Below are 56,334 nucleotides of genomic sequence, written 5' to 3'. Positions count from 1 at the left end.
CAGCGCCACCAAGGAAAAGGTCAAAGTCATCGTGGTTACCGATGGCGAGCGCATTCTGGGGTTGGGCGACCAGGGCATTGGCGGCATGGGCATTCCTATCGGAAAATTGTCGCTGTACACCGCCTGCGGGGGTGTCAGCCCGGCCAATACTTTGCCCATAATGCTCGATGTCGGCACCAACAATCAGGCCCTGCTTGATGACCCCATGTATATGGGATGGCGCCACAAGCGCATTGGCCAGGAAGAGTACGATGCTTTTGTGGCCGAATTCCTGGCAGCGGTAAAGCGCCGCTGGCCCGATGTACTGGTGCAGTTCGAGGATTTCGCGCAGAACAACGCCATGCGCCTTCTCAACCAGTATCGCGACCAGGCCTGCTGCTTCAACGACGACATCCAGGGCACCGCCGCGGTTTGTCTCGCCACTTTGCTGGCCGCGTGTAAAACCAAGAACGAGAAAGTCAGTGACCAGACGGTCGCGTTTCTGGGTGCCGGCTCCGCCGGCTGTGGCATCGCCGAACAGGTGATTGTCGCGATGACAGAGGAGGGATTGTCTGAACCGGAAGCGCGCCAACAGATCTACATGGTCGACCGTGCCGGGCTGCTGACCACCGACGTCGCCGGCCTGCAGGATTTCCAGTCAGCGCTTGCCCAGGACCCGGCCCGGATCAGGGACTGGCCGGGCCGGGAACTGATCAACGTGGTGAAACAGGTAAAGCCGACAGTGCTGATTGGCGTCTCCGGCCAACGGGGTCTGTTTACGGAGGAAGTCATCAAGGCAATGCACGCGGGCTGTGCTCAACCGCTGGTGATGCCGCTGTCGAATCCCACGTCGCGGGTCGAGGCGACGCCCGCCGACATATTGAGCTGGACGAGTGGTGAAGCTCTGGTAGCCGCGGGGAGCCCATTCAAACCGGTGGAACTCGATGGCAAGACCTACCCCATCGCCCAATGTAACAACGCCTATATTTTTCCGGGTATTGGTCTTGGGGTGATCGCCGCAGGTGCCTCCCGGGTGACCGACACCATGCTGATGGCCGCAGCCAACGCCCTGGCGAACCAGGCCCCCATTGTCCGGCAAACCGGTGAGCGTCTGTTGCCAGACATGGCCGGAATTCAGGAAATCAGCCGCTACATTGCCTTTGATGTTGCCAGACAGGCACAGGAAGACGGAGTCGCGCTGCGCTCCGATGAGGACACCATCCGCGATACCATCGAACGCAATTTCTGGCGCCCGCGTTACCGGCGTTACCTGCGGCGCGCGATTTAAAGGGGGAGCCAGGAAAGCAACCTCCTTCCCTGGCTATCGCACCTGTTATAGCCAGGTCAGGCCAGCGCTGATGACGACACCGCTGATGATCAGCACCATCAGACAGTAGCCCATGATGTCCTTGGCTTTGAGGCCGGCAATGGCCAGAACGGGCAGCGCCCAGAACGGTTGCAGCAGGTTGGTCCAGGCATCACCCCAGGCTACCGCCATCGCTACCCTCGGAATGTCTGCGCCCAGTTCCTGTGCCGCGGGCAGCATAACTGAGGCCTGTACCGCCCATTGGCCACCGCCGGAGGGCACGAAGATATTCACCAGTCCCGCGCTCAGAAAGCTCCAGAAAGGCAGGCTTTCAGCGCTCGCGATGGATACGAAGCCGGAGGAGATGCTGGCGGCCAGGCCAGACGCCGTCATGACGCCCATGATGCCGGCGTAGAAGGGAAACTGGATAACAATGCCTGCGCCGCCCTTTACCGCTTCGTTCAGGCTGGCCAGCAGCCGCTTGGGCGTCTGGTGCAGGATGATCGCAATGAACAGGAACATGAAGTTCACGATGTTCAGGTTCAGGCCGCCGCCATCCATGAAGTACTGGAAGATGAACGCGATACCGCTGAAGCCGATCAGCCAGGCCAGTGTTCTGCTGTTTTCGAGGTGGTCTGCCGGGCGGTTGATGACAACAGCCGTGTCGGGCTCGTCGTCCAGGACATTCGGGTCCGCATACACACTGTCTTTTTCCGCGGGCAGCATAAGGCGGTTGACCAGCGGTACGATGATGAACAGGGCGACCACGATGGCCAGGTTGAAGAACGCGAAAATGGTGTCACCGGTGCCAATGACGCCGATGACGTCTTCCGTGAAGTGGCCTTCGGTGGCGATGACCAGGGGAATGGACCCTGCCAGCCCGCCGTGCCACACAATAAACCCTGAGTAGGCACTGGCAATCAGCAGCGGATAATGAACCCGGATCTGGCGAGCGAGGGCTTTGGCAAACAGCGCACCGACCACGAGCCCAAAGCCCCAGTTTATCCAGCTGGCAATCAGGGCCACAAAGGTGACCAGGATGATTGCTTGCCCCGGTGTTTTGGCGAGGCCGGCAATCCGGTTAAGAATCCCGCGGACCAGAGGTGTGCTCGCCATCATGAAGCCGGTGACCAGTACCAGCAGCATCTGCATGGAGAAGGTCAACAGGTTCCAGAAACCATCGCCCCACATTTCGATAACAGCCATTGGGCCATGGCCTTCGAAAACCATGGCAGCGATGAACGCGACCAGGGTAAGAATGATCACGAACAGATAGGGGTCAGGCAGGTATTTGTCCACCATGCTGACCAGGGGTCTGGATGCCTTGTCTAACATTTTGTTCTCCTTTGTTATTTTCGATTCCCAACTAGCTTAGCAACCAACGCGGAAAACGCATGGTTGATATACCGTTGTTTTGCAGTTTTTTGTGGTTGAGCCGACGAATCGACCTTTTTCCTACGCCAGTCGTAGTCTGCTCAGGGCTAGTGAGCAGTCGCCCGGGAGAACACGTTGATCACCACCACGCCGGAGATTATCAACGCCATGCCAATCACGCTGGCAGTATCCAGTGTCTGCCCGTAGACCAGCCAACCGATAAACGCCACCAGCACGATCCCCAGACCCGCCCAGATGGCATAGGCCAGACCGACGGGGATCTCCTTCAGGGTCATCGACAGAAAGTAGAATGCAATGGCATAGCCAGCTATGACCAGCAGGCTGGGCCAGAGCCGGGTAAACCCTTCACTGGCCTTGAGACCGGAGGTTGCGACCACTTCAGCGACAATGGCGATGCCAAGAAAAATCCAGCTTTTCATAACGGGTCAGTTCTGCATGCGGATGTCATCTTTCCAGCGGAATCCGACGCCGCCGGCTTGCCAGACGCCATCTTTGTTGAATGGATGCGGGCCGTTGATATTGATGTACTGTGGCAAGCCAAAGTGGGGCGCCAGGTCCTGTTTTGACTTGATTGTGACACGGTCCATGATCCTCAAGCCCTGCTGCTCGGCTGGCATGTGAGCCTCGGGCGCTGCTCTGTGGGCTAGTGCCCAGTTATCGATGTAGAGTAAATCGCCAGTGTCGTAGTGATAACGTATCCCGTATCCCTTGTCGAAGGAGGCATTCATGAGGTCGTTGTAGTCGTTGAAAAGCTGCTTCATTTCATCGGCTGTCAGCAAACGGAACTTATCGGCGGTTGCTGGTGCTTTCTTCAGCTCATCGACAGTCAAACCTTCTTCCGGCAGCCTCTCGATGACGGCACCGGTCATTCCCAAATGAAGCCATACGCTTTTTCGTCCCGAAATGGGATGGGTATGGACGACAGGATGGGTCACGCTGGAAGCGGAGTTGACCGAGACCAGGCGTTCCCAGAATTCCTGCTTTGCCTCCGGAAGCACGTCAAACGCTGCCCCCTGATGGGCAAAGTGGGTGCCGCCCCCTTGTTCGGGTGCCCGCGCCATGTAGTAGGCCGAATGGGAAAACGTAGCTGCTTCAAAACTGCCATCGTTATGCCACTGCGGGCCAACACCAAGGATTCCATGGCGGTTGTCATTGGAACAACGAAAGATGTGCCGGTTTCTTCCAGGCGTTGCAGGGTGGACACCATGGGTAGAATGGATCTGGTGAGCGCCCCACCATTTGCTTGCCTCAACCAGTTCATCAGCCGAGAGACCGGCCTGATGTTTAAAGACGATGAACCCCCTATTCGCCATCTCCACTTCCAGAGCCTCAATGACAGGCTCGGGAAGCCTGGAGCGAACATCAGCACCGTATATCTCCACCCCAAGGGGTTCCAGTTGTTTAACCGTCAACCCCTCCTTCTCGATCAGCGAGACCCGGGCAGGGTCCAAGGCAGGAATTGTCGGCAGGTTGCTGCTGAATTTTTCAGATGCTTGTCCCATGGTCTCGGTTACCTCACTGGTTTTGTTCCTGCTCCGCCCCTCGTTTATTGTCTCTGGCGGTTAACCCCCAGCCGACGGCGGTCAGAAGGATCAGTCCGGTAATGATCGGTGACGCCTCTCCAAAGGTGACCACGGCGCCTATGACCGAGGCCACTGCCGCGACAGCGGACAGCTTCCAGGAGTAGCCACTGGTTCCGGACTGTTTTTGGGGTATTTCTGTCATAAGAGAATCCTCGTGAGCCTGCACTCACATTAGCAGCAATCGTTGCATTTTCCTGGCTTCGAAGCGAGTTGTGTTACAACATGCCGGTCTTGGTTTCGTAACAAATGCTATTTAATCCCGGAGGATCCTGTCCGTGAAATTGAAAAGTGCACTACTTGTTCTGGCTGCGACGGCACTGGCCGGCTGCCAGACCTCGTCCCACGTTTCGTCAGCGGCTGCTGATGGCGATGGCATTACCTGTAGCAAAATCAATCAGGCTTTTACAGCCTATCAACAGGACCGGCAATCTGCGGAGGCCTGGACCCAGCTGGCCCAACTGATCAGCCCTACCGCTGGCAACTACGCTGACATGGGTGTAAACACGGCCTCCAGGTACTACGATCAGATCAAAGCGACCACCGATCTTGCACTCGCGGTCCGCGGGTGCCAGCCAGTGCAGTGAAACCACCGGGTTGAACATCGTCCCGATCCCAGAAGTGGAGCCTTATCATGCAGCCAAAAGACATCGTGGCGCAGTACATCGCTGACATCCATGCCCAGCGCTTTGATGAGGCAAAGGCCTTGCTGGCTGACGAGGGATTTGAGTATGTGGGGCCGAACATGCGCTTCCTTCGCCCGGATGACATGCTGTCCTACCAGTTCGGTATGGCGGCCATCCAGAAAGACCTGATCGTCCGTCAGCTCAGTGCTGACGGGGAGCACGTGTTCGCGATCCTCGACTACCGCACCAACTTTGAGATGATCGGGGATGTCCGGCTTGCCGTCTGGTTTCGTGTCCGGAACGGCAAAATCCAGACGGTTGAAGCCTTCTACAATGCGGCAGTGGTGGAAAACATGCTGGGAGGCAATCTGCCTTCCACACCCTGACACAATCGGTGGTTACCCAGCCGCCTGGCGGAAATGCCGGTAACTGATGCTCAATCCGTATGCAGTTCCCGAACTGCCTGTGCAAACAGCCCCGCAACTGGAAGGGTGGTGACCTGGCCCTGTTCCTGCGGTTGTTGCTGTGGTGTCACGCTGTCTGTAATGAAAAGCTGATCCATAGCCCCCGCGCGGTACAGCTGCTCCGAGCCCGGCCCGAACAGGGCATGGGTAATCACCCCGAATACCCGGGTGGCGCCCTTGTTCTTGCAGGCCTCGGCAGCGCGTAGCAGAGTGGTGCCGCTTGCCACCATGTCGTCGACGATGATGGCGACCCTGCCTGTCATATCCCCAACCACGGCATCGCCGGTTATGCCACTCTCCCTTCGCCGTTTTTCCAGGAAGGCAGTGGGTGGCTGTTCGCCTGCGATATCGGCCCAGGCGTCGCGGAACCGGTCCACGCGTTTGGTGCCACCGGCGTCGGGTGAAACAATAACGACCGGCTCACTCCCAACGCGGTCTAAAAGGGCGTTGACGAACAGGCTATGGGATTCCAGGTGCACCGTCCGGCAACGGAAGGCGTTATCGAACGCGCCCTGATTGTGAACTTCCAGGCCCACCACGCAGTCCACGCCCATGGCTTCAAACAGTTGCGCCACGTAGCGCGTGGTCACAGGGTCCTGACTCTTGGATCGACGATCCTTACGGGCGTAGGCCAGATATGGCACCAGTGCGGTGACGCGTTTAGCACCGGCATCTTTGACGGTGCCGATAAAAAACAGCAGCCGCAGCAGTTTGTCGTTCACGCTGGCGGTTTCCTCGCCAAACAGGGTGTGGCAAACGTAAACATCCCGGCCCCTCATACTCTGCAGTGGCCGGGACTTGTGCTCGCCATCTTCAAAGTTGCGGTCCTCCTGGGTGGCCAGGCTGACGCCGAGCTGTGTGGCAACGGCATGACCAAACGCCTGGCTGCCTTCCAGGGCAAACAGAACCGGCTCACTGTGCATATTATTTCCTTGATGGTATTGGGGCTTTACCCGCCTTCGCGGAAACGGCGGATAAAGGCTTCAGACTCTGCCACCGACTGTTCCATGTTGCGAATCAGTTCATCCACGTCCTGGCGGATATTCACCAGCTCGTTTTCCAGGGAGCCTATCGCCTGGGCGTTCAGGTTATGCTTGAGAAACAGCACCTGATCCTGAAATGCCTGCAGGACAGGATCCATGCGGTCCTCCGCTTCGTGCATGCGGCTGATCAGCTGGCTGTACTGGGCGCGGGTTTCCTCGAGCTGCTGTTCGCTGTTACGGCGCAGGGAATCACTTTCGTACTGATCAAGCTCATCCTCCCATTCATCGAAAAGAGCCTCTGCAACGTCTTCCACCTCGTCGATACGGTCGCGGACTTTTTCTGCGCTGGACTTGCTGTCTTCATACGCATCGCTGATCTCGGCGTACTGGTCCTTGAGCTCGGTGTCCGGTGTATCCACCACGCTCTGGAAGCGCTCCAGCGACGAACGGAAGGTTTCCTGAACATCATTCTGGCTGTCCCTCGCGTCTTCCACCCGGTCTACCAGTATGTCGCGTTTTTCATACCCGAATTTTTCCATGGTGTCGTAGTACAGTGAGGAACACCCGCCGAGAAGCGCAACACTCAGCAGCAAAGGCCACAGCCGCCGGGTACCGGTTGGCGTTATTGAACTGGCAGTGACAGGGCTCGACATAAAACAGTCTCCATATGGGACCCGGGCTCGGGTCCGGGAAGTGAACCATGGCGACGGGTTACTGACAAGCGCTGATTCAGGCGCTGGCCTCCCGATAGGACACCATCCGCTGCTTGTCCTCATCCCAGAGTGCATACCGGAAACAGTCAGCAATGTCGCCGGGCGCCAGGGTTGTTACCAGCGGTGACTGCAGTTCGGGAATATCCGCCATCGCCTCGGGAAGGCGGTAGAAAGGAATTCGCACGTTGAGATGGTGAATATGGTGGTAGCCAATATTACCGGTAAACCACTGCATCATCTTGTTCATCCGCATGTAACTGGAAGATTCCATGGCGCCCCGGTAATAGCTCCAGGCCTCGGGAGAGGCAATCTGCATGCGCCGGAAGCTGTGCTGGGCAAAAAACAGATAACTCCCCATCGCGGAGGCCAGAGTCATCGGCAGCAGGACGACAAAAAACACCGTGCTGAACCCACCCAGCACCCACACCACCGCGATCAACGCGAAGTGACTGACCAATGCGGTCAGGGAGTCGAGGTGTTTACGGGGCTTCTTCAGCAGGGGCAGGAGCGTAATATTGATACCGAACACAACCGGGTAGCTTAAAAGCACCACCAGCGGGTTGCGCTGGGCGCGATAGGTAAAGCGCTGCCACGGCGTTGCCTCCCGCCACATGCGGGCGGTTATCAGCGGAAAAGCGCCCACACTGGCCTCCGAAATCTGCCCCACATGACCGTGGTGGTAATTGTGACTGGCAAGCCAGGAGCGCGTTGGTGTCAGCATCAGGGCGCCAAAAGCGTGGAAAAGCCAGTAGGCGACTCGGGAGTTGGTGAGAATTGCGCGGTGCAGGTAATCGTGGAAGGTAATGAAGGCGCGCACCATCAGCAGGGCGCCCAGTACTGAAAACACCAGCCTGAGCGGCCACCACTGGATCAGCCCGGCGGCGGTCAGCGCTAAAATCATCAACGCAAAGGTAGAGCCGACGAGCCACCAGCTTCTGGCAGTGGACTCTTCAACATAAGGTTTGGTGGCCGCGAGCAATTCCCGGCCTACCCGGATGCCTTCGCTGTGTTCCGGTAAGCTGTCGTCCGATTCCTGGACATGTTCCTGACGCATGGCACGTCACCTCCCTGCCTATAAATTAGATCTTTTGGGAGGTAATTTCCAACGTAAGGGAAGCCCCTGAGGGAAAATTGGTGCGGTTTTAACGTGGCCCGGCGAGGGCCTGTAAGCGGGGCCCGTAAGAAAGGGGGCGTTGGCTCCCTTCCTTACAGGAGAGCACGGCTCCGGTTTCCGGGCAGCGGTTCAGCCGCTGACCTGATGCCGTATGTGGTCAATGACCACGCCGTGCTCGTGTTGCGGGCTGAACATCACGATATCGGTGTCTTTTTCTGCCCTTACACTGTGGCCGGGAGGCCAGTAGAACAGGTCACCGCTGCGCGATGTTTCTTCACTGCCGTTCGAATACAGGGCAGTGATTTCTCCGTCGACAACGTACCCCCAGTGGGGGCTTTGACAACTGTCACCCTCAAGCCCGTGCAAAAGCTCGGTGATATCGGTGCCGGCACCGAAGGAGAAGTACTCGGCGCCCATCTTTCCGTAACCCGTCACATCACCAAACTCGGTTTGCTGTCTTGCTTTTGCGCCGGGTACATCAATCCGAACGGGTATATCTTCCTTTGCGATACGCATAGAGACTCCCTCCGTGTTGTTGCATTGCCGGCTGTCCTACCGCTTACGTACTCCCGGGCAGCCTCAACCAGCAAGATAGCACAGGTAAATGGCTGGCGCTGTTGCTAAGTCGTTGCTTCAGAGCGAGTGTGCATTGACGCGTTTGCTGGCGGCAAACACGCTCCGCCCTAGCCACTGCCAAAGGTCCCGGGAATCCTGTGGGCTGCCACGGACAAGCAGTCGGCGCGCCTGTTGCTCGGCCTCCGGGTCACTGTCGCCGGTCCAGATTTCGGTCAGGCTGGCAACGCTGGCCTCAACCACCAGGGTCAGCTCGTGGCCCGGGTCTTCACGGCACAGGTCGATCTCTCCGTTGGCAACCACCAGCCACCAATGCCGCTCCCGGTGCCGGGCATCATTCAGGAAAAAGTGGATGACCACGCGGCGGTCAGAAGGGAATTCGTCAATCCTCGCAAAACGGCGGATATCCCACATCAGGAAGCCGGCATCGAGCTGGTTTGCCAGCAATCGGCTGCCAATCCATCTCGCTCCCCAATGACCTATGGCCAGGATGATCGGGCGCAACTCCTCACCCGCCGGTGTAAGCACATACTCCTGGTGGCTGCCCTCTTGCACGCGGCTAAGTACGCCCACTTCCTCAAGCTTTTTCAGGCGCTGGGCTAGAAGCGTGGCCGACATTCGCGGCAATCCCCGCCGGATCTCGTTGAAGTGGGTGCTGCCACACAGTAGCTCCCGTACCACCAGCGGTGTCCATCGCTCCCCGAGTATCTCCGAACCCCGGGCGACGGTGCAGAATTGTCCATAGTTGGTCATGAGCCTTGGCTCCATGGGGGGGCGTTGGTGCCCCGTTCTTTCATCCTAGTCCTTTTCAGTGCGGCTGGCGCTCCATTTTCTGGACTATCGCCGGTACCCGGTTGGGGGGATAGTGATTCTGGAGACCACTGATAAGGGGAACAACATGATCAAGCTCGCTATCGTTCAGGAACCTCCGGTCTTTCTGGACCGGGAAAAGACCATCGCAAGGGCGGTACAACTGGTTCAGGATGCCGCCAGTCAGGGAGCCCGGCTAATCGTTTTCTCGGAAGCCTTCATTCCCGGCTATCCCGCCTGGATATGGCGGCTGAAGCCGGGGGGCGACTGGGGATTGTCGGAACAGTTGCATGGACGCCTGCTCAGCAATGCTGTCCAGCTTTCATCCGACCAGTTGCGACCGCTACTGGAGGTTGCCAGAGAAATGCAGGTGACCATTGTGTGCGGCATCGATGAGCGCGACGAGGACACCAGCCGGGCCACCCTCTATAACTCGGTAATCACCATCAGCTCCGAGGGCGAAGTTCAGAACTGCCACCGCAAGCTCATGCCCACCAACCCGGAACGCATGGTGTGGGGGTTCGGCGATGCCAGCGGGATGAAAGTGGTCGACACCCCCGTTGGCAGGGTGGGGTCACTGGTGTGCTGGGAGAACTACATGCCGCTGGCGCGCTACGCGATGTTCGCCCAGGGCATTGATATCTACATCGCCCCCACCTACGACAGCGGTGATCGCTGGATACGCACACTCCAGCACATTGCCAGGGAAGGGGGATGCTGGGTGCTCGGCGCGGGCAATGTGCTGCGTGTGAGCGATCTGCCCAATGACTTTCCGGAGGTCGACCGCCTGTATCCGGACAAGGAAGAATGGATCAACTCCGGCGATTCGATCGTCATTTCACCCGCCGGCGAAATCGTAGCCGGCCCCCTGCGAAAGGAAACCGGCTTGCTGTTTGCGGACATTGATGTCAGCGAAGTGAACGCGGCAAGACGCAGCCTGGATATCGTCGGCCACTATGCCCGGCCAGACATATTTTCACTGCAGGTGAACATCCGGCAGCAAAGGCCAGTGAGTTTCAATGGGTAGAGTGGGGGGGGGTCGAGTAGAGGGACAATCGGGATGGAAAACACATGGTTAAAATAAACCTGTCCCGGTTCCCCGGAAAATCGGTCGTTGTGCAGCCGATTGTTAAATATCTAACTGTACGGTATTCTGCACACGGACAACATCCTGTACAGGAGGAGCCTTATGGATGCCATTAGCTACACAGCCGCCAGAACCAATCTGGCAAAAACCATGGAGCAGGTCTGTGAAGACCATTCTCCTGTGATTATCACCCGGAACAAGGCGCAGTCGGTGGTCATGATCTCCCTTGAGGACTACGAAGCGCTGCAAGAAACTGCATACCTTCTGCGCGCACCAAAAAACGCCCGGCGTTTGCTGGAATCCGTTGCCGAGCTGGAGCAGGGCGGAGGTCAGGAAAAGGACCTTCTTGAATGAAACTCATCTTCTCCGAGAACGCCTGGGAAGACTATCTGTACTGGCAGAAAACTGACAAAAAGATCCTTAACCGAATCAATAAGCTGATCAAAGAGACCACGCGAGAACCGTTTGAAGGTGTCGGTAAACCGGAGCCCCTCAAACACAGCCTGGCCAGTTACTGGTCTCGGCGAATCAATGAAGAACACCGCATGGTTTACAAGGTCACTGATGACACTTTGCTTATCGCCCAGCTTCGGTACCACTACTGAAACAGGCACTGTGGCNGGCCCCCCCCCCCCCCCCCCCCGACCGGCGGTTCCACCGATGCAACCGGTTGTTATGCGCCAGCCATCACGGTCGGGCGGCATTGAACCCCTCATGAAACACCACCCTTCCTTGCGGCACTGAATCGCCGAACGGCAGAACAAAGAAATACTCTGCTGGAACACCCTCGTAGGACAGGGCGTCCGTATTCACAAACCCGAATTGGCGGTAATACTCGGGATGCCCCACCAGGCAGCAGCCTTTCGCGTTCATCCTCTTTAACCGTTCCAGGCCCTCGTTGATCAGAGCCTTGCCAATGCCCTGGCGCTGAAAGTCCGGAAGCACCGACACCGGCCCCAGGTCATACCAGCCTTCAGAGCCATCCGACATGGTGACCGGCGAAAACGCAATATGCCCTACAATACGCCCGTCCACCTCAGCCACCAGTGACACCGATAGCGCGCCGGCGGCTCTCAGGGCGTCAATGATGAAGTGTTCCGTGTGGTTGCTGATTTCCAGCGGCTGGAACGCGGCGAGGGTAATGGCCGAGATAGCCGGGATGTCTGTCTCGCTCTCATCCCTGATCATGATTTTCTGTGAGGTCATGGCCGTTCCCTCGGCGATACAAATCTTCTCCGATAATTATGGCACCGCCACCTCGTACGTGCATGAGTTTGCTATAGTGTATTTTTCCCGCTTCAAGGAAGAATGACCGGTGAAAACAGCAAGACCGCAAGATCAACGTTTTTCACGTAAGTCCTCCCGCCTACCTGAGCCCAAAGAGCCCGAAGAGGTTGTTGTGTATCTTTGGGGGCGCATCTTTGCTGCTCTTTTCGTATTAATTCTGGTGGTGGGGGGCATAATCTGGGGCGCTTTAGAGATCTTTGGCACCGGCGAGCAAAAGGAAGCGCTGGCAGAGAATCAGGAAGTGGAGGCGCCTTCTCTCCCGTCGGTATATGTCGACCAGCCCGCGTCCGGCGATCCTGCATCTATCCAGTTACCGAAGACCGCATCTCGAGAAACATCGGACTCTGGCGCAAACGCTGGCATGCCGGACGAGACAAGTTCAGTTCAAACTGAAGTGGCCGAGACGCCTGCCGCCGTGTCCGAAACTGCATCGGAAGCAGCATCAAGTGATTCCACTGCAGAACCCGACTCCCCTCAGTCGGCCAGTCAGGTGAGCGAACCGGTGCCATCGGTAGAGCCCGACTCCCTTCCGGCGCCGGCTGCAGGAGAATCCGAACCGTCCCGGGAAGATGCCGCCTCCATCCAGCTACTTTCTGATCACATGATCCGGGCGCAGCTGAGTACCGGCCTGGAGGAAAAAGAGCCAATTGACGAAATCCCGAACGTTTTGACGATGGACAGTGACGGACTGATTCGAATTTACCTGTTTACCGAAATCCAGGGCATGGAAGGTCAGTTGCACTTCCATGACTGGTACCTGGAGGATGAACGGGTTGCGCGGGTGGAAATCAGGCCATCGGTTGACCCCATGCGCGCATCCTCAGCCAAGTATATCGACCGACACATGGTGGGAGACTGGCGAGTAGAGGTGGTCACAGAGGAAGGCGAGCTTTTGGCCAAAGGGGAGTTTTCGGTTCTGCCTCTCTAACCGAAGTTGGAAGCAGAATGGACTTGAATGAATGGTTAGGCATAGATTACTCAGGCGACTCCGAGTCTCGGACCGATACCTCGTTAATTCCAGTAAAAACGCTCAGAATGCCGGCACCAATAATGAAGCCCAATGCCAAACTCAAGGATAGGCTAAACAGGAATAGAATGAGCGTGACCATCCCCAGACCTATACCTCCCATCGCTGCGATCGCCATTGCTTCCGGTGAGTGCGAAATGAGATGAAAACCAAATATCTTTCGCGGCTCTATCCGAAACTCCGAAAGCCATGCTCCTCCAATACATAATGGCATGCTGAGCCCCAGCATGAGCGCGATACCAGAGTGCTCATCCCACCACTCCGGTGTTGTTGCCATGGCAATAGTTACTGCAAAGCAGGCACCGGCCACTGCATACGATATTTGTGCAACTCGCTTCATCCTGATGCGCCATTTCCGAATTCAATTTGTGCCTAACAGCGTATTACCCGAACACGTTCGTATATCACCCATTCGTATATTCCAATTGCAATCGCTCAGGCGACCTCAAAATCTTTTTAAAACAACAGCTAAACAAGATCCGCCATGGCTACCGCTGGAGTTATATGCCCTGGTTAGGCTACTCTTCTCACCCTAGGAAGGGCGTATAATTCCAAATTGTTAAAATACAGCTTTAACAGTATCAGATGCTTATAGAGGTTTCCCGCTCCTTCTCTGGAGTTTTGCGAACCGGTTCGTATAACTCCAGGCCGCAGCAGCCCTTGCATGGTCCCAGCTTCTCTGAGGTCATACACAAAGCGCAAACCCCAGCACATAGCTGGGGTCTGAGGTCGAAACGGAATAGAGGAGGGGCTTTACTTCTTCAACCCCATCTCCTCAATCGACATCTCCCGCATCTTGAACTTCTGGATCTTCCCGGTGACGGTCATCGGGAATTCGTCCACGAACTTGTAGTTCTTCGGAATCTTGAAGTGGGCGATTTTGCCCTTACAGAATTCCCGCAGGTCGTCGCCGGTGACCGGCTCGGCATCCGGGTTCAGTTTTACCCAGGCGATGAGTTCTTCGCCGTACTTGTCGTCGGGGATGCCGGTTACCTGCACTTCCTCAATGGCGGGGTGGGTGTAGAGGAATTCCTCGATTTCTTTCGGGTAGATGTTCTCACCGCCGCGGATGACCATGTCCTTGATGCGGCCGACGATCTGGATGTAGCCGTCTTCGTCCATGGTGGCCAGGTCGCCGGTGTGCATCCAGCCGGCTTCGTCGATGGCCTCACTGGTTTTTTCTTCGTTGTTCCAGTATCTCAGCATCACGCTGTAGCCGCGTGTGCAGAGCTCGCCGGTTTCGCCCCGGGGCAGGATGTTGCCGTTGGCGGGGTCAACGATTTTCGTTTCCAGGTGCGGCTGGGTGCGGCCCACGGTGGTTACCTGCTTCTCGAACGGGTCGAGGGAGCTGGTCTGGGTGGAGACCGGGCTGGTCTCGGTCATGCCGTAGGCGATCTGGACTTCCTTCATGTTCATCTTGCCGTTGACCTTCTTCATCACTTCCGCCGGGCAGATGGAGCCGGCCATGATGCCGGTGCGCAGGCTGGAGAGGTCGTAGCTTTCAAACTCCGGCTCGGCCAGTTCGGCGATGAACATGGTGGGCACGCCGTAGAGGGCAGTGGCCTTTTCCTGGTGCACCGCCTGCAGCACGGACTTGGGCTCGAAGCCTTCGCCCGGGTAGATCATGGTGGAGCCGTGGGTGATACAGCCCAGGTTACCCATCACCATGCCGAAGCAGTGGTACAGGGGCACGGGGATGACCAGGCGATCCTTCTCGGTCAGGCGCTGGCTTTCGCCCACAAAGTAGCCGTTGTTGAGGATGTTGTGGTGGGTAAGGGTAGCGCCTTTGGGGTTGCCGGTGGTGCCGGAAGTGAACTGGATGTTGATGGGGTCATCAAACTGCAGCACGCTCTGGCGTTCGTCCAGTTGTTGCTGGGTGACTTCGCTGGACAGCTTGACGAAATCATTCCAGGCCCACATGCCCTCGTGGCTGCGCTGGTCGAGATTGATCACGCCTTCGAGCTTTTCCAGGCGCCGGGACTTGAGCTTGCCGGGCTGGCTGGCATGCAGTTCCGGGGCCAGCTCGTAGATCATCTTGCGGTAGTCGGAGGTCTTGAAGCTGTCTGCGGTGACCAGGAAACGCATGCCGGCCAGGTTGAGGGCGTACTCAAGTTCGTGGACGCCATAGGCCGGGTTGATGTTCACCAGGATGGCGCCTACTTTCGCGGTGGCGAACTGGGTGACCGTCCACTCGTAGCGGTTGGGGGACCAGATGCCCACCCGGTCGCCACGTTCAACGCCGATGGCCATAAACGCACGGGCGGCTTCGTTGACTTTCTGCTGGAATTCTTTGTAGGTCCAGCGGATATTCTGGTGCAGGGCAACCAGGGCTTCGGTATCCGGGTATTTTTCAGCGGTACGGTCGAGCATTTCGCCGATGGTCATGCCCAGCAGCGGGGTTTCAGAGGTTCCGCTTGTATAACTTGGATAGGAGCTAGGTAGAGTCTGGTTCATTTGTCTGCCTCCATTGTTTTTGTAGTCGAGTGCGAACAGACGTCAGAGGTCTGCTAGCGACTCTGGCTGTGATATTCAGGGTTTGGTTGCATGTCGCTGGCGATGGCCACGCGATTGGACATATTGTAGAAACCGATCAGGTTGCTCAGGTCCCAGATGCCGCTGTCGCTCAGGCCGGCGTCCCGCAGGGCATCGATGTGTTCTTCAGTGACCGTGGCCGGTGAGCGGGTAAGATGCGATGCGAAGTCCAGCATCGCTCGCTGGCGCCTGTCGAGTCTGGCGCTGCGGTAGTTCATCACCATGTGCTCGCCCAGTTGGGGGTCGCCACTCAGGACTCGTACGGCGGCGCCGTGGGCGACCAGGCAGTAGAAGCACTTGTTTTCGGAAGACACTACGACGGCGACCATTTCCCGCTCGAGTTTGCTTAGTTCGCTTTCGCCCATCATCAGTTCGTTATACAGGCGGGTAAAGCCTTCGAGCTGTTTGAGGTTCTGGCTGTAGGCGGTGAGAACATTGGGGATCATGCCGAGTTTTTCCTGGCAGATCTGGAAGTACTTCTGGGTGTCTTCTGGCATGTCGCTGATCTCCGGGATGGGGAGATCCAAAGCTACTACGTTTTTGTTGCTCATTAGTGCACCTAGCTTTCTGAGTTGAGTGCTATGGGGATCGAGCGAGGCCTTCCGGGACACGCCGTTAATACGTCCATGTAGGCTCGTAAAAAACATCCTTGTTTTTTACGGTCCCGGAAGGCCTCGCTCGATTCCCATTTGTTCATTTGCAGTTGCCGCCTAAGGCTTGTCCTACTTTGGAGCCGTTGTGGCGGTTTAGCTGTTGGCTGATCCATTCGCCGGTTGCTACCAGTTTGTCGAGATCGACACCCGTTTTTATACCTAATCCGTTCAGAAGGTATAGCACGTCTTCTGTGGCCACGTTGCCGGAGGCGCCCTTCGCATAGGGACAGCCGCCGAGGCCGGCGACCGACGCATCAATAACGGCAATGCCTTCTTCCACGACGGCGTACAGGTTTGCCAGGGCCTGGCCGTAGGTATCGTGGAAGTGGGCGGCCAGTTTTTCCATGGGCACTTCGGCGGCGACGGCTTCGAGCATGCGTTTGGCTTTCAATGGGGTGCCTACGCCGATGGTGTCGCCAAGAGAGATTTCGTAGCAGCCCATTTCGGCCAGGGCTTTGGCGACTCTGGCGACCTGTTCGGGGGCGATGTCGCCTTCGTAGGGGCAGCCGAGAACGGTGGAGACGTAGCCGCGGACCGGAATATGGTGCTGTTTGGCCGCTTCCATCACCGGCAGGAAGCGTTCGAGGCTTTCGGCGATGGAGCAGTTAATGTTTTTCTGGCTGAAGGATTCGGACGCAGCGCCAAAGACGGCGACTTCGTCTGCCCCGGCTGCCAGGGCGTTTTCGAAGCCCTTCAGGTTGGGGGTGAGTACGGAGTAGCGAACACCGGGTTTGCGTTTGATGCCGGCCATGACGTCGGCGGCGTCACCCATTTGTGGCACCCATTTCGGGGACACAAAGCTGGCGGATTCGATGTGGTTGAGGCCACAGTCAGCCAGGCGTTCGATCAGGCCGGTTTTGATACGGGTTTCGATGACCTCGCCGGGTTCGTTTTGAAGACCGTCCCGGGGGCTCATTTCAACCAGTCTTACTCGGTCGGGAAAGGCCATCAACCTGCCTCCTCTTCCGCGTCTGCAGTAACTTCAATGGCGATCAGCTCGGCACCTTCGGAGACCTGGTCGCCTTCCACGAAGAAAATCTCGGTCACTATGCCATCCGCCGGGGCCTTGATGGCGTGTTCCATCTTCATGGCCTCCATGATTACCAGGCTCTGGCCGGCGGTGACCTTGTCGCCCACCTTCGCCTGGACTGCCACGATGGCGCCGTTCATGGGAGCGGCGAGGCTGCCTTCGCCGGCCATTTCCTCAAAACCGTAGGTTTCCCGGTAAACGGTGCACTGGAAGGTATCGCCTTCATAGAACAACACCAGCTGATCGTTGTGCAGGTTGCCGTGGATGCTGATGCGATGGCCGTTTATCACCGCCTGCAGGAAGTCGTCGTCCAGGCGGGCGGTGAGGTTGTACACGCTGTCCCCAACGAACACCTGGTAGCGGTCGTCCCGCTCCAGCACTTTGAGTTCGTGGATCTCGTCACCCACCTGCAACTGCAGTGGTTGGGCGTATTCGGAGTTCATGCGCCAGCTGTTCTGGCGGCCGAACGGCGACCAGGGGTCGGTGCTGATCACTTCCCGGGACTTGCGCTGTTCCAGCACGAAGCCGGCGGCCAGTACCAGGGCCTTGTGGGTATCGAGCTTGGATTTCGGGAACAGCAGCTCCCGGTGATCCTCGATAAACCCGGTGGTCAGCTCCGCTTCCCGGAATGGCTGGGCATCGGCCAGGGCGTGGAGGAAGCGGATGTTGGTCTTCACCCCGGCGATGCGGTAGTGCTCCAGGGCCTGGACCATGCGGTTGATGGCCTGGTCCCGGGTTTCGTCCCACACGATGAGCTTTGCGATCATCGGGTCGTAGTGGATGCTGATGTCGTCGCCCTCGGTGACGCCGGTATCCACCCGTACATGGGCGCTTTCATCGGGGGTGCTCAGGTAGCGCAGGTTGCCGGTGGCGGGCAGGAAGTCCTGGTCCGGGTCCTCGGCATAAATACGAGCTTCCAGGGCGTGGCCGCGGGTTTTTACCTGGGACTGTTCCAGCGGCAACGGGTCACCCCAGGCCACTTTCAGTTGCCATTCCACCAGGTCCTGGCCGGTGACCATTTCAGTCACCGGGTGCTCGACCTGCAGGCGGGTGTTCATCTCCATGAAGAAGAAGGAGCCGTCCACGTCGTAGAGGAATTCCACGGTGCCGGCGCCCACGTAGTTGATGGCCTGGGCGGCCTTTACCGCCGCTTCGCCCATGGCTTTGCGGGTTTCGTCACTCAGGCCGGGAGCCGGAGCCTCTTCCAGCACTTTCTGGTGGCGGCGCTGAACGGAGCAGTCGCGCTCCGCCAGGTAGACGCCTTTGCCGCTCTTGTCGCAGAACACCTGGATTTCCACGTGGCGCGGCTGGGTCAGGTAACGCTCGATGAGCATGTCCGGGTTTCCGAAGGCGTTCTTGGATTCCCGTTTGGCGGCAGCCAGAGCATCGTCAAACTCTTCCATGCGCTCAACGACGCGCATACCCTTGCCACCACCGCCGGCGACGGCTTTCAGCAGTAGCGGGAAGCCGCATTTTGCGGCCTCTTTGCGCAGGGTGTCCGGGGACTGGTCGTCACCATGGTAACCGGGCACCAGGGGCACGCCAGCCTTTTCCATGATGGCCTTGGCGGCGGATTTGGAGCCCATGGCCGCGATGGCCGAAGAAGGCGGGCCGATGAACACCAGGTTGTTGGCTTCACAGGCTTCGGCAAACTGGGTGTTCTCGGAGAGAAAACCGTAGCCGGGATGGATGGCCTGAGCGCCGCTTTGCTTGGCGATTTCGATGATCTTGTCGGCTTTCAGGTAGCTCTCGGAGCTGGGCGCCGGGCCAATGTTGAAGGCCTCGTCTGCCATGGCCACGTGCCGGGCATCGGCATCGGCATCGGAATAGACGGCGACGCAGCGGATGCCCATGCGATGGGCGGTCTGGATGATCCGGCAGGCGATTTCACCGCGATTGGCGATTAAAATTTTACTGAACATTATTCTTCCTCCGGAACCCAGTTGGCTTTGCGCTTGTTCAGGAAGGCGCTGAGCCCTTCCTGGCCTTCGGCACCCACCCGGATGTCCGCGATGCGTTGTGCAGTGTCGTCGATGACGTCTTTGGCAATGACCTTGTGGCTGACGGCGAACACCAGGTCCTTGGCGGCTTGCATGGCCTCGGGGCCGTTAAGAGCAAGCTGCAGAAGAAGCTCGTCGCAGCGGCGTTCCATGGCGGCTACGTCGTCACACACTTCGTGCACCAGGCCGAACTGTTCGGCCTGGTGGGCGGTGAATACTTCGGCGGTGATGAAGTAGCGCCGGGCCTGGCGTTCGCCGATGGCACGCACCACGTAGGGGCTGATCACGGCGGGAATCAGGCCCAGCTTCACTTCGCTCAGGCAGAAGCTGGCTTTCTCGGTCGCCAGCACGATGTCGCAGCAGGCGGCCAGGCCGACGGCTCCCCCGAAGGCGGCCCCCTGTACCAGGCCGATCACCGGTTTGCCGAGGTGGTTGAGGGTGTTCATCAGCCGCGCCAGCTCCTGCGAGTCGTCCAGGTTCTCCTGGCGGCTGTTGTCAGCCATGCGGCGCATCCAGCCCAGGTCTGCCCCGGCAGAGAAGTGTTTGCCCTCGGAGCGCAGGATCACGATGTTGGTGTTGTCGTCGGCGTTCACTTTTTCCAGCGCGTTGATCAGTTGCTGGATGATAACGTCGTCGAAGGCGTTGCGTTTGTCCGGGCGGTTCAGCACCACTTCGGTAACGCCGTCGGCGCGGCGATTGAGCAGAACTGCTGTTTCCTGATCGGTCATGGCGTTCTCCTCCGTCACATGCGGAACACGCCGAAGCGTGTTGGCTTGGCCGGGCGATTGAGGGTGGCGGACAGGCTCAGGGCGACCACTTCGCGGGTCTGCGCCGGGTCGATCACGCCGTCATCCCACAGGCGGGCGCTGGCGTAGTAGGGGTGACCCTGGTGTTCGTAGGAGTCGACGATGGGCTTCTTGAACTGTGCCTCTTCGTCCGTGCTCCATTGCTGGCTCTTGCGCTCCATGCCTTCGCGCTTGACGGTTGCCAGCACGCCGGCGGCCTGTTCGCCGCCCATCACCGAGATGCGGGCATTTGGCCACATCCACAGAAAGTCCGGGCTGTAGGCGCGGCCGCACATGCCGTAGTTGCCCGCGCCAAAGGAGCCACCGATCAGTACGGTGATCTTGGGCACTTCGGCACAGGCCACGGCCATGACCATCTTGGCGCCGTGCTTGGCGATGCCTTCGGCTTCGTGTTTCTGGCCCACCATGAAGCCGGTGATGTTCTGCAGGAACAGCAGTGGGATGTTGCGCTGGCAGCACAGCTCAATAAAGTGCGCGCCTTTCTGTGCGGACTCGCTGAACAGGATGCCGTTGTTGGCGATGATGCCTACCGGGTAGCCGTGAATATGGGCGAAGCCGGTGACCAGGGTCTGGCCGTAGTAGCGTTTGAATTCGTCGAATTCGGAACCGTCGACAATGCGGGCGATGACGTCCCGCACGTCGAACTGTTTGCGCAGATCGGTGCCCACGATGCCGTAGATTTCTTCGGCATTGAACAGCGGCGCCCTGGGCTTGCGGATCTCCACGTCCGCCGGTTTGCGGCGGTTGAGGTTAGAGATGCAGCGGCGGGCGATTTCCAGGGCGTGGGCGTCGTTTTCGGCGTAGTGGTCGGCCACGCCGGAGACTTTGCAGTGTACGTCGGCACCGCCCAGGTCTTCGGCGCTGACCACTTCACCGGTGGCGGCTTTGACCAGTGGCGGGCCGGCCAGGAAGATGGTGCCCTGATTGCGCACGATGATGGATTCGTCGGCCATGGCCGGTACGTAGGCACCGCCGGCGGTGCACAGGCCCATGACCACGGCGATCTGGGGAATGTCGTCGGCAGACATACGGGCCTGGTTGAAGAAAATGCGGCCGAAGTGGTCGCGGTCCGGGAAGACTTCGTCCTGCCGTGGCAGGTTGGCGCCGCCGGAATCGACCAGATAGATGCAGGGCAGGCGGTTCTGCAGGGCGATTTCCTGGGCCCGCAGGTGTTTTTTTACCGTCAGCGGGTAGTAGCTGCCGCCTTTGACCGTGGCGTCATTGGCGATAATCATGCATTCGGTGCCGGAGACGCGACCCACGCCGGCAATCACGCCGGCGGCGGGGACTTCTTCGTCGTAAACGTTGTAGGCGGCGAACTGGCCCACCTCAAGGAAGGGAGAGCCGTCGTCCAGGAGGCGGTTGATGCGCTCCCTCGGGAGCAGTTTGCCGCGGGCAATGTGGCGCTCCTGGTAGGAGGGGCCTCCGCCCTGCTGGATTGTGGCGACTTTGTCCCGCAGGTCTGCCACGGCTTTTGCCATGGATTCCTGGTTGGCCTGGAATTCTTCGGACCTTGGGTTGATCTTGCTTTGGAGTGTTGTCATAGATTTCTAGTCCGTGCGTCTTAGTCCGTGCCTCGGCACTGGTGGATGGGGCTTCCGGAACACGCCGTTAATACGCCCATGTAGGCTCGTAAAAAACATCCCTGTTTTTTACGGTTCCGGAAGCCCCGCCCACCAGCGCCTTGATATGCATGGGTGCTGGCTGCCGGCATTCCTGCAGCTATTGCCCTCAGTTGTTCAGGTACAGCTCGCGGCCGATCAGCATCCGGCGGATTTCGGACGTGCCGGCGCCGATTTCGTAGAGCTTGGCATCCCGCAGCAGGCGGCCCGTCGGATATTCGTTGATGTAGCCATTGCCGCCCAGCAGCTGGATCGCATCCAGGGCCAGTTTGGTGGCCATTTCCGCGGAATACAGAATCGCACCGGCGGCGTCTTTTCTGGTGGTGTTGCCGCGGTCGGCGGACATGGCGACCATGTAGACGTAGGATTTGGCGGTGTTCATCCAGGTGTACATGTCGGCGACTTTGCCCTGGACCAGTTCGAATTCGCCGATGGCCTGGCCGAACTGTTTGCGTTCGCGGATGTAGGGAACCACTACATCCATGGCGGCCTGCATGATGCCCAGCGGGCCGCCGGCGAGGACCAGGCGTTCATAGTCCAGGCCGCTCATGAGTACCTTGGCGCCGTTGCCGAGGCCACCCATCACGTTTTCCTTGGGGACTTTTGCGTCTTCGAACACCAGCTCGCAGGTGTTGGAGCCGCGCATGCCCAGTTTGTCCAGTTTCTGGGCCTGGCTGAATCCCGGGGTGTCGCGTTCGACGATGAAGGCGGTGATGCCACGTGGGCCTGCAGCCGGGTCGGTTTTGGCGTAGATCACGTAGACGTGGGCGTCGGGGCCGTTGGTGATCCACATCTTGCTGCCATTGAGCACGTAGTGGTCGCCGGCGTCTTTGGCGCTGAGTTTCATGGAGATCACGTCGGAGCCGGCGTTGGGTTCGGACATGGCAAGGGCGCCGATATGTTCGCCGCTTATAAGCTTGGGCAGGTATTTTTCTTTCTGCTCGTCGGAGCCGTTGCGGTTGATCTGGTTGACACACAGGTTGGAGTGGGCGCCGTAAGACAGGCCCACGGAGGCAGACGCGCGGCTGATTTCTTCCATGGCGACCACGTGTGCCAGGTAGCCCATGCCAGAGCCGCCGTAGGCCTCGTCGGCGGTAATGCCCAGCAGGCCCATGTCACCGAACTTTTTCCACAGGTCGTTGGGGAACAGGTTTTCCCGGTCAATATCTTCGGCACGGGGAGCTATGTCTTTCGCGGCAAACCCGTTGATCTGCTCGCGCAGCATATCTACCGTCTCGCCGAGGCCGAAATTGAACTCTGAGTATTGTGCTTTCATTGTTGGCTACCTTTTGATCTTCGCAGAGAGTTGGCTGACAAGGTGAGTGGGCAGGACTTGTCATTCCCGTTACTTCTGTTCGACTGGTTGTGGTTCTTCTTTTATTTGTGCTTTTTGTATTTTTGTCTGTTCACGCTTTTTCTTCTGCAGATCGGCAAGCGCTTCGCGGCATCTTGCCTCTGCCGTATCCATTTCCATTTCCGCCTGGGCAATGTCGTTTTTCTGCTGTTCCAGTTGTGCCCGCTTGTTGGCCAGGGTGTTCAGCATCAGCAGGAGCTGCTTTTCGTTACCGCTGAGGGTTTCGTCCCACAGGTCGAACAGCTCCTTGGTTTCCGACAGGGAAAAGCCCATGCGTTTGCCCCGCAGGATCAGCTTCAGGCGTACCCGGTCTTTCGAGCTGAAGATGCGGGTCTGTCCGCGCCGGGTGGGGTGGAGCAGGCCCTGGTCTTCGTAAAAACGTACGCTTCGGGTAGTGACGTCGAACTCCTTGGCGAGCTCGCTGATGCTGTAAGTTTTCTTGATGTCCATGGCGGTTTCCTTTTTAAGACTTAGGTTAGATAAAGTTTACGTAAACGTAAAGTATTTTCAGGATCGAATTCGAATGGTGGGCAGAAAAAATTTTCGGCGTATGGTGGAAGTGTCAAAACCGGTCCGTTGCCCTATAGTCATGGGGACAGGATAACAATCCAGAACAACAACATCAGGAGACCTGTATGGCTTCGATCTTTGATCAGGGCCTTGCGCCCACCGATGCAAACCACGCGCCCCTGACACCGCTGGATTTCCTGGTGCGTACCGCCAGCGTGTATCCGGAATATCCGGCCGTGATTCATGGCAAAACCCGCCGCAACTGGCAGCAAACCTACGAACGCTGCCGGCGTCTTTCATCCGCCCTGTCTGTGAAGGGGGTGGGCAAGGGGGATACGGTGGCGGCGATGCTGCCCAATATTCCCGAGATGTTGGAGTGCCATTTCGGTGTTCCCATGCTGGGTGCGGTACTGAATGCCCTTAATACGCGTCTGGACGCGAAGACCATTGCCTTCATGCTTGAGCATGGCGAGTCCAAGGTGCTGATTGCAGACCGGGAATTTGGCGACGTTATCAATGAAGCTGTGGCGCTGCTGGATAACCCGCCGCTGGTAATTGACGTCAACGATGCAGAATTTGGCGGCGCTGGTACCCGGGTGAGTGACCTGGATTACGAGGACTTCCTGGCCAGTGGTGATCCCGAATTCGAATGGCAGATGCCTGGGGATGAGTGGGATGCGATTTCGCTGTGCTATACCTCCGGCACTACCGGCAACCCCAAGGGCGTTGTCTACCACCATCGCGGAGCCTACGAAAATGCCATGGGCAACCAGGCGGTATGGTCCATGGGCATGCACCCGGTCTATCTGTGGACGCTGCCGATGTTCCACTGCAACGGCTGGTGCTTTCCCTGGACCATCACCGCCTTCGCCGGCACCCATGTATGCCTGCGCAAGGTGGACCCGGAGAAGATTCTGCAGCTGATCAGTGAGCACAAGGTCAGCCATATGTGCGGCGCGCCCATTGTCCTGAACACCCTGCTGGGCGCGTCGGCGGCGTTGAAATCCAGCTTCAGCCACACCGTGCAGGCAATGACAGCCGGCGCCGCGCCTCCGGCCAAGGTGATTGAAGCGATCGAGGAAATGGGCATCCAGGTGACCCACGTTTACGGCCTCACGGAAGTGTATGGCCCGGTCACCGTGTGCGCCTGGAAATCCGAATGGGACGACCTGCCGGTGGAAGACCGGGCCCGCATCAAGGCGCGCCAAGGGGTCCGTTACCACACCCTGGCTGGCATGATGGTGGGGGATCCGGACGGCATGGAAGCGGTGCCGAAAGACGGCAAGACCATTGGCGAGATTTTCCTGCGCGGCAACACGGTGATGAAAGGCTACCTGAAGAACCCTGATGCCACCGCTGAAGCCCTGCGGGGCGGCTGGTTCCATACCGGAGACCTGGCAGTCTGGCATGCCGACGGCTATGCCGAGATCAAGGACCGTCTGAAGGACATCATCATCTCCGGTGGCGAGAATATTTCCACCATCGAAGTGGAGGACGTGCTGTACCGCCATCCGGATATTCTGGAAGCCGCCGTGGTGGCCAGGCCCGATGAGAAATGGGGCGAGACGCCCTGCGCCTTCGTGACCCTGAAGCCGGAAGCCGGGGATGTCAGTGAAGATGACATCATCGCTTTCTGCCGGGAGCGGATGGCCAAGTTCAAGGTGCCCAAGACCATTGTGTTCAGCGAACTGCCGAAAACATCCACCGGCAAGATCCAGAAGTTTGTGCTGCGGGACGACGCCAAAAAGCTCTGACCGCTTGCTGTGAGCGCCGGGGCCGACAGGTGTGTTGGCCCCGGCGTGTCAATTTTTATCAAATTTCCTGCCCGGTTATGTCATGGCGCCCAGGAGGTGACTAAGACAGACTGACTGCCTATCCAAATTCGAACTGTTCGCCAGCTGGCCCCGGGGCTGAGCTGGCGGTGCTGATATCAGGAGACAATCATGGAATTTCAAGGTGTACCAGCCATCGTAACCGGTGGTGCTTCAGGCCTTGGCGAGGGCGCAGCCCGCGCGCTGGCAGCTGCCGGCTGCAAAGTGGCCATTTTTGACCTGCAGAAAGAGCAGGGCGAAGCGGTCGCAAAGGATATCGGGGGTGTGTTCATTGAGTGCGACGTGTCCTCCGCTGAAAGCGCCGAAGCCGCGGTAAAAGCCGCCCGCGACGCCCACGGCCTGTGTGGCATTGCCGTCAACTGTGCCGGTATTGCGCCCGCCGCCAAGATCCTGGGCAAGGAAGGGCCCATGCCCCTCGAGAACTTCAACAAGGTTATCCAGGTCAACCTGATCGGCACCTTCAACATCATGCGCCTGGCTGCCGCCGACATGGCCCAACGCGAGCCCAACGCCGATGGCGAGCGGGGCGTGGTGATCTCCACCGCTTCCGTGGCCGCCTTCGAAGGCCAGATCGGCCAGGCCGCCTACAGCGCCTCCAAGGGCGGCGTTGTTGCCATGACCCTGCAGTCCGCACGGGAGCTGGCGCGGGAAGGCATCCGCGTGAACACCATCGCACCGGGCATCTTCATGACCCCGATGATGGCGGGCATGCCCCAGGAAGTGCAGGACAGCCTGGCCGCCACACTGCCGTTCCCCAAGCGCCTGGGCAAGGCCGAGGAATTCGGCATGCTGGTAGACCAGATGGTGCGCAATCCGATCCTTAACGGCGAAGTCATCCGCCTCGACAACGCCCTGCGAATGGCGCCCCGCTAATAATGGTGCCCCAGCAATTGAAGGAGACAACCATGACCAGCGTTGTTGATAAAGAAGAGCTCGAAATGTTCCGGGAGTCCGTCATCAAGGCCCTGGAAACCGAGGTGATTCCCCATTACGAAGCCTGGGAACACTCCGGTATCGTACCCCGGGAACTCTGGAACACCCTGGGCAACGCCGGCATGCTGTGCGTCGACGTACACGAAGACTGGGGCGGCTGCGGCGCGCCCTTCCTGTACTCCGTTATAGTGGGCGAAGAAATGGCCCGCATGGGCTTTGGCGCCCTGTCCACCAACGTCATGGTGCACTCCGACATCGTCGCCCCCTACCTCAGCCACATCGGCAACGAAGAACAGCGCCAGTACTGGCTGCCGAAAATGGTCTCCGGTGAAGCCGTGGGCGCCATCGCCATGACCGAACCGGGCGCCGGCAGCGACCTGCAGGCCATGCGCACCAGTGCGGTGAAAGACGGGGATGACTACATCCTCAACGGCTCCAAAACCTTCATCACCAACGGCCAGCACGCCGACATGGTCATCGTTGCCGCCAAAACCGACCCCAAAGCCGGCGCCCGGGGCATCAGCCTTTTCCTGGTAGACACCTCCCTGCCGGGTTACAGCAAAGGCCGCAACCTCGACAAAATCGGCCAGCATTCGGGTGACACCTCGGAGCTGTTCTTCTCCGACATGCGCATTCCCGCCTCGGCATTACTGGGTGAAGAAGGCCAGGGCTTCATGTACCTGATGCGCGAACTCCCCCGCGAACGCCTGGTCATCGGTGCCCTGGGTGTAGCCGCAGCCCGCGGCGCCCTGGACCTGACTATCACCTACGCCCAGGAGCGGGAACTGTTCGGCCAGAAACTGGCCCAACTGCAGAACACCCGCTTCGAAATCGCCCGCATGGAAACCGACTGCCGCGTCAACCGCGCCTTCGTCGACGAATGCATCGCCCTGTACGAAAAAGGCGAACTCGACGCCGCCACGGCTTCCATGGCCAAGTACAGCGCCACGGAGATGCAGTGCCGGGTGGCAGACGGCTGCCTGCAGTTGTTCGGCGGTTACGGTTACACCAGCGAGTACCCGATTTCGAGAGCGTTTATCGATGCGAGGGTACAAAGAATCTACGGCGGTACATCCGAGGTGATGAAAGAAATCATCGCGAGATCTGTTTTAGGAAAAGCGTAAACACAAGCTTTAATTAGGCCAGAAGATAACTCATAAGTTGGAGGCCAAGTAGCGAACCCCGGGACGGGACCGAAAAAACACGGATGTTTTTTACGAGCCTACAGGGATGTATTCACGGCGTGTCCCGGCCCGGGGTTCGCTACTTGGCCCGCCCCCGAATCAAGAGGACTAAAACCATGAGCAACACAGAAGTAGTCATAGCAGGCTCCGCCAGAACCCCAATGGGCGGAATGATGGGCGACCTGAGCTCCGTGCGTTCCCCGGACCTGGGCGCCACCTCCATCAAGGCGGCTATCGAAAGAAGTGGCCTGCAGCCCGCCGACATCCAGGAAGTCATCATGGGCTGCGTACTGCCCGGTGGCCTTGGCCAGGCGCCGGCACGCCAGGCCTCCCGCGCCTCCGGCATTCCTGATTCCAGCGGCTGCACCACCATCAACAAAATGTGCGGCTCCGGCATGCAGGCCGTGATCATGGCCCATGACCAGATCAAAGCCGGTACCAACAGCATCATGATTGCCGGCGGCATGGAAAACATGAGCCAGGCGCCTTACATGCTGCCCAAGGCCCGCGCCGGCTATCGCATGGGCCACGGTCAGATCATGGACTCCATGTTCCTCGACGGCCTTGAAGACGCCTACGAAGGCGGCCTCATGGGCGTATTCGCCCAGCGCACCGCGGACAAGTACGATATCAGCCGCGAAGCCATGGACAATTTCGCCATTGCCTCCCTTGAGCGCTCGCTGGCGGCCATCAAGAACGGCGGCTTCGCCGACGAAATCACTGCCGTGACCGTCTCCGGCCGTGGTGGTGACACCGTGGTTGATACCGACGAACAGCCCGGCAAAGCCAGGCCTGAAAAGATCCCCCAGCTCAAACCGGCTTTCGCCAAAGACGGCACCGTGACCGCCGCCAACTCCAGCTCCATCAGCGATGGCGCCTCCGCCATGGTGCTGGCCAGCCGTGAAGAAGCCGAGAAGCGCGGCCTCACACCCCAGGCCCGCATTGTCGCCCACGCTACCCACGCCCGCCTGCCGGCCGAGTTCACCCTCGCGCCCATCGGTGCCATCGAAAAGGTACTGAAAAAGGCCGGCTGGAGCCGCGACGACGTGGACCTGTTCGAGATCAACGAAGCCTTTGCCGTGGTCACCCTGGCGGCCATCAACGAGCTTGGCCTGGACGCCGACAAGGTCAACGTCCATGGCGGCGCCTGTGCCCTGGGTCACCCCATCGGTTCTTCCGGCTCGCGGATCATGGTTACCCTGATCAACGCCCTGAAACAGCGTGGCCTCAAGCGCGGCGTGGCGTCCCTGTGCATCGGTGGTGGTGAAGGAACAGCGGTAGCCATCGAACTGCTGTAAACAGCGAGAAAACTACTGGTCCTGCTTGCGGTAGGCCAGTGGGCTGAGCCCGGTCCAGTGCTTGAAGGCACGGGAAAAGGCGCCGGGCTCGGCAAACCCCAACTGTAACGAAATCTCGGATACCGTCAGGTTCTGGCGCGTGAGCATGATCACCGCCTGGTCCCGCCGCAGGTTGTCCTTGATCTTCTGGTAGGAGCTGCCTTCTGCCTTCAGTTTCCGCGACAGGGTATGAGCCGTCATGTGCAGGTGTCCGGCCATCTGCTCCTGAGTGGGTAATCGCTCCTCTTCGAGATTTTCCAGGCTCTGGCGTACCCGGGTGGTAACACTGTCATCCTCGTCTGTCCAGATCAGCAGATTGCGGGGAGACTGCGCGATGAACTCGTCGAGCTCGGCGGGCGTTCGTGTTACCGGCATGTCCAGGTAGTTGCGGCTGAAAAACAGGCTGTTACGGTCGCGATTGAAGGTGCACTGGCAGGGGAACACAAAACGGTACTCGTCGAAGTGGCCGGGAAGCCCGTGCTGAAAAGTGGCATGGCTGAGCACGATCTTGCGGCCAATCAGCCAGCCAATCAACCGGTGCCATACCAGCAACAGCCACTCCACCAGGAAATTGTCCGGGTCCAGCTCCGGGCGACGATGGGTGATGCTCAGCTCTACCTCCTCGCCGCCGGTGTCCAGTTCGATCACGATGTCGTCGGAGAACAGCCGGTAACAGCGAATGCTCTGGCGGATGACCTCCTCCAGGTTATCGCTGTGCACAGCCAGTGATCCCATCAGATGAAAGTGCCCCACGCGGCAGGGTTGTGCGGTGCGGCCCATGAATTCGTCATCCAGCTTGCCCCACACCAGGCGGAACAGACGTATGAACTGCTCGGTGGGCACACGCGCCCGCGGCGAGTGCACAAAGTCCGGGTCAATGCCGTTTTTGCGCAGCAGTTCATCGGAATAACCTCCCGCCTTCTCCAGGCCGAACAGGACGGACCTGGCGTAGTGGGAAGAGAAGGTCAGGTTCTTCATCGGGCGTTCATCTCGGGTAGGCGGCCGGCTGCAAAATCTTACAATTTGAGGCGGGCCGGCGTGTTATTGTCGGCCTGATACATTTTTCGCAAAGTTCCAGACAGGTTACAAGGTTATGGCCGAGGGCACCAAGCACCCCCAGAAACTGTTGCTGTTCTATCTGACAAGTCACAGGCCTTTCGGCCTTGGCACCCTGAAAATCCGCGAAATCATGCCGTTTGTTCCGCTGACCAGGCTGCCCCACAGCCATTCGGCGGTGGTCGGTACCATGAGCTTCCGGGGCTCGGCGGTGCCGGTCATTGACATGGCCGCAGCCGTTGGTTATCCGCCACTGACGGCGGAAGAGCGCAAGACCGCGTCGATTATCGTGACCGACATTCAGCGCAGGGAAATCGGCTTTCTGGTTCGCAGCGTGCGGAAAATTGTCGAGACTGAATGGAAAGATGTCATGCCTCCGCCGAAAAGCCTCGGCGACCGGGCTTTCATTACCGGACTGGTGACCATTGAGGACCAGATCGTTCAGTTGCTGGATGTGGAGCTGCTGCTGGCGCGGGTGTATCCGGAGTCCGTTGATCCTGGCGAGGTGGTGCTGACGGACGTACAGCGTGAGACCCTGAAAGGCCTGAATATTCTCCTGGTCGACGACTCCCAGGTGGCGCGGAAGCAGTTGTCCGATGCCCTGGACAGCAAGGACGTCACCTATTTTGTCACCACCAACGGCCAGGATGCGCTGGATCTGATGATAAATGCCAATAGCGACGGCCGGCCCATCGATATCCTGGTGAGCGACATCGAAATGCCCGGTCTGGACGGCTACGAGCTGACCTTCAACGTGCGTGACAGCAGTTCCCTCAACCAGCCTTATATTATTCTTCACACCTCGCTGAACAGCGAAATGAGCGTAAGCTACGCCAAACAGGTGGGGGCTGACGAGGCGCTGACCAAGTTTGATGCAGAAGAGTTGCTGCACGCCATTCTCAGGGGCGCAGAGCGCGACTGAGCTTTATTGTTGTCAGGCGGGTTTGCCGGCTTCGGCTTCGGCTGCCGCGCCCGGGCTGCTCCGGCGCAGGGACGTTTCCATCCTTCGGTCATTTTCGTGCTTTTCGGACAACACGTGCTGGGCGTACTGAATGTGTTGCCCGGCGAAAAACCGCGCGTCATCGGCGCGCCCCTCGATAATGGCCTCGAACAGCAGGCGATGCTGTTCCGTGAGCTCGCTTCGAGTTCGCTTTTCCCTGGCGTACATGCCGCCAATGTTGGTGACCACGTTGGTTTTCAGCAGGCTGAACAATCCCCGGATGGTGTGCAGCAAAATGATATTGTGGCTGGCTTCGGCGATGGCCAGGTGGAATCGCGCGTCGGCTGACCCTTCCTCGCTCAGGTCACTGCTGGCCTCTGAGGCGTAGCAGGCCTGCAGGGTTTCGTAGGCGGTTTTCAGGTGGGCCTTGTCTAGCGCCGTCGCCCGGAGTGCGGCGTAGTAGGCGCAGTCGGCTTCCAGGGTGCGGCGGTATTCCAGCAGGTCTTTCTGGGCGTCCGGTCGATTTTCCAGCAGTGTGATCAACGGGTCGGTAAAGCTCGACCCCAGCGATTCCGACACATAATGCCCGCCGCCCTGGCGGCTGACCAGCAGCCCCTTGGTCGCCAGCCTCTGTACCGCTTCGCGCAATGACGGGCGAGATACCCCGAACCGTCCGGCCAGGGTGCGCTCAGCCGGAAGCCGCTCCCCGGGCTGCAGGGTGCCTTCCAGAATCATCTTCTCCAGTTCCTCGACGATGCTGTCTGCGAGGCGCCTTGGTGCAATCCGTCCTATGCTCATTATTGTCCTGATGTGGTCTTACCAATTGTTAATTATGAAGGGCAAAGGGGCAAAAGATAACCCGCAACCCCATCAACGCGACTAATGTCTAAGAATTTTGTTTTGAAGTCCCCGCAAAGATCCCTTATCTTGTTTTCCCGTCATTGTAAATTGGTATTACCAATTACCCAAATTGCCCAACAAAAAAATCCAGGAGCCTCCGATGTCGCCCGGTCTTCTCGCGTTACTGGCCTTCACCCCCATTCTGCTGGCGGGTATTTTGCTGATCGGGCTGCGTTGGCCCGCCCGGCGCTCCATGCCCATCGTGTTCATTGTCACCGCGCTTATCGGCCTGACGGCCTGGGACATGTCCTTCAACCGTATTGTGGCTTCAACCCTGCAGGGGCTGGGTATCACTATCGGCTTGCTGTGGATTATTTTCGGTGCAATCCTGCTGTTGAACACGCTGAAGCATTCCGGTGGCATTACCGCGATAAGGGCGGGGTTTGCCAATATCAGCCCGGACCGCCGTATTCAGGCGATTATCATCACCTGGCTGTTCGGCTGTTTCATCGAGGGCGCCTCTGGTTTTGGTACCCCCGCCGCCATCGCCGCGCCGTTGCTGGTCGCCATCGGTTTCCCGGCCATGGCCGCGGTCATGCTGGGCATGATGGTTCAGAGCACACCGGTTTCCTTCGGCGCCGTGGGTACCCCGATCATCGTGGGCGTGACCACCGGCCTGGATAAGGCCACCATCTCCGAAAGGCTGGAAGCGGTTGGTGCCAACTGGGATGCCTATCTGCAGCTCATTACTTCCGATGTTGCCATTATTCACGCCATCGTTGGCGTGTTCATGCCCCTGTTCATGGTGATGATGATGACCCGTTTCTTCGGCAAAAACCGGAGCTGGCGCGAGGGCCTTGAGGTTCTGCCATTTGCCCTGTTTGCGGGTCTTGCGTTCGTGGTTCCCTATGCCATTACCGGGGTCGTTCTGGGCCCCGAGTTCCCGTCCCTGCTGGGTGGCCTGATCGGCCTTGCCATTGTGACCACCGCCGCCCGCAAAGGCTTCCTGTTGCCCAAGACCAACTGGGATTTTGCCCCCAGCAAAGAGTGGCCCTCGGAGTGGCTGGGCACCATTGAAATGAAACTGGATGAGCTGACCAAGAAGCCCATGAGTTCGTTCCGCGCCTGGTTGCCCTATGTGCTGGTGGGCGTGGTGCTGGTGATCAGCCGCACCGTTGCCCCGGTCAAGGACGCTTTCACTTCGGTCTCGGTGGGCGTCACCAATATCCTCGGTGAAGCCGGCATCAGTGCGAGCTTCCAGCCTCTGTATCTGCCGGGTGGCATTCTGGTGATGGTAGTGATTGCCACCTTCTTTATTCACCGCATGCAGGTGAAAGAGCTGACTGCGGCCGTTCGCGAGTCCAGTGGCGTACTTCTCAGCGCCAGTTTCGTGTTGCTGTTTACCGTGCCGATGGTTCGTATCCTGATCAATTCGGGCGTCAATATGTCGGATCTGCCCAGTATGCCGATTGCCATGGCGGCCTGGGTGGCAGATACCGTCGGCGGCATCTATCCGTTGCTTGCGCCAGCGGTAGGTGCCATGGGGGCCTTCCTTGCCGGCTCCAACACCGTATCCAATATGATGTTCAGCCAGTTCCAGTTCGGCGTGGCCGAGGGCCTGGGGCTATCGACGGCGCTGATTGTGGCGGCACAGGCTATTGGTGCTGCGGCCGGCAACATGGTCGCCATTCATAACGTGGTGGCTGCGTCGGCGACTGTGGGGCTGCTGGGCAAGGAGGGGCAGACCCTGCGCAAAACCATATGGCCCGCCCTATACTATATTCTGTTTACCGGGTTGATTGCGCTGGCAGCGTCCTATCTGCTCGGCGTGACTGATCCACTGATGGGAGCCTCATGAGTCTTTCCCCTGAAGCCCTGGCGGCAATAAAAGAGCTGATTCCGCATCAACGGGTGTTTAACGACCCGCTGTCGACCCTGGCCTATGGCACCGACGCCAGCTTTTACCGGCTGATTCCGGGTGCCGTGGTCAAGGTGGAGAGCGAGGAGGAAGTGGTCGGGGTGCTGAAGATCGCCCGGCGCTTCGCGGCACCGGTTACCTTCCGGGCGGCTGGCACCAGCCTGTCCGGCCAGGCCATCAGCGACTCCATCCTGCTGGTGCTGGGTGATCAGTGGCGGGATCACGAGATTCGCAACGGCGGCCGTCAGATCCGGCTGCAGCCCGGGATTATTGGCGCCCAGGCCAACGCCTGGCTGGCGCCCTACGGTTACAAGATCGGGCCTGACCCTGCGTCCATCAATGCCTGCAAGATTGGTGGTATTGTTGCCAACAACGCCAGTGGCATGTGCTGCGGCACCGCCCAGAATACCTATCATACCCTTGCCAGCATGCGGCTTGTGCTGGCGGACGGGGCTGTGGTGGACACCGAGGACTTCGCCAGCGTGAAGGTCTTCCGGGCCAGCCATGGAGCATTGCTTTCGGAACTGGAGCAGCTGGCGGCCCAGACCCGGGCCAACACCGAGCTTGCGGATCGCATCCGCCACAAGTATCGGCTGAAAAACACCACCGGTCTCTCGCTCAACGCCCTGGTGGACTACAGCGACCCCCTGGATATCCTCACCCACCTGATGGTGGGCTCTGAGGGCACCCTGGGTTTTGTCAGCTCGGTCACCTACAACACCGTGCCGGATTACCCCAACAAGGCCACGGCTCTGCTGGTGTTTACCAATGCCGACAGCTGTTGTCGGGCGGCTGCGATGCTGCGCTCCCAGCCGGTTGACGCCGTCGAGCTGCTGGACCGGCGAAGTCTGCGCTCGGTTGAGGACAAACCCGGCCTTCCGGAGTGGATCCACGGGTTGTCGGACGATGCCTGCGCGTTGTTGATTGAAACACGGGCGCCTGACCAGGCGTTGTTGCAGGAGCAACTGGTTCGGATCAAGGCCGCTTTGGCTGAGTTCAGGGTGGAAGAAAAAGTGGACTTCACCACCGATCCGCAAGTGTCTGACCTGCTGTGGGCCATCCGCAAGGGGACTTTCCCCGCCGTGGGTGCGGTACGGCCGATCGGCACCACGGTGATTATCGAAGATGTGACCTTCCCCCTCGACCAGCTGGCCGAGGGCGTGAAGCGACTTCAGGCGCTGTTCGTAAAACACGGCTACGACAACGCCATCATCTTCGGCCATGCCCTGGAAGGGAATCTTCACTTCGTATTTCCCCAGGGGTTTGATGATCCCGATGAAGTGGCCCGCTACGACGCCTTCATGAAAGACGTCTCGCAACTGGTGGCGGTTGAATTCGGTGGCTCCCTCAAGGCGGAGCACGGTACCGGCCGCAACATGGCACCCTTTGTGGAGCTGGAGTGGGGGCACGATGCCTGGCAGTTGATGTGGGAGATCAAGGGCCTGCTGGACCCGGAAAACCTGCTCAATCCGGATGTGGTTCTTTCCCGCGATCCGGACATCCACCTGAAAAACCTGAAGCCGTTGCCCGCCGCCGATCCGCTGATTGATAAGTGTATCGAGTGCGGTTTCTGCGAGCCGGTGTGCCCTTCAGAGGGGCTGACACTGTCGCCACGCCAGCGCATTGTGATCTGGCGTGATATCCAGGCTAAAAAACGGGCCGGAGAGGACACTTCCGAGCTGGAAGCCGCCTACCAGTATCAGGGTATTGATACCTGCGCCGCCACGGGCTTGTGCGCCCAGCGCTGCCCGGTGGATATCAATACCGGCGACCTGGTGCGCAAGTTGCGGGCCCGGAAAACCGGTCACACCGGCACAGCCAGCTGGATGGCGAATCATTTTCAGACTGTGCTGAGTGGCACACGCTTCGTGCTTGCCATGGCATCCGGCGCGGAAAGACTTCTCGGCGCCCCGAGGCTGGCAAAACTGAGCGCAGGGATGAGTAAAGTCTCGGGGCAGCGGCTGCCGCAATGGGACCCGTCCATGCCCCAGCCCATCCGCTTTGTGCCGCCAGTACCGGTAGCGGACAGTGACGCGCCACGGGTGGTTTATCTCCCGGCCTGCGTCTCCCGGGTCATGGGTCCGGCCAGTGGCGACCCAGAACAGACGACACTGCAGGATAAAACCCGCCAGTTGCTGGAGAAGGCCGGTTACCAGGTGATTCATCCCCAGGGGCTGGATGCTCTTTGCTGCGGCCAGCCTTTTGCCTCCAAGGGTTATCCGCAACAGGCGGACCGCAAGCGAACGGAACTGCTGGATGCACTGCTGGCGGCCAGCCGTAACGGCCAGGACCCGGTGTACTGCGACACCAGCCCCTGCACCCTGCAGATTCAGGAGGCAGCCCGTGAGCTGGGCCTGGACCTGTATGACCCGGTGAAGTTCATCCGTGAAAAGCTGGTGGATCGCCTGGTGTTCAGGCCTGAAGAGACGGCAATCGCAGTCCATGTGACCTGCAGCACCCAGCATCTGGGTGAGTCACAGGGTCTGATCGACATCGCAAGGCGCTGCAGCACCAATGTGGTGATCCCGGAAGATATTCACTGCTGCGCCTTTGCCGGTGACAAGGGGTTCAACGTGCCGGAACTGAACAGTCACGCCCTGCGAACGCTGCCCCGTCAGATAGACGGCTGCGAAGAAGGAATCTCCACCAGTCGCACCTGTGAGATTGGCCTGAGCCGCCACGGCGGAATTGATTATCACGGGCTGGTCTATCTGGTGGACCGGGTAACCGAAGCTGCACCTCACTGATCGGGCTGATCAACAAGCCTTGCACGGACGCGGGGCAGCTGGTCAGGGAACTGCTCCTGGATAAAGGTGATCATGCCTTCACGAATGGCGCAACGGAGATCCCACAGCCCCGAGGAGTCCTTGGCGCTCATCAACAGGCGAACCTCCATATTGGTGTCGCCGGCATCGGTTACCTGAACCGTTGCGGTGTTTCCGTTCCACTGCGGTGACTGTCGCAGCAAGCGGTCGTATTCAGTCCGCAGGGGTTCAATGGGCATGGAATAGTCCACGTGCAGGAACACCGGCCCCGTCAGTTCCGTGTCGTTTCGCGACCAGTTCTGGAACGGGTTCTCGATAAACCACTGCAGGGGCACCACCAGCCGCCTCAGGTCCCAGACCCTCAGCACCACGTAGGTTGCCGTTACCTCCTCCACCCAGCACCACTCGCCCTGTACGTGCAGTACGTCGTCTATGCGGAAAGGCTGGGTCAGGGCGATCTGCATGCCGGCCAGCAGGTTGCTGAGCACCGGTTTGGCGGCGAACCCCAATATGATGCCGCCAACACCTGCGGAGGCCAGCAGGCTGCCACCAAGGTGTTGAACCGGCTCGAAGGTCATCAGGGCGGCTCCCAGCCCGAGGATGATGACAAGGATGTTCAGAATTCTGACCAGAAACCGTGTCTGCGTTTCCACCTTGCGGGCCCGTTTCCACTGGCCCTCCAGAACCGGGTTCATGGCAACAATGACATTACCGATAGCGGAGGTGCATCGGACCAGCGCCCAGGTAACCGCAATAATCAAAAACAGGGTTGCTGCATGCTGGATATGGTTTAACCACAGCAAGTCCGGGGAGAAGGTCTCCAGGACGCCGTTGAGAACCAGCAGCGAAATGACAATGCCCAGCGCCGTCTCGGAAGCATCAAGAAACAATCGCGGAACGGTCTTGCTGCGGGTGAGCCGCTTGATGATCGCCAGCACACCTTCGTAAATCAGGAAGGTAAAAACAAGGGAAAGCAGGGCCGTTATGCCGGGCCGCAGCCAGTCTTCAAGGCCAGCCTTCAACATGTTCAGGGTTTCAAAATCAGTCATGGGCAAAGGGCGTTGAGTCAGCTTTAGAGTGCAGTCAGTTTAAACTGCTTTTTCGCATCGTGATATGGTTGCCATCTGTCTTCCGGCACTAGACTGTAGTCATGAAAAGCCGCGGCTGAGGATTATGTTATGAAAGTGATGCTATTGGGGGCGACCGGCCTTACGGGCGGCAAGGTGCTGGAAGGGCTTCTTGCGAAAGAGGAGGTTTCAGCCGTGGTTGCCCCGGTGCGACGGCCGATTTCGCTGAGCCATGAGAAACTGGAACAGCACGAGATGGATTTTGACCGCCTGGATGAACACGGCGACCTGTTCGCGGTGGATGCCATCATCTGCTGTCTGGGCACCACCATCAAGAAGGCCGGCTCCCGGGAGCAGTTCCGCAAGGTGGATTACAGCTATCCACTGAAGGCCGCGGAGCTGGGCCGCGCCAGGGGCGCAAAGGCGTTTGTATTGATGTCTGCCATTGCCGCCTCGTCGTCTTCCACGGTTTTCTATAACCGCGTGAAAGGGGAACTGGAAGATGATGTAAAGGCGCTGGGCTATCCTGAACTTGTTATTTACCAACCCAGTCTGCTGCTGGGTAACCGACAGGAACAGCGCACCGCAGAAGCCCTGGGAATGAAGGCCATGCCATGGGTTAACCGGGTACTGATCGGCCCGCTGGAAAGGTTCCGCGGTATCAAGGCGGATACCGTAGCCAGGGCGATGGTCAACGAGGTGTGTGGGCTCGCCGGGGAAAGCCCGGCGGAGCCGGTGGTCCGGGTACATGAGTATCCGGACATTGTGGCGCTGGCGACGACTTGATCAGGAGGTCGGATGGATTACATCGCACCTGTAAGCAGCGCGGTCATGGCCGTGGTCTGGATCATCTATTTCCAGTTGTTCTTTCTCCAGTACAGGCGCAATAACCGCCCCTATCTGGTGATTCACCACGCCCAGAACGAGAATCCCGATGCCTTGTGCCTGCTGGTGAACATGGGCAAGGAAACCGTGCATGTGCAGTGTGTGCAGGTGGTTCTGCACACACGGGCGGGTGAAGAGAAAACGCTGACGGTCACCGAGTATCGCCGGGTCGGGGCGGACGACAGCAACGTACACCAGGTGTTGCGGCAGGGACCTTTGCAGGCCGGTGGCTACCTGGTGCTGGGGTCGTTTCGTAATATTATTCTGGGCCGGCGAAGTGAGGACAGTGACACTGATAGTGATTACCTGTTTGAAGACATTGTCGCTGTCGAGATACGCGCTGCGGTGGTTCATGGTCCCAGCCGGTACCCCGTTGGTGTTCGTCGGAGCTTCCGGCTAGAGCACGAGGGGGGACCGCAGATATTCCCCCACAACATTCACAGCGAACAGCTTACCCGCCGCCGCGACCGGCACGAAGTGCGCCGCTGGATCGAGTCAGAGCTCAGTCCTGAGCGCAAAGGACAGGAAGAGTCTGATAGCTCGGATCAGTCGCGTTGATACTGACGCAGGAGTTGAATCTCTTGGGTGGCGTCGAGCAAGGCACTTGTTTATCAGCAGGCCTCAGCTCTGGTCAATACTGAATTGACTGTCTCCAGAGTCCAGGTTGCCATGCTCAAGCCGTATTTTCACTTCCAGGTTGTGGCGGGAATCTGCATTGGCCAGCGCTTCTTCCTGAGTGATTTTGCCCTGGTGGTAAAGTTCGAGAATGGCGTGATCGAAGGTTTTCATCCCCTGTTCCGGACTCTTCTCCATGATCTCTCCAATGCCATCAATCTCACCCTTGTTGATCAGATCCTTGATATAGGGGCTGGCAAGCATGACCTCAACGGCTGCCGACCGCTTTCCGTCTGTACCCTTGAGCAGGCGCTGAGACACCACTGCTTTCAGGTGCATGCTCAGATCCATGAATAGCTCCCGGTGGGTATTTTCGGGGAAGAAATTAACAATTCTCCGCATGGTCTGATCCACATTGCTAGCATGCAGTGTGGCAATGCAGAGGTGGCCGGTTTCGGCGTAGGTGAGGGCGTGTTTCATGGTTTCCCGGTCGCGGATTTCGCCGATCATGATAACGTCTGGCGCCTCTCGCATTGCCCGGCGCAGGGCTTCGCTGTAGGAGTGGGTGTCTACACCCACTTCCCGCTGGTTGACCACGCTGTGCTTGTGATTGTGGATATACTCAATGGGGTCTTCAATGGTGAGTATATGCCCGGTTTTGTGGCTGTTGCGATGGTCAATCATAGCAGCCAGGGTTGTCGATTTTCCGGAACCGGTTGCTCCAACCACCAGGACCAGCCCCCGGGGTTCCATGATCAGTTGTTCCAGTACGTTTGGCAGACCGAGCGCCTCAATGGTGGGTATTTCGGTCTTGAGATGGCGAATGACCATGGCCACCTCCCCCCGCTGCCAGAAAACGTTGACCCGGAATCGCCCAATGTGGCTGAGCCCAACGGCCATATCCAGCTCCAGGTTTTTCTCGAACTCGCCGCGCTGCTTGTCGCTCATCACTGAGTACGCCAGCTCTTTCACGGCACCCGCCGGTAAAGGTTTCTGGGTGATTGGACCGGTTTTGCCCTCGATCTTGAGCATCACCGGCGCGCCGGTAGAGAGGTAGAGGTCAGAGGCTCCTTTATCGGCCATGACTTTGAGATAGGCGGGCAGTTCCATGAAACCTCCTTGGGTCGTCCAGATCAGGAAAGGCGGATACGGTAAACTTCGGCGACAGAAATGCTGCCATCCCGGGCTTTGCTCAGTGCGTGACTTGTGAGTGCTGTCATCCCGGATGCAAGCGCCTGTTTCTCCAGTTCATCCACTGAGGTTCCTGAAACAATCATGTTTCGTAATTCCGGGGTAAGAACCATCAGTTCGTAAACTGCCAGCCTGCCGGAAAACCCGGTTTCATGGCAGCTGTGGCAACCTTTCCCCTTGTAGAACACTTCGTTGTTGCCGATGCCGAGGGTTTCGCGAACCCATGGATCCACAGCTTCCTCTTCGGTGCAGTGGGGGCATGTGCGTCTCACCAGCCGCTGGGCCAGAACACCGTTGAGTGTCCCGCTTATGAGGTAGTCCTCGATGCCCATATCGATCAGTCGCATCACGGTGCTGGCTGCGCTGTTGGTGTGCAGCGTGCTTAACACAAGGTGGCCGGTGAGTGCGCTCTGCACGGCAATCTGTCCGGTTTCCCGGTCTCGTATTTCACCCACCATAATGATATCGGGATCGTGGCGGAGCATGTTCCGCAGAGCGCTGGCAAAGGTGAAGCCCGCCGGTTCATTAACCTGCATCTGTTCGATGCCATCCATATGATACTCGACGGGGTTTTCCACCGTCAGGATGTTTACGCTCTTGGAGCGCAATTGGTGCAGGGCCGCGTACAGCGTAGTGCTCTTTCCCGAACCGGTTGGCCCGGTAATGAGCAACATGCCCTGGTTGCGATGGATCAGGTCAACAAATTTCTTCCGATCCATCTCTGAGAAGCCCAGATCATCCACCGACTTGAGTCCCTGTTGGGTATTCAGGATCCGGATGACAACGCTCTCGCCCTGGATGGTGGGCATCACCGAGATTCGCAGATCTACGTCGTGTTTTTCCCATCGCACCGAGGCACGCCCGTCCTGGGGTGTCCGGCGCTCAGTAATGTCCATACCACCAATAATCTTGATCCGGCTGACCGCGGCTGGCAGCATCCCTTTGTTGAAGCGTTTGATGGGAATCATGTCGCCATTGAGGCGGTATAATAGCTGGACATAATCCTCTCGCGGACTCAGGTGGATATCGGAAGCGTTCTGGCGGATGGCGTCACGGATGACTGAATTCACAAACCGTATTACAGGCTTTTCCTGGCCGAGTTTCTCGATAGCCTGCCGGTTGGGCTGATCGGATGGCGTTTCGACCAGTTCCATTTCCAGCTCCTCAGCAGCCTCCTGGCTTTCCGCCGCGCCGTAATAACGATCGATTTCACGGCCCAGCTCGGTTTTCGGTGCCAGGGCGTACTTGACGGGATAGCCTGCGAGGAAGTTCAGGATGTTCAGCGCCTCGGCATCCGAGGGGTTGCTCAAGGCAACAACAAGATGGCGCTCCTGAAACATAAGCGGCAGAATGCCCAGTCTCGCAGCGGTGGTGGCAGGGATGAACTTAATAGCCTTGGGATCGATATCGAACTCGTCCAGGCACACGAAAGGAACACCGAGCTTGTAGGCCAGCGCGCGCTGGACGGTTTCTTCCGAGACCAGTCCCATGTCGATCAGGACCTGACCTATCGGGCGCGTAGGATCCGAACGCTTGCGGTGCAGCGCAATATTCAGCTGCTCGCTGTCAAGAATTCCGCACTGGACAAGGATATCACCGATGGTTTTTCTGAGGGTTCGGTCGTAGCCGGTCCGGTCAATGGTTTTTCCTCGCTCCAGCGCATCCGACAGCTGCCGTGAGTTAACCACTTCCAGAAGACCCAGGGAGAGAGGGGCGTTGTCTTTTTCTGCCGGGCCGGCCAGGTCATCATCACCTGGAATTCCGAGTGGCTTGTCTTCTGACTCTGGCCCGGCTTGAACCGGAACATGACCGAGCCTATAGGTCTTGATGGCCTGCCACGGGATAAATCGTTCGACCAGATTAACCGTGTCAGAAGCATGCCATACTTCGACGCCGTTAGGGGTAACGACCGCTGACATCATGGTGCCGCTGAGGGTCTGACCATTGACAAGGTTGACCACGTAGTTCTGGAACTCTTGACGCTTGCCCAGCTGGCTGGCGTGCAGGGGCCGGTCTATGTGCGCAATCAGTGGCCATTGGATGGCTATAGGACTATTGTCTTTGGCTGTCAGATCAATTCGCCCGGAATTGGGCTTCCAGGCAGAGACGGTGCCAACGCGCTGATGACCGTCGAGATAGTAAATCGTTGCCCGGACCACGGGAACTCCCATTAGCAGATTGATAGCTTTGCTACAGTGTAGTGGTGACAGAGTTGATGTGTCGCCAAATGACTAAATTTACCGTTTGTGAGCCGCCTGAATGACAGAGCAGGAAGACAGGAGCAGATCGAGTGTGAATACAGCCTACCGTCTTCCGCTTTTATTGTACGTTTTTGCGTTGCTCGCCCTCGTTTCCTCAGCGAGCTACGTTGCATTGACAAACTATGCCCAGGCGACAAAAACGGCAAGCAGCCGGTCTGCGGCCCGTGCCGATCTGGCGGCCGAGCTCGTGGCCAATAAGCTTTTGTCCACACAGTACGGTTTGCGGACGCTTGCAGGATTTCTTGAGCCCTTGATTTACCAGGCCGACATTCTTCCGGGCACCGGGCTTGAAAGCCTCGAGCAGCTGCTGAACGAGGAACTCTCCCGCCAGGAGTTTGTTGACGAACTGTTTGTGACGGATCTGGGGGGTAATGTAATCCACGCCTCGTCAGTCAGTGATGCGGGAAGGATTCCCGGCTGGTCGTTTCTCAAGAGGCGGGTTGAGGAGAGCCCGGAGGACGATCTGATCACGCCACTGTATACCGATCCTGAAAGTGGAGAAACCTGGATCTGGGGGATGAGGAAGTTGCGATCGGGGACCGGCGATTTCGTTGCCGTTATTGCCGCACCCCAATCTCCGGCGGTGATCGCGGACGCCCTCGCAGGGCTCTCTCTGTCGGAGGGTCAGAGCATCGCCATTATCGATGAGTCCTTGAGGCTGGTTGCACGTCTGCCAGACGGTACAAAGGCTGCGGAGCTTCAGGGAAGCCCCGTCGATGAACTGTATACCCGTCGATTTGCCGAAAGCGGCTCGAGCAGCGAGCAGGCTGTGTTTGAGTCTCCTATTGACGGTGAGAGGCGGTTTTATGCCTTTCAACGGGTCCAGAATGCTCCCTATATTGTGGTCGTCGGGGAGAGGACATCAGTAGCTTTGCAGGGGTGGCGCCACAGCCTTGTGGCTTCAGCCGTAGGGATTCTGCTGGTTGCCATCATTGGCCTGTTTTTCCTGAAGCAGTTTTACAGAAGGGTATCGGTGGAAAAGGAGCTGATCCTGGAAAACCAGGAACGGAAAAGCCTGCAGTACGCGGCCCAGGCTAACGAGGCTGAGCTGCGGATTGCTTCCACGGCCTTCGACACGCACCTCGGTATCATGATCACCGACGACAATGGGCTGATACTCCGCGCTAACAGGGCGTTTTCGCGCATTACCGGGTATGACGAACAGGAAGTTGTGGGTATGAGCCCACGTATTCTCCAGTCGGGTCTGCAGGATGCTGAATTCTACAGCCACCTCTGGGCCCGGGTCGGTGAGACGGGGACATGGGAGGGAGAAATCTGGAATCGCCGGAAAAACGGCGACGTGTTTGCAGAGTGGCTGACGATTACCGCTATCTACGGAGCCTCTGGTGCTGTCCAGAACTACGTCGGTACGTTTCACGACATCACCAAAAGGAAGGAAGCCGAGCGGGAGGCCCATCGGCTGGCTTTCTACGATTCGCTTACCGGGCTTGCAAATCGGGCGTTGCTTGAGGAGCGGATTTCCGACGTATGCAAACTCAACACCCGACAGGGTACTCATGCCGCGCTTCTGTACCTCGATATAGAACAGTTCCGGGCGGTGAATGATGCCAGGGGTTACGGAACGGGTGACCTGGTTTTGAAGTCCCTCGCCGCGCAGCTTGGCCCCATTGTGCGTGAGAGTGACACCCTGGCGCGGATCGGTGGAGACGAATTCGCCGTCCTGCTGGCAAACCTGCATTCTTCCCAGGAGATAGCGGCCCGGTCGGCCGAGACGGTTGCCGACAAGATCCTTCAGGCGTTCTCCCGTCCGATTGCCGTTCTGGGCTACAGGATACAGGTGGGCGTCAGCATTGGTATTACCCTCATCGATGGGCGGGATACACCTTGCGACCAGCAGGTCCAGAGAGCTGAGCAGGCAACCCAGCAGGCAAAAGAGCGGGCCAGACTGCGGGGTGAGAAACGCATCGCTTTTTTCAATCCTGACATTCAGGAAAAGATTGTCCAGCATGTGCTGCTGGAGGAAGAATTGCGCAATGCCCTGGCCAGGGAGCAGCTGGCGGTGTTTTTCCAGCCCCAGATACGGGATCCCGACCATTTGCTCGGCTACGAAGTGCTGTTGCGCTGGCGCCACCCGGAACGGGGAATGGTGTCACCCGCTGTCTTTATCCCGATTGCCGAACAAAGCAGACTTATCCTGCCGATTGGTCGCTGGGTTTTGGAGCAGGCCTGTAAAAGGCTGGCGGCCTGGCAGAAAGACGCTGCAAGATCCGGGCTCAGCCTTGCGGTGAATGTGAGTGTTGTTCAGTTCCAGAGTGATGATTTCATCGCGCAACTGGAACAGATTCTTGAACAAACCGGTGCCCCGCCGCACCTGCTGAAGCTGGAGGTCACGGAAAGCCTGTTGCTGGAGGATCCGGAGCGTATCACCGAGATAATGAGGCACCTGCGTGCACTGGGCATCCGTTTTTCCCTGGACGATTTTGGTACCGGTTACTCATCCATGAGTTACCTCAAGGGGTTGCCCCTTGACCAGATCAAGATCGACCAGTCCTTTGTAAACGATGTAACCACCAACCTTGCAAGCTCGGCAATCGTGGAATCCATCATCGGATTGGCCAGAGGCCTGGGGCTGGAGGTCATCGCCGAGGGCGTCGAGACGGAAGAACAGCGGAAATGGCTGGTTAAGCATGGCTGCATCCACTTCCAGGGCTACCTGTTTGGCCGCCCTGGTGAAGAAGTCTGAATATGAGCGGTTAGTGAATCGCGAACTGGCGGACAGTCATCTTTTCAGGACACTACAGCGCCCAGGTCAGTGACAGAGTGCCATAGCTGAAATTGTCCTTGTTGGTTTCCTCCTCACCGGTGGTTGCCCGCAAAATCATCGCCAGCTGTAGTTGGTTCCACTGCCATGTTCCGCCAATGCCGGCCTGGCCCTGGATCAGGCTCTCATCAAACTGGTAGGGTGACGAATTGTCATCAAGGTAGGAGTAAGGGACGTACGCCACCCCCACCCCGATAAATACTGACCATCCCTCGCCACCTGTATTCAAAGCGCCGGGCATTCCGATTGTCGAGGCGGTGCCGGCATAGTCGGGCACGAAATTGACCGGTAAATGCTGCCCGATGCGCCAGACCATGCCTACCCTGGCATTGGTTCTGAAACTCGACAGCATGGCCGAGCCTAACAATGAAACCTCCTGCTCGAGGCTCTCCGGTGAACCGCTTTGCAGGAGTTTTTGGGCGTGTGCCGCGCTCACACCGCCAACCACATCCGTCCCGAGCTGATAGTCCCAGCCATTCGGCTCTTCACTGCCGGTCAGTTTGTGCACCCATTTCTGGGCAGCCTCCGCGCCGCTTTCCGGACCTACAACCCCGAGATGGACACCGTATCCGGTAATACGATTGGCATTCCAGCTCCACAAGGTGGTGCTGGCCGACAGGTAACCGGCATAGGGAAGGTCATCTAGGGGTGGTTCACGGGCGGTGATATCCGCCGGTGTAACCATCAGCTGCCGCAAGCTGAAGGCAAGCGCCTGGTCCCGGGTGCGGGAGCTCAAACCCGGTAGAAAATCCAGGGTATCTCTTGCGCCCCGTGCGACTCTGGATGATTTCCGTTGCTGATCATCGGCGGTGGCTGTGAGATAGGAAAGCTTCAAGCCGTTCGTGTACCCCCGGTCTGAGCCGGTCAGCAAATCGTTATCCCAGGCAATGTTGAGGGTGTCAGCCCGGGCGTTAACGGAAAGTGTGGAGAGTGCCAGGCATGTGATAAGAGTCGTCAGAGCCGGATGTAAACGATGGATTAAAAGCGGGGGCAATTTAGTGGGCACAGTGCACTCCAGGGCAAGTCTCATACTCGTTGGCGGACGCTGCATTATAGGGAAGGCAGGGATGGAGGGCGAGCGGGGGCAGCTGGAACACTTCTCTGGTCGTTATGCAGACAAGCCCACTACGCCCGATAAACGCTTCAGAATAACCCGCTCCAATGCCTGGGCCGAAGGCGAGAGTGACCGGTTTGCCGGTTTGATGATGCCGATCTGGAGGACCAGTTTGGGTTCACTCAGGGGGACAAAGCACAGTTTCTGGTTATCGACCGGAAAGGCCAGGCGGGGCAGGGTCGTAAACGACTGACCGGAGAGAAACGGATGACGAACGCACCTTTCGATTACCGGGATTGAGTAGCACAACTCACCGATACAAAAAATCACTTCAGATCCTGAACGTTATGCCGATACCCACGTACAGTCTATCGAATTAACAATTGCTTTATTCAAAAGAGGTCAGACCCGATGCATGCGTGGTTACCCTGGGGGCGCAAAGCAGAAACAGTATCCGACAATGTTGAATCGGGCCTGGGCGGCGTGGATGAAAGATCGCCGTCGGTCATCGCCGCCCGCCTCGCCGAACTGCTGGCGGATGTGTCGGAGCCGTTTATCACAGTGGACGCCAACCAATGCGTGTTGCTGATGAATGAGTCAATGCGCAAGCGTTTCGATATTGGCTACGGATTTGTGCCGGGTCAGTCGGCGGCATCCGTGCTCGGGGCGGATGTTGCCGGGCAACTGGTTGCAGCCGGAGATCATTGCCTGACAGACCATCGCGGTCGCGAATGGCGGTGCCGCATCACCCGGCTCGGGAGCAGGCTCGACGGCCAACACTATCAGACCCTCATACTCAATGATCTCTCGGACCTGCCGCAACCGGATCCGGAAGATAAGTTGCTGGCCTCGGCCGCACGGGTGACCGAAAACGCAGTGGTGATTACGGATCCGAATGGCAAGGTTGTTTTTGTAAACCAGGGGTTCGAGAAGCTGGCGGGATACAAGCTTGAAGAAGTCAGGGGAACCAAACCAGGGGAGCGCCTGCAGGGCCCTGACACCAGCGAGGAAACCCGGCGTCGTATCCGCCAGCACCTGGATGCGCGCAAGCCGTTTTACGATGAGATTCTCAACTATCACAAAAACGGCGAGCCCTACTGGATTTCACTCGCCATTAACCCGATTTTCAACGAATCCGGCGCGCTGACACACTTTGTTGCGCTGGAAGCCGACGTGACTACCACAAAGGAAAAAGGTCTGGCCGATGCTCGCCGCTTTGAGGCCATAGGTCGCGCCGCTGCCATCGCTGAATGGGACCGCGATGGCCACCTGATTGCAGCCAACCACTACCTTGTAGAACGACTGGGATTCAGCAGTGAGCAGGAGTTGCTGTCTCGCCGGTTAACATTGCAGAAAATATCCGGTGGCGACAACTTCAAGCAAATCCTCGAAGGCCATGACCAGAAGAATATCGTGCAGCTGGACACCAAGGCCGGCGAGCCGGTCTGGCTGGAAATGTCATCCTGCGCGATCCGGAACTTTGCTAACGAAGTCCGCCTTGTTGTTTCCTACGGAATCGATATCACCGACAAACGCCTTGCCGCCCAGGTGACTGATCAGGAAATGGGTGAAGTGCTGGACTCCAGTAAGGAAATCAGCAATATCATCAAGGTGATCAACGCCATTGCTGACCAGACTAACCTGCTTGCGTTGAACGCAGCCATTGAAGCAGCAAGAGCCGGCGAGTCCGGGCGGGGCTTTGCGGTGGTCGCCGACGAGGTTCGTAAGCTTGCCAAGCGGTCGAGCGATTCAGCCGGCGAGATCAATGACCTGGTAGCGGCTTCCAACAAGCGGATCGAGCGCTTGTCCGAATCCCTCAGCAATTTGAACGAGTAACTATCAAGAGGAAGTATTCCCGCCCAGTCAGTGCAATCGCTATTTTTGATCCGGTCCGGCGAACTGGTCGTTTCTAAGTAATGGAGTCAATCAGAAAGGCCAGGAGAGAGACAGCATGCCGGAGGGTCCGGAAATACGGAGGATGGTCGATGATATCGCAAAGGCTGTTGCCGGCCAGGTCGCCGAGCAGGTGTTCTTTGCCTTCGAACACCTCAAAGGCTTCGAGTCATCCCTGGCGGATCGCCGGATAACGGGGGTGGAGGCGCGAGGCAAAGCGGTACTCGTGTTTTTCGCTGCAAGTGACGACGATGGCCCTTGGTGTGTGTATAGCCACAACCAGCTGTACGGCAAATGGCGGGTGGGCAAGCCGGGTCGAGAACCAGCCACAAACCGTCAGCTCCGGTTCGCCATAACTGGCTCAAAAGCAGCGGCCTGGCTTTACAGTGCCTCGGACATCCAGTTGGTCCGGCCGGAAAATCTTGGGGAGGTCGGTTATCTGGCTCGCCTGGGACCGGATCCGCTCAACCAGAGCGTATCGGTTGAAGAGCTGATTGCCGTGCTGGAATCAAAGCGGTTTCGTGGCCGCAGTCTGGCCGGTCTGTTGCTCGATCAGGGATTTATCGCCGGTATTGGCAATTACCTGCGATCGGAGATTTTGTTTGAAGCAGGGCTCCCGCCGGCGACGCGTCCCCGAGATCTTGGTGATGTCGGGCGAAAACGACTGGCCGATGCCATCCTTGACCTGATATCCCGTGCGTACACGTTGAAGGGCATCACCAATAACCCTGAAAGAGCCGGGAGGTTGAAGAAGGAGGGCTGGAACTTTTCCAGGCGCAGACACATGGTGTTCAACCGGGAGTCAGCCGCCTGTCATGAGTGCGGCACAACCATTGTCAAAACGCTCATGGCCAGTCGGCGGCTTTATTACTGTCCTTCCTGCCAGAGACCATGAATCCCGTGCCGTCTGTCACTTCCCAGGGAGTCCGTGCCCTGATTGCCTTTATTTCTCGGTTGAGGATTCGTACTCGCGAATCATGCTGGATAACCGATCCTTGAGATTGAGCCGCTGTTTCTTGAGATCCTCGAGGTGTTCGTCGGAGGTATTTTCTGCGCCTCCCTCGAAGTGGTGAACGGCATGATCCACCTCATGGTACTCTTCAAACATTTTTGCGAAATGATTGTTGGTGGTCTTCAGATGATGGATGGCTTCCTTGGATTCGGGCATTTCGTGAATCAGATCGTGCTTTTCCAATGACATATAGGCAATCTCTTTGGTTGGGTGTGTTGGTTCAGGTTAGCCTTTCAGGCTACTCAGTTTCTGGCGTTCGTCAATAGGTGACGAGCGCAAAAGGAGATGACCACCGTGCGGGTAGCAGCCATTATCGATCATTTGAACCGCAGTCTGGGGTTGCTGCAGTCCTTGGTCATATATCGACGTCCCGGGCGCCAGAGGGCTTTGCGCCGGCTCTACGGTGAATTTATCCGCCCCGGGGATCTGGTGTTCGACATTGGCGCCCACCTGGGAGACCGTAGCTCCGCATTTGCCGCGCTGGGGGCGCAGGTGGTGGCGCTGGAGCCGCAGCCACAGCTTCTGCGCTGGCTGCGCCGGCTGACGCGGCGGCAGCCCTGTATAGTATGCCTGCCTCTGGCGGTAGGTCGGGCTCCCGGCGAGGCCGAGCTGGCGCTGAGCTTGCGCAATCCCACAGTAGCCTCACTGGACAGCCGCTGGCGCGAGCAGCTGCGTTCAACGACCGCCGGTTTCCGCCATGTCCGCTGGGAAGATTCGATTACCGTGACGGTCACCACCCTGGATGAGCTGATAGAGCAGTATGGCCGGCCCAGCTTCTGCAAGATCGACGTTGAAGGCTTTGAGGTGGAAGTGCTCGCGGGGCTGAGCCAGCCTCTGCCGGCACTGTCCTTCGAATTCGTTAACGGCACCCTGGAGCAGGCATTGCAGTGTCTGCAGGAGCTGGAACGCCTGGGCCGGTACCAGTTCAATGTCATTGCCGGCGAGCAGCGCCGTTTCATCAGGCCTTCATGGCAGGATCCGGAAGCACTCCGGCAATGGCTTGATGCCGGAGCTGACGGGATTGCATCCGGAGATATCTACGCCCGGCTGGTTACCTGAGCCACTGCCCGGCAGAACCAATCACAACTACGATCAGGCCCAGGATCAGGTTGACGCCCACCAGCCGGCGGATCTGGCCCACGCAGCGTTGGCCCTGCTGCTGATCTCCCTGCGCCACGGCCTGTTTGAGGCGGCGGAAGGGGACAAAATAGACGTGCAGGAACAGCAGCATCATCAACAGGCCCAGGCTCTGCATGGCATGAACGTGCCAGCCGGCGCCGGCCATGCCGCCAAAGTGGCTGAATATCATCCAGTAACCGGTTGCCAGCAGCACGATCACGGCTACCCAGACCCATCGGAAAAACAGCGACAGGGTATGACACCAGAGTGCGCCGCGCTGGGATGGGTCCACCACCGTGGCGACGGCCGGGCGCATGGCCATATAGGCGAAGAACATGCCGCCGACCCAGATAACGGCAGCGAGTAGGTGCAGGGCGGTGGCCAGGCTCATAAATCATTCCTGTTGCGTGGGAGGACTGCCGGAAGTATAGCGGAAAACCCGTCTGTATCCTCGCCCGCCGGCCAATAAAGCGGCCTGAGGGGAACAAGGCTTACCTCAACACCGCTCTTGCAGAGTGCCCGAATAAATTCGATGATGGATTCAGTACCGGAACGATCACAGTGGAGGGTGAGCGTATGCCGCAGATTCAGAAATACCCCGCAGGCTGGCGGGTACTGCACTGGGTCATGGCGCTAATGGTTCTGACCTTGATACCCATAGGGCTCTGGATGGCTTCACGGGCGGAAGCAGATATCTGGGGGGCGCTGACGAATACATTGTACAGTCTGCACAAAGCGATCGGTTTCAGCGTGCTGTTACTGATGATTTTGCGGGTCGTGATAAAAATCCGCTTAAAGGGCCCACCCTATCCGGATGAAATGCCACGCACCTTACAGGTTGCCGCCAAGAGCATGCATCACCTGATCTATATACTGCTGGTGGTAACACCCTTGTTCGGCTGGGCAGGTGTGACAGCGTATCCGGCGCTGGTCATACTGGGCGACTACCATCTGCCGGCCATGCCTTTTGTGCCAGAGGACGAAGAACTGGCTGCGCGCCTGTTCTATATACATGGGTGGCTTGCCATAACCCTGAGTGTACTGATCGCCGGCCATATCGCGGCGGCTTTACGCCACTTGCTTCGCAAGGACGGTATCTTCCAGCGGATGGTTTGAACAGCAAGTCGGTGGTCAATTCAAGTGACCCTTCACGGGTCACTGAACGTCGATTACCAGTGGGGTAGCCACTGCAAAGAAGAATGGTCGTATCACCCCGTTGCTGACTTATGCCCGCTCGTTAGCGGCACGATTTGAGAGGCAAAAGGTCCTTTTTTGGAGCCCTTGGGGCGGAAATTAACCTCGTCGCCTGTCTGGACGTCCTCGCTGCTGATCACTTGGTCGTCGGAAAAGGGAAATTCTGCGCCTCGATGATCTTTTATCAAACCCGCTTTGGTATCCGGATCGAAATGTAAAACCTTTCCTTTCATAAACTCCTCGTTCCAGTCGGAAGCCGTGTCGTTCATGTCCGTCCAGCTATCTATGCCAGACAGATACGATATCGGAGGACGCCATCCTCCTCTTCGCGGACCCATTCAATGCTATGACCGGTCAGTTCACACAGTACCTGTAAATCCCGGCGGCCGCTGGGATCGTCGGCCAGAAATTCGACCTGTGTCCCACTGGGCAAATTCTGAATGCGTTTTTTCAAACGTAAAATCGGCAGGGGGCACACCAGGCCAACGGCATCGATCTGGTGTACCCCTTGAGACATATCGGTTTGATCAGTCAAGCCGCACGCTCTCGCTACTGTATTGCTCGGCGGTAGACCATCCGAACTGATCCAGAATGACCGGTGCGAGAAAGGCAATCACCAGGGCGGCAACAAATCCCGCAATCATGACTTTCATGATGATTCTCCTTTGCCTTGTCTGGCCTGAACCTCTTCTACCCACAGGTCGTGGTGTTGGCGGGCCCATTCCAGATCAACCTGACCGTTACCCATGGCATCAAATGCACCTTCCATACCGACCGAGCCGATATAGATATGTGCGATGATGGCCAGCATCATCAGAAACGCCACAATCGAGTGCCAGGTATTGGCGTACTGCATCTCTTCGTGGGGCGCGAGGGCTGTCGGGAAGTCTGTTCCCAGAATGCTGTTTATAAAGCCAAAGGTGTCAGCGAACATGGGCAGCTGGAATGGGAATAACAGCGACAGGCCCGAAAGAGACACTGAAACGCCCAGTATCATCACAGTCCAGAAAATAATTTTCTGGCCGGCGTTGAACTTCTTTGCCGAGGGATGGGAGTCGGAGAAAATACCCCCACCCGCCTTGAGCCACTGCCAGTCCAGCTTGTTGGGGATGTTATGTACCACCCACATGCAGAACGTAAGCACCAGACCCAGCATGAATGACCAGGCAATGTTGTTATGAATCCACTTGGAGCCAATCGCCAGAGTCGAAAAGGCTTCGTGGCCGATAACAGGGATCAGGAAGCTCCGCCCCATGAGGGTGAGCAGGCCTGTCAGGGCCAGTGCGATAAACGAACCGGCTAAAAGCCAGTGACCAAACCGCTCGATTGCTTTGAAGCGTTCAATCTTCTTGCCAGAAGGCCCGCCTTCAATCCTGATTTTGCCGCGGACGAAGTAAAAAATTACCAGTAGTACCAAAAAGCCTATAATGGCCCCGCCGCCATAATTGATGAGGGGCCCTTCCCGAAATTCTAGCCAGGGCATGCCCTCATCCTGGATCAGAACGTCGACTGCAGGCCCCCGTACCTGTGTTTCCGGGTCAAGCTCGTTGTAGCGAATGCCACGCCAGACGTCGGCATCCGAACGTCCCCCGAGAGTGCCCAGTTCATCCCTGATCGGCGGAGCACTGGCGGGATCACCCAGATTTTCTGACCGGAAAGACTCGTCAACTTCCAACTGCTTCTGACGGGCCATGATGTCTTCCAGGGTCTGAGCGCCCCCGGTAGCCGAACGATCAACCTCGGGGGCTTCTTGCGCCCACGCGGGATTGAAAACCAGTGCCACCATCAGGAACGAGGCGACACTGAATAATTTTAGATTCATCAGAGTACTCCAGCGGAATCAACAAAAGAACTTGTTGCTTCAAAGAAGTCCGGGGCCTGAAGGCCCCGGAGCAACCAGACTGACTTAGCCGGCTTTCTTCTCGTAGGCTGTGCCCCATCCCCAGGCGCCGGAACCGAAACCGCGGTTCACGATACGCTGGCGATAGATGTCCGCTACCTCGTCGCCGTCACCGGCCAACAGGGCTTTGGTCGAGCACATTTCCGCACAGATCGGCAGTTTGCCCTCTGCAATACGGTTGCGACCGTACTTGTTGAACTCTGCTGTGGAATTGTCCTCTTCCGGGCCGCCTGCACAGAACGTGCATTTGTCCATCTTGCCACGGCTGCCAAAGTTGCCCGCCTGGGGAAACTGGGGCGCGCCAAAGGGGCAAGCGTAGAAACAATAACCACAACCAATACACAGATCCTTGGAGTGCAATACGATGCCGTCTTCGGTCTGGTAGAAGCAGTCTGTTGGGCAGACGGCCATACAGGGCGCGTCTGAACAGTGCATGCAGGCTACCGAGATCGAACGCTCGCCGGGTTTACCATCCTCGATGGTGACGACACGGCGACGGTTGATGCCCCAGGGGACCTCATGCTCATTTTTACAGGCCGTTACGCAGGCATTGCATTCGATGCAGCGTTCGGCATCGCAAAGAAACTTTGCGCGTGCTTGTCCTTCAAGTGCCATGTTATACACCTCTTGTTATGCTGGCATGATCGAACACAGGGTGCATTTGGTCTCTTGCATCTGTGTGACCGAGTCGTACCCGTAGGTCTGAACCGTGTTAGTGGATTCGCCCAGAACGTATGGATCCGCGCCCTTGGGGTACTTGTGCCTTAAGTCCTTACCCTCAAGGTGCCCACCAAAGTGGAAGGGCATGAAGACCACGCCTGCGCCGACGCGCTCGGTGATCATCGCCTTCACTTTTATGCGGGCGCCCTCAGGCCCGGAAACCCAGACATCCTTGCCATCACGAACGTTCAGATCATTGGCGTCCCGCGGATTGATCTCGATGAACATATCCTGCTGCAGCTCCGCCAGCCAGGGGTTTGAGCGCGTCTCGTCACCACCACCTTCATATTCAACCAGGCGACCGGACGTCAGAATGAGGGGGAACTCCTGACTGAAGTCCTTCTTCTGGATTGACTCGTACAGGGTCGGCACGCGCCAGAAGTGCTTGTCTTCATAGGTTGGGTAATCGGCGACCAGATCGCGGCGGTTGGTGTACAGCGGCTCACGATGGATGGGCACTGGATCCGGGAAGTTCCAGACCACAGTACGCGCTTTGGCGTTACCAAAGGGTGCGCACTCGTGCTTGATCGCAACGCGCTGGATACCGCCTGACAGATCGGTTTTCCAGTTGGTCTCGGCGCCGGCGACTGCATCAATGCTGGCGCGCTCTTCGGCCGTCAGGTCTCCATCCCAGCCCAGATCCATCAGCATCTGCATGGTGAACTCGGGGTAGCCGTCCTTGATCTCGGAGTTTTTCGAGTAGACGCCTTCGGCCAGCAGGTTCTCACCGTCACGCTCGACACCAAAACGGGCGCGGAAGGTCAAACCGCCCTCGGACACCGGCATGGACATATCGTACAGGTTCGGTGTGCCTGGATGGTTCATCTCGGCTGTGCCCCAGGATGGCCATGGCAGTCCGTAGATATCGCCATCGCAGGGTCCGCCCACCGCACGCAGGGTGGTCTTGTCGAAGTGGTGCTGGTTCGCCATGTGCTTTTTGAGGCGCTCGGGCGATTGGCCGGTATAGCCGATGGTCCACATGCCACGGTTGAACTCACGGGTGATGTCCTCGATCACCGGTTCGTCCCCTTCAATGGCAATATTGCGGAACATGCGATCGGTGAAACCGAACTTGTCAGCAAACAGCTTAATGATTTCATGATCGACCTTCGAGTCAAACAGAGGGTCGATGACCTTCTCACGCCACTGGAGCGATCGGTTGGAAGCGGTGACTGAGCCTGAGGTCTCGAACTGGGTTGTTGCAGGCAACAGGTAGGCACCGTCTTTACGATCGTGCAGCACTGCTGAAACGGTGGGGAAGGGATCCACTACAACCAGCAGGTCGAGCTTTTCCATGGCTTCCTTCATTTCCAGCTGGCGGGTCTGTGAGTTGGGCGCGTGGCCCCACAGAACCATGGCCCGGGTGTTGTCTGGCTGGCCCAGGTTTTCCTTGGCTTCCAGAACACCGTCGATCCAGCGAGGCACGGTGATGCCCTTCTCGTTCATCATCGCTTTGGACTTGCCATCCTTGTCCCAGGTGGCAAAACGACCCTTCAGCCAGTCCAGATCCTCTTCCCAGACCCGCGCCCAGTGGGCCCAGGAGCCCGCAGTCAGGCCATAGTAACCAGGCAGGGTATCGGCCAGCACGCCAAGGTCAGTGGCGCCCTGAACGTTGTCGTGTCCACGGAAGATGTTGGTGCCGCCGCCGGGGACGCCCATGTTACCCAGTGCCAGCTGCAGTATGCAGTAAGCACGGGTGTTGTTGTTACCGTTGGTGTGCTGAGTTCCGCCCATGCACCAGATGACCGTGCCAGGACGATTGTTGGCCAGAGTACGGGCGACGCGCTCGAGCTGCTTACCAGGCGTGCCGGTAACGCGTTCGACTTCTTCAGGATTCCAGCGCTTCACCTCGTCACGGATCTGGTCCATGCCCCACACTCGGGTGCGGATGAACTCTTTGTCTTCCCATCCGTTTTCAAAGATGTGCCACAGAATGCCCCAGACCAGGGCAACGTCTGAACCCGGCCGGAAGCGTACAAATTCATCGGCATGGGCCGCGGTGCGTGTGAAACGCGGGTCACAAACGATGAGCGGCGCGTTGTTCTGTTCCTTGGCTTTCAGGATATGCAGCAGCGACACAGGGTGCGCTTCCGCCGGGTTGCCCCCGATCAGGAAAATCGCCTGGGAATTGTGGATGTCGTTGTAGGAGTTGGTCATCGCACCGTAGCCCCAGGTGTTGGCTACGCCAGCAACTGTGGTGGAGTGACAGATCCGAGCCTGGTGGTCGACGTTATTGGTGCCCCAGTAACCCGCAAACTTGCGGAACAGGTAGGCCTGCTCGTTGTTGAACTTTGCACTGCCCAGCCAGTAAACCGAATCAGGGCCGCTTTCGTCGCGGATCTGCAACATCTTGTCGCCGATCTCGTTGATCGCCTGATCCCAGGG

54 protein-coding genes (2 of these 54 cut by a window edge) are annotated in these 56,334 nt (G+C 58.2%); 21 read left to right on the top strand and 33 right to left on the bottom strand.

Translation table 11 applies throughout. The features are described from left to right. A protein-coding gene (locus DIT71_RS04085) for an NAD-dependent malic enzyme (protein ID WP_114611942.1) crosses the window boundary here: on the top strand, nucleotides 1–1,267 show its 3' portion. The gene continues 413 nt to the left of window position 1, outside the view; only the last 1,267 of its 1,680 coding nucleotides appear in the window; its start codon lies off the left edge, out of view; its stop codon occupies nucleotides 1,265–1,267. Nucleotides 1,268–1,312: 45 nt separating this feature from the next. Here the strand turns inward: DIT71_RS04085 and DIT71_RS04080 are convergent, their stop codons facing one another. From DIT71_RS04080 to DIT71_RS04065, 4 genes are all read right to left on the bottom strand, one after another. Beyond that, the gene (locus DIT71_RS04080; protein WP_114611941.1) at nucleotides 1,313–2,620 is read right to left on the bottom strand and encodes a short-chain fatty acid transporter; all 1,308 of its coding nucleotides are present in this window, start codon (nucleotides 2,618–2,620) and stop codon (nucleotides 1,313–1,315) included. A 146-nt stretch (nucleotides 2,621–2,766) separates the two neighbouring features. After that, a complete protein-coding gene (locus DIT71_RS04075; RefSeq protein WP_114611940.1) occupies nucleotides 2,767–3,099 on the bottom strand; it encodes an SMR family transporter in 333 nt (110 codons plus the stop codon). Nucleotides 3,100–3,105: 6 nt separating this feature from the next. Beyond that, complete coding sequence (locus DIT71_RS04070) at nucleotides 3,106–4,182, bottom strand: TauD/TfdA dioxygenase family protein (protein WP_114611939.1); 1,077 nt, start codon at nucleotides 4,180–4,182, stop codon at nucleotides 3,106–3,108. Between the two features lie 13 nt (nucleotides 4,183–4,195). Then, nucleotides 4,196–4,405 (bottom strand): hypothetical protein, encoded by a 210-nt coding sequence (locus DIT71_RS04065; RefSeq protein WP_114611938.1) that lies wholly within the window; start codon nucleotides 4,403–4,405, stop codon nucleotides 4,196–4,198. A 133-nt stretch (nucleotides 4,406–4,538) separates the two neighbouring features. Here DIT71_RS04065 and DIT71_RS04060 point away from each other — a divergent pair, with 133 nt between their 5' ends. Both DIT71_RS04060 and DIT71_RS04055 read left to right on the top strand, forming a co-directional pair. Further along, complete coding sequence (locus tag DIT71_RS04060; protein WP_114611937.1) at nucleotides 4,539–4,847, top strand: hypothetical protein; 309 nt, start codon at nucleotides 4,539–4,541, stop codon at nucleotides 4,845–4,847. A 47-nt stretch (nucleotides 4,848–4,894) separates the two neighbouring features. Further along, nucleotides 4,895–5,272 (top strand): nuclear transport factor 2 family protein, encoded by a 378-nt coding sequence (locus tag DIT71_RS04055; RefSeq protein ID WP_114611936.1) that lies wholly within the window; start codon nucleotides 4,895–4,897, stop codon nucleotides 5,270–5,272. A gap of 50 nt (nucleotides 5,273–5,322) precedes the next feature. On the opposite strand, the gene DIT71_RS04050 is transcribed toward DIT71_RS04055, so the two are convergent. The 5 genes from DIT71_RS04050 to DIT71_RS04030 form a co-directional block, all read right to left on the bottom strand. Continuing rightward, nucleotides 5,323–6,273, bottom strand: coding sequence for a ribose-phosphate diphosphokinase (locus DIT71_RS04050; RefSeq protein WP_114611935.1), 951 nt, complete (start codon nucleotides 6,271–6,273; stop codon nucleotides 5,323–5,325). Nucleotides 6,274–6,299: 26 nt separating this feature from the next. Beyond that, nucleotides 6,300–6,986, bottom strand: coding sequence for a DUF2959 domain-containing protein (locus DIT71_RS04045; RefSeq protein ID WP_114611934.1), 687 nt, complete (start codon nucleotides 6,984–6,986; stop codon nucleotides 6,300–6,302). 76 nt (nucleotides 6,987–7,062) lie between these two features. Then, nucleotides 7,063–8,100 carry a fatty acid desaturase family protein gene (locus DIT71_RS04040; RefSeq protein ID WP_114611933.1) on the bottom strand — a complete coding sequence of 346 codons (1,038 nt, stop codon included), beginning with the start codon at nucleotides 8,098–8,100 and terminating at the stop codon, nucleotides 7,063–7,065. A 189-nt stretch (nucleotides 8,101–8,289) separates the two neighbouring features. After that, nucleotides 8,290–8,676 carry a cupin domain-containing protein gene (locus DIT71_RS04035; protein WP_114611932.1) on the bottom strand — a complete coding sequence of 129 codons (387 nt, stop codon included), beginning with the start codon at nucleotides 8,674–8,676 and terminating at the stop codon, nucleotides 8,290–8,292. Nucleotides 8,677–8,793: 117 nt separating this feature from the next. Continuing rightward, nucleotides 8,794–9,486, bottom strand: coding sequence for a winged helix-turn-helix transcriptional regulator (locus DIT71_RS04030; protein ID WP_114611931.1), 693 nt, complete (start codon nucleotides 9,484–9,486; stop codon nucleotides 8,794–8,796). Between the two features lie 145 nt (nucleotides 9,487–9,631). On the opposite strand from DIT71_RS04030, the gene DIT71_RS04025 reads away from it, so the two are divergent. From DIT71_RS04025 to DIT71_RS04015, 3 genes are all read left to right on the top strand, one after another. After that, entirely contained in the window at nucleotides 9,632–10,570 is a 939-nt protein-coding gene (locus DIT71_RS04025; protein ID WP_114611930.1) for a carbon-nitrogen hydrolase family protein, read from the top strand. Nucleotides 10,571–10,732: 162 nt separating this feature from the next. After that, the gene (locus DIT71_RS04020) at nucleotides 10,733–10,984 is read left to right on the top strand and encodes a type II toxin-antitoxin system Phd/YefM family antitoxin (protein ID WP_114611929.1); all 252 of its coding nucleotides are present in this window, start codon (nucleotides 10,733–10,735) and stop codon (nucleotides 10,982–10,984) included. After that, a complete protein-coding gene (locus DIT71_RS04015) occupies nucleotides 10,981–11,235 on the top strand; it encodes a Txe/YoeB family addiction module toxin (RefSeq protein ID WP_114611928.1) in 255 nt (84 codons plus the stop codon). Before DIT71_RS04020 ends, DIT71_RS04015 begins: the two co-directional genes overlap by 4 nt. An 82-nt stretch (nucleotides 11,236–11,317) precedes the next feature. On the opposite strand, the gene DIT71_RS04010 is transcribed toward DIT71_RS04015, so the two are convergent. Beyond that, complete coding sequence (locus tag DIT71_RS04010; protein WP_114611927.1) at nucleotides 11,318–11,836, bottom strand: GNAT family N-acetyltransferase; 519 nt, start codon at nucleotides 11,834–11,836, stop codon at nucleotides 11,318–11,320. A gap of 109 nt (nucleotides 11,837–11,945) precedes the next feature. On the opposite strand from DIT71_RS04010, the gene DIT71_RS04005 reads away from it, so the two are divergent. Next, complete coding sequence (locus DIT71_RS04005) at nucleotides 11,946–12,845, top strand: DUF2914 domain-containing protein (RefSeq protein ID WP_114611926.1); 900 nt, start codon at nucleotides 11,946–11,948, stop codon at nucleotides 12,843–12,845. Nucleotides 12,846–12,891: 46 nt separating this feature from the next. Here DIT71_RS04005 and DIT71_RS04000 read toward each other — a convergent pair whose 3' ends face one another. The 9 genes from DIT71_RS04000 to DIT71_RS03960 all read right to left on the bottom strand — a co-directional run bounded on the left by DIT71_RS04000 (nucleotide 12,892) and on the right by DIT71_RS03960 (nucleotide 23,391). Beyond that, the gene (locus tag DIT71_RS04000) at nucleotides 12,892–13,284 is read right to left on the bottom strand and encodes a hypothetical protein (protein WP_114611925.1); all 393 of its coding nucleotides are present in this window, start codon (nucleotides 13,282–13,284) and stop codon (nucleotides 12,892–12,894) included. 413 nt (nucleotides 13,285–13,697) lie between these two features. Then, nucleotides 13,698–15,398 carry an AMP-binding protein gene (locus tag DIT71_RS03995; protein ID WP_114611924.1) on the bottom strand — a complete coding sequence of 567 codons (1,701 nt, stop codon included), beginning with the start codon at nucleotides 15,396–15,398 and terminating at the stop codon, nucleotides 13,698–13,700. 53 nt (nucleotides 15,399–15,451) lie between these two features. Beyond that, nucleotides 15,452–16,027, bottom strand: a complete 576-nt coding sequence (locus DIT71_RS03990; protein ID WP_114611923.1) for a peroxidase-related enzyme — start codon at nucleotides 16,025–16,027, stop codon at nucleotides 15,452–15,454. 142 nt (nucleotides 16,028–16,169) lie between these two features. Next, the gene (locus DIT71_RS03985) at nucleotides 16,170–17,078 is read right to left on the bottom strand and encodes a hydroxymethylglutaryl-CoA lyase (protein ID WP_114611922.1); all 909 of its coding nucleotides are present in this window, start codon (nucleotides 17,076–17,078) and stop codon (nucleotides 16,170–16,172) included. Next, nucleotides 17,078–19,081 carry an acetyl/propionyl/methylcrotonyl-CoA carboxylase subunit alpha gene (locus tag DIT71_RS03980; RefSeq protein ID WP_114611921.1) on the bottom strand — a complete coding sequence of 668 codons (2,004 nt, stop codon included), beginning with the start codon at nucleotides 19,079–19,081 and terminating at the stop codon, nucleotides 17,078–17,080. The genes DIT71_RS03985 and DIT71_RS03980 overlap by 1 nt, the downstream gene beginning before the upstream one ends. Next, nucleotides 19,081–19,887, bottom strand: a complete 807-nt coding sequence (locus DIT71_RS03975; RefSeq protein WP_114611920.1) for an enoyl-CoA hydratase-related protein — start codon at nucleotides 19,885–19,887, stop codon at nucleotides 19,081–19,083. Before DIT71_RS03975 ends, DIT71_RS03980 begins: the two co-directional genes overlap by 1 nt. Nucleotides 19,888–19,901: 14 nt before the next feature. After that, nucleotides 19,902–21,509, bottom strand: coding sequence for a carboxyl transferase domain-containing protein (locus DIT71_RS03970; RefSeq protein WP_114611919.1), 1,608 nt, complete (start codon nucleotides 21,507–21,509; stop codon nucleotides 19,902–19,904). A gap of 187 nt (nucleotides 21,510–21,696) precedes the next feature. Continuing rightward, complete coding sequence (locus tag DIT71_RS03965; RefSeq protein ID WP_114611918.1) at nucleotides 21,697–22,863, bottom strand: isovaleryl-CoA dehydrogenase; 1,167 nt, start codon at nucleotides 22,861–22,863, stop codon at nucleotides 21,697–21,699. Between the two features lie 69 nt (nucleotides 22,864–22,932). After that, the gene (locus DIT71_RS03960) at nucleotides 22,933–23,391 is read right to left on the bottom strand and encodes a MerR family transcriptional regulator (protein ID WP_114611917.1); all 459 of its coding nucleotides are present in this window, start codon (nucleotides 23,389–23,391) and stop codon (nucleotides 22,933–22,935) included. 185 nt (nucleotides 23,392–23,576) lie between these two features. Between DIT71_RS03960 and DIT71_RS03955 the strand changes: the two genes are divergently transcribed. The 4 genes from DIT71_RS03955 to DIT71_RS03940 all read left to right on the top strand — a co-directional run bounded on the left by DIT71_RS03955 (nucleotide 23,577) and on the right by DIT71_RS03940 (nucleotide 28,698). Then, complete coding sequence (locus DIT71_RS03955; protein ID WP_114611916.1) at nucleotides 23,577–25,205, top strand: acyl-CoA synthetase; 1,629 nt, start codon at nucleotides 23,577–23,579, stop codon at nucleotides 25,203–25,205. A 189-nt stretch (nucleotides 25,206–25,394) separates the two neighbouring features. Beyond that, on the top strand, nucleotides 25,395–26,156 hold the full coding sequence (locus DIT71_RS03950) for an SDR family NAD(P)-dependent oxidoreductase (protein ID WP_114611915.1): 762 nt from the start codon (nucleotides 25,395–25,397) through the stop codon (nucleotides 26,154–26,156). A gap of 32 nt (nucleotides 26,157–26,188) precedes the next feature. Continuing rightward, the gene (locus DIT71_RS03945) at nucleotides 26,189–27,340 is read left to right on the top strand and encodes an acyl-CoA dehydrogenase family protein (protein WP_114611914.1); all 1,152 of its coding nucleotides are present in this window, start codon (nucleotides 26,189–26,191) and stop codon (nucleotides 27,338–27,340) included. 176 nt (nucleotides 27,341–27,516) lie between these two features. Next, nucleotides 27,517–28,698 carry a thiolase family protein gene (locus DIT71_RS03940; RefSeq protein WP_114611913.1) on the top strand — a complete coding sequence of 394 codons (1,182 nt, stop codon included), beginning with the start codon at nucleotides 27,517–27,519 and terminating at the stop codon, nucleotides 28,696–28,698. Between the two features lie 12 nt (nucleotides 28,699–28,710). Here DIT71_RS03940 and DIT71_RS03935 read toward each other — a convergent pair whose 3' ends face one another. Beyond that, entirely contained in the window at nucleotides 28,711–29,715 is a 1,005-nt protein-coding gene (locus DIT71_RS03935; protein WP_114611912.1) for an AraC family transcriptional regulator, read from the bottom strand. A gap of 115 nt (nucleotides 29,716–29,830) precedes the next feature. Here DIT71_RS03935 and DIT71_RS03930 point away from each other — a divergent pair, with 115 nt between their 5' ends. Further along, a complete protein-coding gene (locus DIT71_RS03930) occupies nucleotides 29,831–30,715 on the top strand; it encodes a chemotaxis protein (protein ID WP_114611911.1) in 885 nt (294 codons plus the stop codon). A 12-nt stretch (nucleotides 30,716–30,727) separates the two neighbouring features. Here the strand turns inward: DIT71_RS03930 and DIT71_RS03925 are convergent, their stop codons facing one another. After that, complete coding sequence (locus tag DIT71_RS03925; RefSeq protein ID WP_114611910.1) at nucleotides 30,728–31,531, bottom strand: GntR family transcriptional regulator; 804 nt, start codon at nucleotides 31,529–31,531, stop codon at nucleotides 30,728–30,730. A 202-nt stretch (nucleotides 31,532–31,733) separates the two neighbouring features. Here DIT71_RS03925 and DIT71_RS03920 point away from each other — a divergent pair, with 202 nt between their 5' ends. Continuing rightward, entirely contained in the window at nucleotides 31,734–33,431 is a 1,698-nt protein-coding gene (locus DIT71_RS03920; RefSeq protein WP_114611909.1) for an L-lactate permease, read from the top strand. Further along, nucleotides 33,428–36,238, top strand: a complete 2,811-nt coding sequence (locus tag DIT71_RS03915; protein WP_114611908.1) for an FAD-binding and (Fe-S)-binding domain-containing protein — start codon at nucleotides 33,428–33,430, stop codon at nucleotides 36,236–36,238. The genes DIT71_RS03920 and DIT71_RS03915 overlap by 4 nt, the downstream gene beginning before the upstream one ends. Here DIT71_RS03915 and DIT71_RS03910 read toward each other — a convergent pair. Further along, nucleotides 36,232–37,305: a mechanosensitive ion channel family protein gene (locus tag DIT71_RS03910; protein WP_114611907.1), complete on the bottom strand. Its 1,074-nt coding sequence runs from the start codon at nucleotides 37,303–37,305 to the stop codon at nucleotides 36,232–36,234. The two genes, DIT71_RS03915 and DIT71_RS03910, sit on opposite strands and share 7 nt — an antisense overlap. 129 nt (nucleotides 37,306–37,434) lie before the next feature. On the opposite strand from DIT71_RS03910, the gene DIT71_RS03905 reads away from it, so the two are divergent. Both DIT71_RS03905 and DIT71_RS03900 read left to right on the top strand, forming a co-directional pair. Next, complete coding sequence (locus DIT71_RS03905; RefSeq protein ID WP_114611906.1) at nucleotides 37,435–38,109, top strand: NAD-dependent epimerase/dehydratase family protein; 675 nt, start codon at nucleotides 37,435–37,437, stop codon at nucleotides 38,107–38,109. Nucleotides 38,110–38,121: 12 nt separating this feature from the next. After that, on the top strand, nucleotides 38,122–38,766 hold the full coding sequence (locus DIT71_RS03900) for a hypothetical protein (protein ID WP_114611905.1): 645 nt from the start codon (nucleotides 38,122–38,124) through the stop codon (nucleotides 38,764–38,766). A gap of 63 nt (nucleotides 38,767–38,829) precedes the next feature. Here DIT71_RS03900 and DIT71_RS03895 read toward each other — a convergent pair whose 3' ends face one another. Beyond that, entirely contained in the window at nucleotides 38,830–39,933 is a 1,104-nt protein-coding gene (locus tag DIT71_RS03895) for a PilT/PilU family type 4a pilus ATPase (RefSeq protein ID WP_114611904.1), read from the bottom strand. Nucleotides 39,934–39,956: 23 nt separating this feature from the next. Then, a complete protein-coding gene (locus DIT71_RS03890; RefSeq protein WP_158538949.1) occupies nucleotides 39,957–42,173 on the bottom strand; it encodes a GspE/PulE family protein in 2,217 nt (738 codons plus the stop codon). Nucleotides 42,174–42,306: 133 nt separating this feature from the next. Here DIT71_RS03890 and DIT71_RS03885 point away from each other — a divergent pair, with 133 nt between their 5' ends. Next, nucleotides 42,307–44,979 carry a bifunctional diguanylate cyclase/phosphodiesterase gene (locus tag DIT71_RS03885; RefSeq protein ID WP_227537939.1) on the top strand — a complete coding sequence of 891 codons (2,673 nt, stop codon included), beginning with the start codon at nucleotides 42,307–42,309 and terminating at the stop codon, nucleotides 44,977–44,979. Between the two features lie 52 nt (nucleotides 44,980–45,031). On the opposite strand, the gene DIT71_RS03880 is transcribed toward DIT71_RS03885, so the two are convergent. Then, complete coding sequence (locus DIT71_RS03880) at nucleotides 45,032–46,063, bottom strand: lipid A deacylase LpxR family protein (RefSeq protein ID WP_227537938.1); 1,032 nt, start codon at nucleotides 46,061–46,063, stop codon at nucleotides 45,032–45,034. Between the two features lie 459 nt (nucleotides 46,064–46,522). On the opposite strand from DIT71_RS03880, the gene DIT71_RS03870 reads away from it, so the two are divergent. Together DIT71_RS03870 and nei are read left to right on the top strand one after the other, a co-directional pair. Beyond that, entirely contained in the window at nucleotides 46,523–47,947 is a 1,425-nt protein-coding gene (locus tag DIT71_RS03870; protein ID WP_114611899.1) for a methyl-accepting chemotaxis protein, read from the top strand. A gap of 115 nt (nucleotides 47,948–48,062) precedes the next feature. Further along, complete coding sequence (gene nei, locus DIT71_RS03865; RefSeq protein WP_114611898.1) at nucleotides 48,063–48,899, top strand: endonuclease VIII; 837 nt, start codon at nucleotides 48,063–48,065, stop codon at nucleotides 48,897–48,899. Between the two features lie 48 nt (nucleotides 48,900–48,947). Here the strand turns inward: nei and DIT71_RS03860 are convergent, their stop codons facing one another. Further along, the gene (locus DIT71_RS03860) at nucleotides 48,948–49,205 is read right to left on the bottom strand and encodes a YdcH family protein (RefSeq protein WP_114611897.1); all 258 of its coding nucleotides are present in this window, start codon (nucleotides 49,203–49,205) and stop codon (nucleotides 48,948–48,950) included. A gap of 105 nt (nucleotides 49,206–49,310) precedes the next feature. Here DIT71_RS03860 and DIT71_RS03855 point away from each other — a divergent pair, with 105 nt between their 5' ends. Then, entirely contained in the window at nucleotides 49,311–50,075 is a 765-nt protein-coding gene (locus DIT71_RS03855) for an FkbM family methyltransferase (protein ID WP_199490946.1), read from the top strand. Here the strand turns inward: DIT71_RS03855 and DIT71_RS03850 are convergent. Next, nucleotides 50,068–50,526, bottom strand: a complete 459-nt coding sequence (locus tag DIT71_RS03850) for a CopD family protein (protein WP_114611896.1) — start codon at nucleotides 50,524–50,526, stop codon at nucleotides 50,068–50,070. The genes DIT71_RS03855 and DIT71_RS03850 overlap by 8 nt on opposite strands. Nucleotides 50,527–50,711: 185 nt before the next feature. Here DIT71_RS03850 and DIT71_RS03845 point away from each other — a divergent pair, with 185 nt between their 5' ends. After that, nucleotides 50,712–51,251: a cytochrome b gene (locus DIT71_RS03845; protein WP_114612325.1), complete on the top strand. Its 540-nt coding sequence runs from the start codon at nucleotides 50,712–50,714 to the stop codon at nucleotides 51,249–51,251. 92 nt (nucleotides 51,252–51,343) lie between these two features. Here DIT71_RS03845 and DIT71_RS03840 read toward each other — a convergent pair whose 3' ends face one another. The 6 genes from DIT71_RS03840 to DIT71_RS03820 all read right to left on the bottom strand — a co-directional run. Beyond that, nucleotides 51,344–51,598 (bottom strand): hypothetical protein, encoded by a 255-nt coding sequence (locus DIT71_RS03840; protein ID WP_114611895.1) that lies wholly within the window; start codon nucleotides 51,596–51,598, stop codon nucleotides 51,344–51,346. Between the two features lie 14 nt (nucleotides 51,599–51,612). After that, complete coding sequence (locus DIT71_RS03835) at nucleotides 51,613–51,846, bottom strand: sulfurtransferase TusA family protein (RefSeq protein ID WP_114611894.1); 234 nt, start codon at nucleotides 51,844–51,846, stop codon at nucleotides 51,613–51,615. A 10-nt stretch (nucleotides 51,847–51,856) separates the two neighbouring features. Then, complete coding sequence (locus DIT71_RS18360; RefSeq protein ID WP_264756320.1) at nucleotides 51,857–51,982, bottom strand: hypothetical protein; 126 nt, start codon at nucleotides 51,980–51,982, stop codon at nucleotides 51,857–51,859. Further along, nucleotides 51,979–53,151, bottom strand: a complete 1,173-nt coding sequence (locus tag DIT71_RS03830) for a formate dehydrogenase subunit gamma (RefSeq protein WP_114611893.1) — start codon at nucleotides 53,149–53,151, stop codon at nucleotides 51,979–51,981. The genes DIT71_RS18360 and DIT71_RS03830 overlap by 4 nt, the downstream gene beginning before the upstream one ends. 84 nt (nucleotides 53,152–53,235) lie before the next feature. After that, nucleotides 53,236–53,844, bottom strand: coding sequence for a formate dehydrogenase FDH3 subunit beta (fdh3B, locus tag DIT71_RS03825; protein ID WP_114611892.1), 609 nt, complete (start codon nucleotides 53,842–53,844; stop codon nucleotides 53,236–53,238). A gap of 15 nt (nucleotides 53,845–53,859) precedes the next feature. Then, nucleotides 53,860–56,334: the 3' portion of a formate dehydrogenase subunit alpha gene (locus tag DIT71_RS03820; RefSeq protein WP_114611891.1), read on the bottom strand. The gene runs 411 nt beyond the window's last position; only the last 2,475 of its 2,886 coding nucleotides appear in the window; its start codon lies off the right edge, out of view; its stop codon occupies nucleotides 53,860–53,862.

Origin of the sequence: Marinobacter vulgaris (assembly GCF_003344045.1) — a bacterium.
GTDB lineage: Bacteria > Pseudomonadota > Gammaproteobacteria > Pseudomonadales > Oleiphilaceae > Marinobacter > Marinobacter vulgaris.
This window is presented reverse-complemented; position numbering and strand designations above follow the sequence as displayed.

Coding starts and splice junctions, on each gene's coding strand:
- DIT71_RS04065 (WP_114611938.1), bottom strand. CDS start 4,405: ATGACAGAAATACCCCAAAAACAGTCCGGAACCAGTGGCTACTCCTGG.
- DIT71_RS04015 (WP_114611928.1), top strand. CDS start 10,981: ATGAAACTCATCTTCTCCGAGAACGCCTGGGAAGACTATCTGTACTGG.
- DIT71_RS03870 (WP_114611899.1), top strand. CDS start 46,523: ATGCATGCGTGGTTACCCTGGGGGCGCAAAGCAGAAACAGTATCCGAC.
- DIT71_RS03915 (WP_114611908.1), top strand. CDS start 33,428: ATGAGTCTTTCCCCTGAAGCCCTGGCGGCAATAAAAGAGCTGATTCCG.
- DIT71_RS03965 (WP_114611918.1), bottom strand. CDS start 22,863: ATGAAAGCACAATACTCAGAGTTCAATTTCGGCCTCGGCGAGACGGTA.
- DIT71_RS04035 (WP_114611932.1), bottom strand. CDS start 8,676: ATGCGTATCGCAAAGGAAGATATACCCGTTCGGATTGATGTACCCGGC.
- DIT71_RS04055 (WP_114611936.1), top strand. CDS start 4,895: ATGCAGCCAAAAGACATCGTGGCGCAGTACATCGCTGACATCCATGCC.
- DIT71_RS04050 (WP_114611935.1), bottom strand. CDS start 6,273: ATGCACAGTGAGCCGGTTCTGTTTGCCCTGGAAGGCAGCCAGGCGTTT.
- DIT71_RS03905 (WP_114611906.1), top strand. CDS start 37,435: ATGAAAGTGATGCTATTGGGGGCGACCGGCCTTACGGGCGGCAAGGTG.
- DIT71_RS03845 (WP_114612325.1), top strand. CDS start 50,712: ATGCCGCAGATTCAGAAATACCCCGCAGGCTGGCGGGTACTGCACTGG.
- nei (WP_114611898.1), top strand. CDS start 48,063: ATGCCGGAGGGTCCGGAAATACGGAGGATGGTCGATGATATCGCAAAG.
- DIT71_RS04045 (WP_114611934.1), bottom strand. CDS start 6,986: ATGTCGAGCCCTGTCACTGCCAGTTCAATAACGCCAACCGGTACCCGG.
- DIT71_RS03840 (WP_114611895.1), bottom strand. CDS start 51,598: ATGAACGACACGGCTTCCGACTGGAACGAGGAGTTTATGAAAGGAAAG.
- DIT71_RS04025 (WP_114611930.1), top strand. CDS start 9,632: ATGATCAAGCTCGCTATCGTTCAGGAACCTCCGGTCTTTCTGGACCGG.
- DIT71_RS03935 (WP_114611912.1), bottom strand. CDS start 29,715: ATGAAGAACCTGACCTTCTCTTCCCACTACGCCAGGTCCGTCCTGTTC.
- fdh3B (WP_114611892.1), bottom strand. CDS start 53,844: ATGGCACTTGAAGGACAAGCACGCGCAAAGTTTCTTTGCGATGCCGAA.
- DIT71_RS03895 (WP_114611904.1), bottom strand. CDS start 39,933: ATGGAACTGCCCGCCTATCTCAAAGTCATGGCCGATAAAGGAGCCTCT.
- DIT71_RS03985 (WP_114611922.1), bottom strand. CDS start 17,078: ATGGCCTTTCCCGACCGAGTAAGACTGGTTGAAATGAGCCCCCGGGAC.
- DIT71_RS18360 (WP_264756320.1), bottom strand. CDS start 51,982: ATGAAAGTCATGATTGCGGGATTTGTTGCCGCCCTGGTGATTGCCTTT.
- DIT71_RS04010 (WP_114611927.1), bottom strand. CDS start 11,836: ATGACCTCACAGAAAATCATGATCAGGGATGAGAGCGAGACAGACATC.
- DIT71_RS04075 (WP_114611940.1), bottom strand. CDS start 3,099: ATGAAAAGCTGGATTTTTCTTGGCATCGCCATTGTCGCTGAAGTGGTC.
- DIT71_RS03995 (WP_114611924.1), bottom strand. CDS start 15,398: ATGAACCAGACTCTACCTAGCTCCTATCCAAGTTATACAAGCGGAACC.
- DIT71_RS03945 (WP_114611914.1), top strand. CDS start 26,189: ATGACCAGCGTTGTTGATAAAGAAGAGCTCGAAATGTTCCGGGAGTCC.
- DIT71_RS03980 (WP_114611921.1), bottom strand. CDS start 19,081: ATGTTCAGTAAAATTTTAATCGCCAATCGCGGTGAAATCGCCTGCCGG.
- DIT71_RS04030 (WP_114611931.1), bottom strand. CDS start 9,486: ATGACCAACTATGGACAATTCTGCACCGTCGCCCGGGGTTCGGAGATA.
- DIT71_RS03950 (WP_114611915.1), top strand. CDS start 25,395: ATGGAATTTCAAGGTGTACCAGCCATCGTAACCGGTGGTGCTTCAGGC.
- DIT71_RS03970 (WP_114611919.1), bottom strand. CDS start 21,509: ATGACAACACTCCAAAGCAAGATCAACCCAAGGTCCGAAGAATTCCAG.
- DIT71_RS03940 (WP_114611913.1), top strand. CDS start 27,517: ATGAGCAACACAGAAGTAGTCATAGCAGGCTCCGCCAGAACCCCAATG.
- DIT71_RS04070 (WP_114611939.1), bottom strand. CDS start 4,182: ATGGGACAAGCATCTGAAAAATTCAGCAGCAACCTGCCGACAATTCCT.
- DIT71_RS03850 (WP_114611896.1), bottom strand. CDS start 50,526: ATGAGCCTGGCCACCGCCCTGCACCTACTCGCTGCCGTTATCTGGGTC.
- DIT71_RS03860 (WP_114611897.1), bottom strand. CDS start 49,205: ATGTCATTGGAAAAGCACGATCTGATTCACGAAATGCCCGAATCCAAG.
- DIT71_RS03920 (WP_114611909.1), top strand. CDS start 31,734: ATGTCGCCCGGTCTTCTCGCGTTACTGGCCTTCACCCCCATTCTGCTG.
- DIT71_RS04040 (WP_114611933.1), bottom strand. CDS start 8,100: ATGCGTCAGGAACATGTCCAGGAATCGGACGACAGCTTACCGGAACAC.
- DIT71_RS04000 (WP_114611925.1), bottom strand. CDS start 13,284: ATGAAGCGAGTTGCACAAATATCGTATGCAGTGGCCGGTGCCTGCTTT.
- DIT71_RS03990 (WP_114611923.1), bottom strand. CDS start 16,027: ATGAGCAACAAAAACGTAGTAGCTTTGGATCTCCCCATCCCGGAGATC.
- DIT71_RS03830 (WP_114611893.1), bottom strand. CDS start 53,151: ATGAATCTAAAATTATTCAGTGTCGCCTCGTTCCTGATGGTGGCACTG.
- DIT71_RS03960 (WP_114611917.1), bottom strand. CDS start 23,391: ATGGACATCAAGAAAACTTACAGCATCAGCGAGCTCGCCAAGGAGTTC.
- DIT71_RS03955 (WP_114611916.1), top strand. CDS start 23,577: ATGGCTTCGATCTTTGATCAGGGCCTTGCGCCCACCGATGCAAACCAC.
- DIT71_RS03835 (WP_114611894.1), bottom strand. CDS start 51,846: ATGTCTCAAGGGGTACACCAGATCGATGCCGTTGGCCTGGTGTGCCCC.
- DIT71_RS03975 (WP_114611920.1), bottom strand. CDS start 19,887: ATGACCGATCAGGAAACAGCAGTTCTGCTCAATCGCCGCGCCGACGGC.
- DIT71_RS03900 (WP_114611905.1), top strand. CDS start 38,122: ATGGATTACATCGCACCTGTAAGCAGCGCGGTCATGGCCGTGGTCTGG.
- DIT71_RS04080 (WP_114611941.1), bottom strand. CDS start 2,620: ATGTTAGACAAGGCATCCAGACCCCTGGTCAGCATGGTGGACAAATAC.
- DIT71_RS03910 (WP_114611907.1), bottom strand. CDS start 37,305: ATGACTGATTTTGAAACCCTGAACATGTTGAAGGCTGGCCTTGAAGAC.
- DIT71_RS03930 (WP_114611911.1), top strand. CDS start 29,831: ATGGCCGAGGGCACCAAGCACCCCCAGAAACTGTTGCTGTTCTATCTG.
- DIT71_RS04020 (WP_114611929.1), top strand. CDS start 10,733: ATGGATGCCATTAGCTACACAGCCGCCAGAACCAATCTGGCAAAAACC.
- DIT71_RS03925 (WP_114611910.1), bottom strand. CDS start 31,531: ATGAGCATAGGACGGATTGCACCAAGGCGCCTCGCAGACAGCATCGTC.